Source organism: Bordetella muralis, from assembly GCF_054781015.1.
The window spans coordinates 1-55580 of the sequence record NZ_BAAGVF010000001.1 but is presented as its reverse complement, the minus strand read 5'-3'; the positions used below and the strand labels follow the sequence as shown (position 1 = coordinate 55580).

At 58.8% G+C, this 55580-nt stretch carries 64 protein-coding genes and 1 pseudogene; 17 read left to right on the top strand and 48 right to left on the bottom strand.

Features of this window, described 5'->3' with window-relative positions:
• Positions 1–402 precede the first annotated feature (402 nt).
• The 3 genes from ACYVIT_RS00325 to ACYVIT_RS00315 all read left to right on the top strand — a co-directional run bounded on the left by ACYVIT_RS00325 (position 403) and on the right by ACYVIT_RS00315 (position 2209).
• Positions 403–957, top strand: coding sequence for an MbcA/ParS/Xre antitoxin family protein (locus tag ACYVIT_RS00325; protein ID WP_415806943.1), 555 nt, complete (start codon positions 403–405; stop codon positions 955–957).
• 116 nt (positions 958–1073) lie between these two features.
• Positions 1074–1373 (top strand): AzlD family protein, encoded by a 300-nt coding sequence (locus tag ACYVIT_RS00320; protein WP_094823883.1) that lies wholly within the window; start codon positions 1074–1076, stop codon positions 1371–1373.
• Positions 1374–1408: 35 nt separating this feature from the next.
• Positions 1409–2209, top strand: a complete 801-nt coding sequence (locus ACYVIT_RS00315; protein WP_415806942.1) for an AzlC family ABC transporter permease — start codon at positions 1409–1411, stop codon at positions 2207–2209.
• A gap of 101 nt (positions 2210–2310) precedes the next feature.
• Here the strand turns inward: ACYVIT_RS00315 and ssb are convergent, their stop codons facing one another.
• Positions 2311–2817, bottom strand: coding sequence for a single-stranded DNA-binding protein (ssb, locus tag ACYVIT_RS00310; protein WP_094823885.1), 507 nt, complete (start codon positions 2815–2817; stop codon positions 2311–2313).
• 367 nt (positions 2818–3184) lie between these two features.
• Between ssb and ACYVIT_RS00305 the strand changes: the two are divergent.
• Positions 3185–3367 (top strand): annotated as a pseudogene (locus tag ACYVIT_RS00305) (type II toxin-antitoxin system RelE/ParE family toxin); the annotation flags it as partial.
• A 63-nt stretch (positions 3368–3430) separates the two neighbouring features.
• A complete protein-coding gene (locus tag ACYVIT_RS00300) occupies positions 3431–3592 on the top strand; it encodes a hypothetical protein (RefSeq protein ID WP_415806941.1) in 162 nt (53 codons plus the stop codon).
• A 155-nt stretch (positions 3593–3747) separates the two neighbouring features.
• Here the strand turns inward: ACYVIT_RS00300 and ACYVIT_RS00295 are convergent, their stop codons facing one another.
• The 3 genes from ACYVIT_RS00295 to ACYVIT_RS00285 all read right to left on the bottom strand — a co-directional run bounded on the left by ACYVIT_RS00295 (position 3748) and on the right by ACYVIT_RS00285 (position 7947).
• Positions 3748–5952: a phosphocholine-specific phospholipase C gene (locus tag ACYVIT_RS00295; RefSeq protein WP_415806940.1), complete on the bottom strand. Its 2205-nt coding sequence runs from the start codon at positions 5950–5952 to the stop codon at positions 3748–3750.
• A 29-nt stretch (positions 5953–5981) separates the two neighbouring features.
• Positions 5982–6182, bottom strand: coding sequence for a hypothetical protein (locus tag ACYVIT_RS00290; RefSeq protein WP_415806939.1), 201 nt, complete (start codon positions 6180–6182; stop codon positions 5982–5984).
• A gap of 430 nt (positions 6183–6612) precedes the next feature.
• Positions 6613–7947 carry an MFS transporter gene (locus tag ACYVIT_RS00285; RefSeq protein WP_415806938.1) on the bottom strand — a complete coding sequence of 445 codons (1335 nt, stop codon included), beginning with the start codon at positions 7945–7947 and terminating at the stop codon, positions 6613–6615.
• 223 nt (positions 7948–8170) lie between these two features.
• Here ACYVIT_RS00285 and cyoA point away from each other — a divergent pair, with 223 nt between their 5' ends.
• The 5 genes from cyoA (at position 8171) to ACYVIT_RS00260 (ending at position 13118) form a co-directional block, all read left to right on the top strand.
• Positions 8171–9214: a ubiquinol oxidase subunit II gene (gene cyoA, locus ACYVIT_RS00280; protein WP_415806937.1), complete on the top strand. Its 1044-nt coding sequence runs from the start codon at positions 8171–8173 to the stop codon at positions 9212–9214.
• Between the two features lie 71 nt (positions 9215–9285).
• On the top strand, positions 9286–11289 hold the full coding sequence (cyoB, locus tag ACYVIT_RS00275; RefSeq protein WP_415806936.1) for a cytochrome o ubiquinol oxidase subunit I: 2004 nt from the start codon (positions 9286–9288) through the stop codon (positions 11287–11289).
• Positions 11282–11923: a cytochrome o ubiquinol oxidase subunit III gene (cyoC, locus tag ACYVIT_RS00270; protein WP_415806935.1), complete on the top strand. Its 642-nt coding sequence runs from the start codon at positions 11282–11284 to the stop codon at positions 11921–11923. Before cyoB ends, cyoC begins: the two co-directional genes overlap by 8 nt.
• Positions 11920–12333, top strand: coding sequence for a cytochrome o ubiquinol oxidase subunit IV (gene cyoD, locus ACYVIT_RS00265; RefSeq protein ID WP_415806934.1), 414 nt, complete (start codon positions 11920–11922; stop codon positions 12331–12333). Before cyoC ends, cyoD begins: the two co-directional genes overlap by 4 nt.
• The gene (locus ACYVIT_RS00260) at positions 12333–13118 is read left to right on the top strand and encodes an SURF1 family protein (protein WP_415806933.1); all 786 of its coding nucleotides are present in this window, start codon (positions 12333–12335) and stop codon (positions 13116–13118) included. Before cyoD ends, ACYVIT_RS00260 begins: the two co-directional genes overlap by 1 nt.
• A gap of 122 nt (positions 13119–13240) precedes the next feature.
• On the opposite strand, the gene ACYVIT_RS00255 is transcribed toward ACYVIT_RS00260, so the two are convergent.
• The gene (locus ACYVIT_RS00255) at positions 13241–14425 is read right to left on the bottom strand and encodes an MFS transporter (protein WP_415806932.1); all 1185 of its coding nucleotides are present in this window, start codon (positions 14423–14425) and stop codon (positions 13241–13243) included.
• Positions 14426–14496: 71 nt separating this feature from the next.
• Here ACYVIT_RS00255 and uvrA point away from each other — a divergent pair, with 71 nt between their 5' ends.
• Positions 14497–17349: an excinuclease ABC subunit UvrA gene (uvrA, locus tag ACYVIT_RS00250; protein ID WP_415806931.1), complete on the top strand. Its 2853-nt coding sequence runs from the start codon at positions 14497–14499 to the stop codon at positions 17347–17349.
• Positions 17350–17406: 57 nt separating this feature from the next.
• Here the strand turns inward: uvrA and ACYVIT_RS00245 are convergent, their stop codons facing one another.
• The 3 genes from ACYVIT_RS00245 to ACYVIT_RS00235 are packed head-to-tail and all read right to left on the bottom strand — an operon-like array spanning position 17407 to position 20247.
• Positions 17407–18531: a deoxyguanosinetriphosphate triphosphohydrolase gene (locus ACYVIT_RS00245; protein ID WP_415806930.1), complete on the bottom strand. Its 1125-nt coding sequence runs from the start codon at positions 18529–18531 to the stop codon at positions 17407–17409.
• 22 nt (positions 18532–18553) lie between these two features.
• A complete protein-coding gene (gene aroB / locus ACYVIT_RS00240; protein WP_415806929.1) occupies positions 18554–19630 on the bottom strand; it encodes a 3-dehydroquinate synthase in 1077 nt (358 codons plus the stop codon).
• Complete coding sequence (locus ACYVIT_RS00235) at positions 19627–20247, bottom strand: shikimate kinase (protein ID WP_415806928.1); 621 nt, start codon at positions 20245–20247, stop codon at positions 19627–19629. Before ACYVIT_RS00235 ends, aroB begins: the two co-directional genes overlap by 4 nt.
• A gap of 114 nt (positions 20248–20361) precedes the next feature.
• Between ACYVIT_RS00235 and ACYVIT_RS00230 the strand changes: the two genes are divergently transcribed.
• Positions 20362–22821, top strand: coding sequence for a penicillin-binding protein 1A (locus ACYVIT_RS00230; protein WP_415806927.1), 2460 nt, complete (start codon positions 20362–20364; stop codon positions 22819–22821).
• A 37-nt stretch (positions 22822–22858) separates the two neighbouring features.
• Here the strand turns inward: ACYVIT_RS00230 and cyaY are convergent, their stop codons facing one another.
• Positions 22859–23188 (bottom strand): iron donor protein CyaY, encoded by a 330-nt coding sequence (gene cyaY / locus ACYVIT_RS00225; protein ID WP_415806926.1) that lies wholly within the window; start codon positions 23186–23188, stop codon positions 22859–22861.
• A gap of 40 nt (positions 23189–23228) precedes the next feature.
• On the opposite strand from cyaY, the gene lptM reads away from it, so the two are divergent.
• Positions 23229–23420 carry an LPS translocon maturation chaperone LptM gene (gene lptM / locus ACYVIT_RS00220; RefSeq protein ID WP_415806925.1) on the top strand — a complete coding sequence of 64 codons (192 nt, stop codon included), beginning with the start codon at positions 23229–23231 and terminating at the stop codon, positions 23418–23420.
• Complete coding sequence (lysA, locus tag ACYVIT_RS00215) at positions 23417–24709, top strand: diaminopimelate decarboxylase (protein ID WP_415806924.1); 1293 nt, start codon at positions 23417–23419, stop codon at positions 24707–24709. Before lptM ends, lysA begins: the two co-directional genes overlap by 4 nt.
• A 188-nt stretch (positions 24710–24897) precedes the next feature.
• Here the strand turns inward: lysA and ACYVIT_RS00210 are convergent, their stop codons facing one another.
• From ACYVIT_RS00210 to ACYVIT_RS00175, 8 genes are all read right to left on the bottom strand, one after another.
• Entirely contained in the window at positions 24898–25527 is a 630-nt protein-coding gene (locus tag ACYVIT_RS00210) for a response regulator transcription factor (RefSeq protein ID WP_415806923.1), read from the bottom strand.
• Positions 25524–26597, bottom strand: coding sequence for a sensor histidine kinase (locus tag ACYVIT_RS00205; protein ID WP_415806922.1), 1074 nt, complete (start codon positions 26595–26597; stop codon positions 25524–25526). The genes ACYVIT_RS00210 and ACYVIT_RS00205 overlap by 4 nt, the downstream gene beginning before the upstream one ends.
• Positions 26598–26659: 62 nt before the next feature.
• Positions 26660–27388 carry an MgtC/SapB family protein gene (locus ACYVIT_RS00200; RefSeq protein ID WP_415806921.1) on the bottom strand — a complete coding sequence of 243 codons (729 nt, stop codon included), beginning with the start codon at positions 27386–27388 and terminating at the stop codon, positions 26660–26662.
• Between the two features lie 17 nt (positions 27389–27405).
• Positions 27406–30201: a magnesium-translocating P-type ATPase gene (gene mgtA / locus ACYVIT_RS00195; protein WP_415806920.1), complete on the bottom strand. Its 2796-nt coding sequence runs from the start codon at positions 30199–30201 to the stop codon at positions 27406–27408.
• A gap of 94 nt (positions 30202–30295) precedes the next feature.
• The gene (locus ACYVIT_RS00190; protein WP_415806919.1) at positions 30296–30607 is read right to left on the bottom strand and encodes a hypothetical protein; all 312 of its coding nucleotides are present in this window, start codon (positions 30605–30607) and stop codon (positions 30296–30298) included.
• Positions 30608–31007: 400 nt separating this feature from the next.
• Entirely contained in the window at positions 31008–32348 is a 1341-nt protein-coding gene (gene ccsB / locus ACYVIT_RS00185) for a c-type cytochrome biogenesis protein CcsB (RefSeq protein ID WP_415806918.1), read from the bottom strand.
• A gap of 9 nt (positions 32349–32357) precedes the next feature.
• On the bottom strand, positions 32358–34445 hold the full coding sequence (locus tag ACYVIT_RS00180; protein ID WP_415806917.1) for a cytochrome c biogenesis protein ResB: 2088 nt from the start codon (positions 34443–34445) through the stop codon (positions 32358–32360).
• Positions 34446–34566: 121 nt separating this feature from the next.
• Positions 34567–35265 carry a c-type cytochrome gene (locus ACYVIT_RS00175; protein ID WP_415806916.1) on the bottom strand — a complete coding sequence of 233 codons (699 nt, stop codon included), beginning with the start codon at positions 35263–35265 and terminating at the stop codon, positions 34567–34569.
• 282 nt (positions 35266–35547) lie between these two features.
• Here ACYVIT_RS00175 and yihA point away from each other — a divergent pair, with 282 nt between their 5' ends.
• Both yihA and hemB read left to right on the top strand, forming a co-directional pair.
• Positions 35548–36171 (top strand): ribosome biogenesis GTP-binding protein YihA/YsxC, encoded by a 624-nt coding sequence (gene yihA / locus ACYVIT_RS00170; protein WP_415806915.1) that lies wholly within the window; start codon positions 35548–35550, stop codon positions 36169–36171.
• Positions 36168–37181, top strand: coding sequence for a porphobilinogen synthase (gene hemB, locus ACYVIT_RS00165; RefSeq protein ID WP_415806914.1), 1014 nt, complete (start codon positions 36168–36170; stop codon positions 37179–37181). The genes yihA and hemB overlap by 4 nt, the downstream gene beginning before the upstream one ends.
• A gap of 330 nt (positions 37182–37511) precedes the next feature.
• Here the strand turns inward: hemB and dsbD are convergent, their stop codons facing one another.
• Positions 37512–39437 (bottom strand): protein-disulfide reductase DsbD, encoded by a 1926-nt coding sequence (dsbD, locus tag ACYVIT_RS00160; RefSeq protein WP_415806913.1) that lies wholly within the window; start codon positions 39435–39437, stop codon positions 37512–37514.
• A 94-nt stretch (positions 39438–39531) separates the two neighbouring features.
• Positions 39532–39873 carry a divalent-cation tolerance protein CutA gene (gene cutA / locus ACYVIT_RS00155; protein ID WP_415806912.1) on the bottom strand — a complete coding sequence of 114 codons (342 nt, stop codon included), beginning with the start codon at positions 39871–39873 and terminating at the stop codon, positions 39532–39534.
• Between the two features lie 158 nt (positions 39874–40031).
• Here cutA and ACYVIT_RS00150 point away from each other — a divergent pair, with 158 nt between their 5' ends.
• Positions 40032–40472: an HIT family protein gene (locus ACYVIT_RS00150; protein WP_415806911.1), complete on the top strand. Its 441-nt coding sequence runs from the start codon at positions 40032–40034 to the stop codon at positions 40470–40472.
• A gap of 132 nt (positions 40473–40604) precedes the next feature.
• Here the strand turns inward: ACYVIT_RS00150 and rplQ are convergent, their stop codons facing one another.
• The 29 genes from rplQ to rpsJ form a co-directional block, all read right to left on the bottom strand.
• Positions 40605–41000, bottom strand: coding sequence for a 50S ribosomal protein L17 (gene rplQ / locus ACYVIT_RS00145; RefSeq protein WP_415806910.1), 396 nt, complete (start codon positions 40998–41000; stop codon positions 40605–40607).
• A 115-nt stretch (positions 41001–41115) separates the two neighbouring features.
• The gene (locus tag ACYVIT_RS00140) at positions 41116–42102 is read right to left on the bottom strand and encodes a DNA-directed RNA polymerase subunit alpha (protein ID WP_094823916.1); all 987 of its coding nucleotides are present in this window, start codon (positions 42100–42102) and stop codon (positions 41116–41118) included.
• Between the two features lie 230 nt (positions 42103–42332).
• Positions 42333–42956 carry a 30S ribosomal protein S4 gene (rpsD, locus tag ACYVIT_RS00135; RefSeq protein WP_415806909.1) on the bottom strand — a complete coding sequence of 208 codons (624 nt, stop codon included), beginning with the start codon at positions 42954–42956 and terminating at the stop codon, positions 42333–42335.
• 11 nt (positions 42957–42967) lie between these two features.
• Positions 42968–43369 carry a 30S ribosomal protein S11 gene (gene rpsK, locus ACYVIT_RS00130; protein WP_006216516.1) on the bottom strand — a complete coding sequence of 134 codons (402 nt, stop codon included), beginning with the start codon at positions 43367–43369 and terminating at the stop codon, positions 42968–42970.
• 15 nt (positions 43370–43384) lie between these two features.
• Entirely contained in the window at positions 43385–43750 is a 366-nt protein-coding gene (gene rpsM, locus ACYVIT_RS00125; protein ID WP_012251748.1) for a 30S ribosomal protein S13, read from the bottom strand.
• Positions 43751–43792: 42 nt separating this feature from the next.
• Positions 43793–43906 carry a 50S ribosomal protein L36 gene (gene rpmJ / locus ACYVIT_RS00120; RefSeq protein ID WP_003806928.1) on the bottom strand — a complete coding sequence of 38 codons (114 nt, stop codon included), beginning with the start codon at positions 43904–43906 and terminating at the stop codon, positions 43793–43795.
• 33 nt (positions 43907–43939) lie between these two features.
• The gene (infA, locus tag ACYVIT_RS00115) at positions 43940–44158 is read right to left on the bottom strand and encodes a translation initiation factor IF-1 (RefSeq protein WP_003806927.1); all 219 of its coding nucleotides are present in this window, start codon (positions 44156–44158) and stop codon (positions 43940–43942) included.
• 8 nt (positions 44159–44166) lie between these two features.
• The gene (gene secY, locus ACYVIT_RS00110) at positions 44167–45495 is read right to left on the bottom strand and encodes a preprotein translocase subunit SecY (protein WP_094823918.1); all 1329 of its coding nucleotides are present in this window, start codon (positions 45493–45495) and stop codon (positions 44167–44169) included.
• A gap of 14 nt (positions 45496–45509) precedes the next feature.
• Complete coding sequence (gene rplO / locus ACYVIT_RS00105) at positions 45510–45950, bottom strand: 50S ribosomal protein L15 (protein WP_094823919.1); 441 nt, start codon at positions 45948–45950, stop codon at positions 45510–45512.
• A gap of 9 nt (positions 45951–45959) precedes the next feature.
• Entirely contained in the window at positions 45960–46145 is a 186-nt protein-coding gene (rpmD, locus tag ACYVIT_RS00100; protein ID WP_094823920.1) for a 50S ribosomal protein L30, read from the bottom strand.
• Between the two features lie 3 nt (positions 46146–46148).
• Entirely contained in the window at positions 46149–46670 is a 522-nt protein-coding gene (gene rpsE, locus ACYVIT_RS00095) for a 30S ribosomal protein S5 (RefSeq protein WP_012251752.1), read from the bottom strand.
• Between the two features lie 15 nt (positions 46671–46685).
• The gene (gene rplR / locus ACYVIT_RS00090; RefSeq protein WP_094823921.1) at positions 46686–47051 is read right to left on the bottom strand and encodes a 50S ribosomal protein L18; all 366 of its coding nucleotides are present in this window, start codon (positions 47049–47051) and stop codon (positions 46686–46688) included.
• A 21-nt stretch (positions 47052–47072) separates the two neighbouring features.
• Positions 47073–47606 carry a 50S ribosomal protein L6 gene (gene rplF, locus ACYVIT_RS00085; RefSeq protein WP_415806907.1) on the bottom strand — a complete coding sequence of 178 codons (534 nt, stop codon included), beginning with the start codon at positions 47604–47606 and terminating at the stop codon, positions 47073–47075.
• Between the two features lie 12 nt (positions 47607–47618).
• A complete protein-coding gene (gene rpsH, locus ACYVIT_RS00080; protein WP_415806906.1) occupies positions 47619–48014 on the bottom strand; it encodes a 30S ribosomal protein S8 in 396 nt (131 codons plus the stop codon).
• A gap of 10 nt (positions 48015–48024) precedes the next feature.
• Positions 48025–48330 carry a 30S ribosomal protein S14 gene (rpsN, locus tag ACYVIT_RS00075; RefSeq protein ID WP_415806905.1) on the bottom strand — a complete coding sequence of 102 codons (306 nt, stop codon included), beginning with the start codon at positions 48328–48330 and terminating at the stop codon, positions 48025–48027.
• A 12-nt stretch (positions 48331–48342) separates the two neighbouring features.
• Positions 48343–48882 carry a 50S ribosomal protein L5 gene (rplE, locus tag ACYVIT_RS00070; protein ID WP_094823924.1) on the bottom strand — a complete coding sequence of 180 codons (540 nt, stop codon included), beginning with the start codon at positions 48880–48882 and terminating at the stop codon, positions 48343–48345.
• A 12-nt stretch (positions 48883–48894) separates the two neighbouring features.
• Positions 48895–49215: a 50S ribosomal protein L24 gene (rplX, locus tag ACYVIT_RS00065; RefSeq protein WP_094823925.1), complete on the bottom strand. Its 321-nt coding sequence runs from the start codon at positions 49213–49215 to the stop codon at positions 48895–48897.
• 10 nt (positions 49216–49225) lie between these two features.
• Complete coding sequence (gene rplN / locus ACYVIT_RS00060) at positions 49226–49594, bottom strand: 50S ribosomal protein L14 (RefSeq protein WP_003806916.1); 369 nt, start codon at positions 49592–49594, stop codon at positions 49226–49228.
• A gap of 396 nt (positions 49595–49990) precedes the next feature.
• Positions 49991–50272: a 30S ribosomal protein S17 gene (rpsQ, locus tag ACYVIT_RS00055; RefSeq protein WP_094823926.1), complete on the bottom strand. Its 282-nt coding sequence runs from the start codon at positions 50270–50272 to the stop codon at positions 49991–49993.
• A gap of 2 nt (positions 50273–50274) precedes the next feature.
• Entirely contained in the window at positions 50275–50466 is a 192-nt protein-coding gene (gene rpmC / locus ACYVIT_RS00050; protein ID WP_094823927.1) for a 50S ribosomal protein L29, read from the bottom strand.
• A 10-nt stretch (positions 50467–50476) separates the two neighbouring features.
• Positions 50477–50893 (bottom strand): 50S ribosomal protein L16, encoded by a 417-nt coding sequence (gene rplP, locus ACYVIT_RS00045; protein ID WP_006389610.1) that lies wholly within the window; start codon positions 50891–50893, stop codon positions 50477–50479.
• A 2-nt stretch (positions 50894–50895) separates the two neighbouring features.
• Positions 50896–51687 (bottom strand): 30S ribosomal protein S3, encoded by a 792-nt coding sequence (rpsC, locus tag ACYVIT_RS00040; RefSeq protein WP_415806904.1) that lies wholly within the window; start codon positions 51685–51687, stop codon positions 50896–50898.
• 9 nt (positions 51688–51696) lie between these two features.
• On the bottom strand, positions 51697–52026 hold the full coding sequence (rplV, locus tag ACYVIT_RS00035; RefSeq protein ID WP_066124713.1) for a 50S ribosomal protein L22: 330 nt from the start codon (positions 52024–52026) through the stop codon (positions 51697–51699).
• A gap of 3 nt (positions 52027–52029) precedes the next feature.
• Complete coding sequence (gene rpsS, locus ACYVIT_RS00030) at positions 52030–52305, bottom strand: 30S ribosomal protein S19 (protein WP_094823929.1); 276 nt, start codon at positions 52303–52305, stop codon at positions 52030–52032.
• A gap of 12 nt (positions 52306–52317) precedes the next feature.
• Positions 52318–53145 carry a 50S ribosomal protein L2 gene (gene rplB / locus ACYVIT_RS00025; RefSeq protein WP_094823930.1) on the bottom strand — a complete coding sequence of 276 codons (828 nt, stop codon included), beginning with the start codon at positions 53143–53145 and terminating at the stop codon, positions 52318–52320.
• Positions 53146–53442, bottom strand: a complete 297-nt coding sequence (gene rplW / locus ACYVIT_RS00020; RefSeq protein WP_094823931.1) for a 50S ribosomal protein L23 — start codon at positions 53440–53442, stop codon at positions 53146–53148.
• Positions 53439–54056 carry a 50S ribosomal protein L4 gene (rplD, locus tag ACYVIT_RS00015; protein WP_094823932.1) on the bottom strand — a complete coding sequence of 206 codons (618 nt, stop codon included), beginning with the start codon at positions 54054–54056 and terminating at the stop codon, positions 53439–53441. The genes rplW and rplD overlap by 4 nt, the downstream gene beginning before the upstream one ends.
• A 5-nt stretch (positions 54057–54061) precedes the next feature.
• On the bottom strand, positions 54062–54751 hold the full coding sequence (rplC, locus tag ACYVIT_RS00010; protein WP_415806903.1) for a 50S ribosomal protein L3: 690 nt from the start codon (positions 54749–54751) through the stop codon (positions 54062–54064).
• Between the two features lie 385 nt (positions 54752–55136).
• Entirely contained in the window at positions 55137–55448 is a 312-nt protein-coding gene (rpsJ, locus tag ACYVIT_RS00005; RefSeq protein ID WP_012251770.1) for a 30S ribosomal protein S10, read from the bottom strand.
• Positions 55449–55580 lie beyond the last annotated feature (132 nt).

Genomic DNA, 55580 nt, shown 5'->3' with positions numbered 1-55580 from the left:
AATTTGGCACGTATTGTCCAGTACAGCAAAGATGATCAGCAATCAGACTGGTCTCGTATCGCGTCGATTTTTCAGGCTGTCTCTAACGCCTAAGACCCGAATTAGTTCAGGCCTCTAAACAGCTCGGTTTGGATGATCTTCACCCCGCATTACCAGAATTTTTCCAGCAAATGTGCCGAAGCGCCTTCGGATAGGCGGTCGGATCGGTCTGGTAATAGCGAAAACTCTGGCAGCCCCCATTTGCAAATCCCGTCGAGCGGAATAGCCTTTGCTCACGTTGACTCAGTTCACGTGCCGTTCCGCTCGGCGCAATTCGTCTTTGTGCTTTGACTGAATGCAAGCACGGATCACACTATTGCCGCGCGCGGTGCAGCCGACTCATAAAACATCAGGAGACTTCGCATGTCCACGCAGACGATACTTTGGATCCCTATTGCACATAGGAAATACGCCGAAGCCAACGGCGCAAAATATGATTCCGAACAGGGCGTATGGTACGTGGAGGGTGAAATACCATCCGCACTCGTCGAATACATCGCGCTAGCTCCCCGCACGCGCGACTATACGAAAGAGGCAGTGCCGAGTTGCCCAATCTGCGGTCATGCGATGGTGTGGATCAATACCAAGAAGCCGTTCTGGGGCTGCAGCCAATACAAGAACACGGATTGCCGAGGCTCTCGTCCCGGAGACTACGCGGCACGCTATCCAACCAGGTTCGCAGCGCCTAAATCCATCTCGAACAACGCTGCCGGCAGTTCAACATTTGTGCGTGGTATTCACCTGACTCGAATTCTGTCGCTGCTGCGCCGTTGCGTTCAAAACAATGACAAGATATTGATCTGGTTAAACGAGAACCGAACCGAGTTCAGAGGAAAGAGCGCCTTGGAACTCATGGGAACCAAAGAAGGCCTTCGGCGCGTCGAAGCATTCATTCTCGAAGCCTTCGACGTGTCGTAAAGAATAAAGGCCAGTCGTTCAACTGCGTGTAGTTTCCGGTCTGCGCGCAAACCCCATACCCGTTATCATGAGCTATTCCGTGCCTAACCCTAACGCAAGCGCACCGAGCCCCTCTCATGATCGACCCGGCGAATTTATTGGCCATCGTCCTGATGGCATCCGTGACCTATCTCACACGTATCGGCGGCTATATTCTGCTGCGCAACCGCAGCCTTGGCCCGCGCGCCACAGCGGTGCTGGAATCCGCGCCCGGCTGTGTGCTGCTAGCTGTCATTGCCCCGGTCTTTGTCTCTGACAAGCCTTCCGACCTGATCGCGCTGGCGCTGACCGTTGTTGCCGCAACGCGGCTTGCTCTCTTGCCCACAGTCCTGATCGGTGTTGTCAGCGCCGCCTTGCTGCGCCACTTCATGTCCTGACGCTCACCCTAACGTTTCGACTTACCGGCCATCCCATGCCCACCGCCAAAAAGCCAGGCGCCGCCGTACAACCGTTGTCCGATCATGCCACGCCCTGGGCCCAATGCTGCGCAGGCGCGCTTGCCAGTCTGCCGGTGCTGTTCGGCATCATTCCCTTTGCCCTGGTCCTGGGCGCGCAAGCCGCGCAAAAAGGACTGACGCCATTCGAAGTCCCATTACTGACCGGCCTGAACTTTGCAGGCGGTTCGGAATTCGCGGCGCTAGGCCTGTGGGCCGCGCCACCGCCGTTATTGCTGATCATGGCGGTGACATTCCTGGTCAATAGCCGCATGCTGGTCATGGGCGCGGCCTTGACACCCTTTTTGCGCCACTTGCCCAAGCGCAAGGTCCTGCCCTCACTGTTCCTGATGACCGATGCCAGTTGGGCGCTATCCATGGCCGATACGCGGCGGCGCGCGCAATTGGGCATAGAGCCTGCCTTCAGCCTGGCCTACTACATGGGCACCTCTTTAGTGTTCTATGTGGCATGGATCGGCTGCACGACGCTGGGCGCAATACTGGGGCCCCTGCTCGGCCATCCCGAGGCCTATGGCCTGGACATGGCCTTTCCGGCAGTGTTTCTGGTCATGCTCAGAGGCATGTGGCGCGGCGTGCGGCGAGCCGTGCCGTGGCTGGTGAGCCTGCTGGCCGCCATCGTCACCTACAAACTGGTGCCGGGCGCCTGGTATGTCGCCGCCGGTGCGATGGCGGGTATTGCCACGGCGGTCGTGTGGACGCCGAAATCGCAAAAAAGGCCTGACACACATACGCCAGCAGAGACGAGATCGCCTGAATAAACAACGAATACCGATCGACACGGCCTGCCTCCGTGCCAAAGAAAAACCCGCGCCTCGTGAAAGGCGCGGGTCCTGTACCCCAGCAAAAGGGATTTTTTGATTTAGAACGGAATATCGTCGTCCATATCGGCCAGGTTAGCCGCGCCACCTGCTGCAGGCGCTGCGGCAGCCGCCGGGCGCTGCGCCGGCGGACGCTGGGCCGGGGCGCGCTGTTGACGCGGTGCGCCCTCGTCGTAACCGCCACCGCCAAAGCCGCCTTCACCGCCGCCCTCGCGGCCGCCCAGCATTTGCATCTGGTCGGCGACGATTTCGGTGCTGTAACGGTCAGCGCCGGTGTCCTTGTCTTGCCATTTGCGGGTTTTCAGACGGCCTTCGATGTAAACCGGACGGCCTTTCTTCAGGTATTCACCCGCGATTTCGGCCAGGCGGTTGTACATCACCACACGGTGCCACTCGGTTTCCTCGCGGCGCTCACCGCTGGCCTTGTCCTTCCATTGCGAAGTGGTCGCGATGGAAACATTGCAAATCGCCGCGCCATCCGGGCTGTAACGAACTTCGGGGTCGCGTCCCAGATTGCCGACGAGAATGACTTTATTGACCGATGCCATGATGACGATTTTCCTCTAATGCCCCAGGGCAACCGACGTTGCCCCACGGACATGAAATTGCATGATTTTCCGAACTTGCCAGAACTAAACCGAAGTTATTGCACATTCCGGCCCTGATACTGCCGGGGGATGATGTATCAAGTTGTACGAACGCGTACCGCGCTATCCCCTACCGAGCGTTACCGTAAGCTTACCGCACGTTGTGATTATTTTAGTGGGGCCGGAGCGCGGAAACGTCCCACCTCATAAATACTTCCTTCAATGAGCTTCGGGAAATCGGACCCACAGAACGCTGTGCTAAGGCATTCGACGCTTCCGTGTTGATGCAGGCTGCGTAAGAATATGCATTTGACGGAATAGTGTTTAAAAGCACGAAGGAAGACCGTACCGGGTGCTTTATGCGTTTGACCCTCGCCGCTGCGCCATCCGCCTGTTGGGCCGTGACAAGACGGGCGATGACCGTTGGTACGACACGCATGTGCCGATAGCCGACAAACTGTACGACATGCACATCGAGACGTTGAGAAAGGAAGGGCAGATCAATAGCTAGGAAATTCAGTGAATTGCGCGCCACAAAGCCCGCAAAGTAACGCAAGTCGAAGTCGCCAGGGCTATGAGCGTGGAACAGGCCGCCGTCTCGAAACTGGAACGCCGCGGCGACATGTACGTCAGTACGCTGCGTGAATACGTCAAGGCGCTTGGCGGGGAGTTAAAACTAGTGGCTTCGTTCCCCGATGCAGAGATTCAGGTTCACCCTTTCGAGGCGGCACACTAACCTTCGATCACTTATGGCTCGGATCCTGGGGCGGCTTGCGCTCCGACGAGAAGGGAAACTTGAACTGCTGTCCTCCGAAACGACAAGTCATCTCGGAGGGCAGGTTTCACACACTGCAGGGAAGCGAACCGTGTAACTCTCGGTCCAGGGATTACTTAGAACCCTTCAAACCCCATAGCAGGATCGCTGATGCCATCTGCGCCGGTTTCCACGCGGCCGGCAAATCGACGGCTCCAGCCAGGCAGGGCCGCACACGTCACAGTGAAGTCATACCAACGTTTGCTGCTCGCGAGGTCCCAATGAATATCCTCGGAGGCGCCTGCTGCCACCGAGACTATCCATGGGCCTTCGTTGAAGTACGCGTTGGCCTTGATGGTAAAGCTGGCATCGCCAGTGCCATTGTTCATCGTCGTCAGATAGACGTTGCCATTGGCGATGTCGTAGCACACGCGGACTTCGGGTGCGACAGCGGTTTGCGCAGCCTGAGCGGTCAAGTCACCCTTGAATGCGCGGTGAAACCCGTTGGGTCCCAAAACCCACAAGTCGTATTCGCCAGCATCGTTGCTGGTGTCCCAAACGTCATCCAACTGCATATCGGGCTGAACCATATAGCGCCGCGGAATCCGGTCCAGGTGCAAGCGGTCATAGACGTGATAAACCGCAGCCTGTTTCCCCGTATTGGAAAAAATCAATTGGACAGTGCCCGCAGAGGAATCCGCACGTGCACTGACATGCAGTTCATAAGGCAATGCACGTGACGGACGCTCGCCAGGCTCCTGGTCTGGCAAGGACTGAGGATTAGGCAGCGGCACTGCACCCAGGGCCTCTTGCGCGGAAATCAATGCGTCGGCTGCCTCTTTGGTCGTGCGGCCCGACAACGCCGGAAACTCTGCGTTCGGCGTAGCGAAATTGAACGCGCTCGTCAGATCGCCGAACACCGCGCGGCGATACGGACTGATATTGGTTTCGGCGACACCAAAGCGTGCCTCCAGGAAACGCAGCACCGAGGTGTGATCGAACTGCTGCGAGTTCACCCAGCCACCCTTGCTCCACGGTGAAATCACGTACATCGGCACGCGCGGCCCTGGCCCATAGCAATCCCCGTCAGGCGCCGGCATGTTCGAGTTGTCCACTTCTGCGTGCGTGTAATACTCGTACGACAGCTCGTCATCGCTCAACGTGGTCTTGCCGGCCTTGGCACCCGTTGCGTCCATGGACGGTGCGCACGGCGGCGGCAGGTGATCAAAGAAGCCATCGTTCTCGTCAAAGTTCACGATCAGGACGGTCTTGCTCCACACCTCGGGATTCGCGGTCAACGCATCCAGCACTTCCTGCGTGTACCACGCGCCTTGCGCAGGACTTGAAGGTCCGGGGTGTTCCGAATACGTCGCAGGTGCGACGATCCAGGTGACCTGACGCAGCTTGTTGTTCAGCACGTCTTCTTTAAACGTCGTGAGGAAGCCTCCGTCGGGCATGGTGTTTGCGATGCCCTTGTACAAGGGCGCGATCGCGTCGTCGGTCGAGGCATCGTAGGCGGGATTGTTATCCACATCGTGATAGACCGGCTTGCCCGAATCCAGATTCGCTTGGCGATATTGCTTAAAGCCAATCAACGGATTATCGGTGAAGTTGCCCGGGACGTTTTGATAGACCATCCACGTCACGCCCGCTTTTTCCAGGCGCTCGGGATAGGTCGTCCAGTTGTAGCCCGTCGTGTTCAGGTCCGTGGTCGAATTCAATCCATCCCACTCGTTGTTGACCACCACTTTGCCATCGGTCGTCGTTGCGCCGTTGGTGCCGGTCATATGAAAGAGGCGATTCGTATTGGTGCCGCCATGCAGCGAGCAAAAATACGCATCACAGATCGTGAACGCATTGGCCAAGGCATATTGGAACGGCGCTTCCTGTTCCGTGAAATAGCCCATCGATTGCTGTTCTTTGTACGTAGGCCATTGATTCATACGGCCACAATCCCAGGCATTGCGGGCATCCACCCACGAATGCGGGGTACCGCTGACGCGTTGCGCATTGCCTTCGGACTGATCCAGATGATAGGGCAACACCAGTGCACCGTTGGCGTCTTTCTGTTGCCATACATTCAAACCGGCGCTGAGCGGAATAGGAAACCGGTCACCGAATCCGCGCACGCCCGACAAGGTGCCGAAATAGTTATCGAACGAACGGTTCTCTTGCATCAGGATCACGACGTGCTCGACGTCCATGATCGTGCCCGTGGCATTGTTGGCCTCGATCGCCAGCGCGCGGCGGATGCTGGGCGGGAACATGCTGAGGGCAGCCGTTGAAAAAGTCGCACCGAAGCTCGTGCGCAGAAAATTTCGCTTCGAATGATTGATCGTCATATCAGGATCTGCAACATGTTATCCAGGGCTCAAGGCGCACAGCGCAATTGCGGCGGCGTCGAGGTATCGGGCGTGGAGGTGTCGGGAGGCGTGCCGGTGTTGTCATTCGAGTCGTCATCGCTGCCGCTGCCGCAACCTGCAAGCACGCACGTAAGCCCAACGATGGCGAGCAACACCCGGGCGTGGCGTACGTATCTGGCGCACGCCCATTCAGTCGATTCTGGTTTCATAAGAAATGGAAAACTCGAGAGGATGATTGGAAACACAGTCGACACGCCGAGCCTGAGACGCTGCACACTGCAGCACCATGATGTTGCGCTGGCACGCACAGCACAGCGAGAACCCTCGTCACGCAGCGATGACTATGTGTCGCCTCTTGCTAGCCAAGAGACTGAGAAATTCTAGGAAGGCAGAGAAACGGGACCGTTACAGCGAGTCGATAAATGCTGATAGGCTCATCGAAGTATTTGGGCTATTGATTCAGCTTCCAGACAGCTTCATCAATCGCCACGGTCATCGTGCGCGCAAAGAAAAACGCGTGGCTGGCCGGCAAATCGGCAGCGCACGCGCCCAGGCAAAGAAAATCATATGGCGATCGTCATATGGCTAACACATGACAACGATCGAACGAATGAAACAGACAGACCGATAAAGCGGCGATCAGTCGCGTGTTTCGAGGACTTTGTTGATGCGCAGTGCCAGCAAGGTGCACACCGTGCCCGACAGCAGATAAACACTCACGGCCACCAATCCAAACCGTGCCGACAAACCCAAGGCGACCAGCGGCGCAAAGGCCGCGCCGATCAGCCACGCCATGTCCGTGGTCAGAGCCGCGCCCGTGTAGCGATAACGCCGGATGAAGTTGGCCGTCACGGTTCCCGAAGCCTGGCCATAAGACAACCCCAACAGCACAAAACCGATCAGGATGAACGCGTTCTGTGCGCTGGGTCCACCACCCAATAGCCACGGCGTAAACAGCGCATAAATGCTGATCAGTACCGCCAACAAGCCCAGCGTAGTACGGCGTCCGATACGGTCGGCCACCATGCCCGAGGCGATAATCCCCAGGATGCACAACACTGCCCCGACGATCTGTACGATCAACACCTGGGGAATTTCTTGCGACTCGCGGATCGCGATCCACGACAACGGGAACACCGTCACCAAGTGGAACAGCGCATAGCTGGCCAACGCGGCAAAAGCGCCAATGAACATGTTATAGCCCTGATCCCGCACCATCTCGCTGACAGGGATGGGCTCGAGTTCGCCTTCTTCGAGCAGTTGCGTATATTCCTCTGTGACCACCAGGCGCAGCCGCGCAAAGAGCGCCACGACGTTGATCGCGAACGCCACAAAGAACGGATAGCGCCAACCCCAGGCGAGAAAGTCTGCCTCGGTCAGCGTGACATGCAAAAAGAGAAACAGCGCGCTGGCGACCATGAAGCCCACAGGCGCCCCCAACTGCCCCAGCATCGCATACCAGCCGCGACGATTGGATGGAGCATTGAGCGCCAGCAGCGAGGGCAGCCCGTCCCACGATCCGCCAAAGGCCAGGCCCTGCATGCAACGAAAGATGGACAGCAACACGATGGCATAGGGCCCTATCAGCTCGTAGCTGGGCAAAAATGCCATGCCTACGGTCGCGGTGCCCAGCACGAACAATGCCACCGTCAGCTTTGTGGCGCGGCCCCAGTGCCGCTGAATGGCCATCGAGACGACCGTGCCGACAGGACGCATGATGAAGGCGAATGAAAAGATCACGAATGACCAGATCGTGCCTTGCAAGGGCCCTTCAAAGGGGAAAAACACCCTGGGAAAAACCAGTACGCACGCAATGCCGAAAACAAAGAAATCGAAATACTCGGACGCTCTGCCCACCACCACGCCGACGGCAATTTCGCTGGGCGCGACCTTGGCGTGACTACCCTGTCCGTTGGGCAACGGTGCGCCAGGAACAGGGGGAATATGACCAGGATATTGCGTAGTGGTCGACATGAGCTAGCTCGCAAAAAGAAGGGCTGGGTACACCTTGTCTACGATCTTGCAACATACGGCTAGTAGGGTACGCTCATGTCAGGGAGGGCCGCAAGCGTCTTGGCATGACTCTGTCTGCCATACACGTCGATTCATAGACAAAATACGCTGGGCGCTAGATTTTTCTTCATATCCAGCGTAGTGTTGCGCTTACTTCCCACGGTTACGTTTTCGGGGTTTGGCCATGCCGTCTTTCCCAAGGCTCCGCGGATTGATCCTGTTTGCCCTCGTGCCCTTGCTGGCCGGGTGCGACGCGGTATTGCTATCGCCCTCTGGCGATATTGCCCTGCAGCAACGTAATCTCATCATCATCTCGACCGTCCTGATGCTGTTGATCATCGTGCCGGTCATCGCGCTGACGTTTCTGTTCGCGTGGCGCTATCGCGAAACTAACCAGTCCGCCCATTACGATCCCGACTGGAATCACTCGACCGTACTCGAATTGCTGATCTGGGCCGCGCCGCTGCTCATCATCATTGCGTTGGGCGCATTGACTTGGGTCAGTACGCACCAGCTCGATCCATACCGGCCTCTGGCCAGAGTCGCCGAAGGCCGCGCCGTGCCGCCAGATACAAAACCGCTGGTAGTAGAAGTCGTCGCACTGGACTGGAAATGGCTGTTCCTCTACCCCGAACAGGGTATCGCGACGGTCAACGAGATGGCGGCGCCCGTTGACCGTCCCATTCAGTTCAAGATCACCTCGTCATCGGTCATGAATTCCTTTTTTGTGCCCGCGCTGGCAGGTCAGATCTATGCCATGCCAGGCATGCAGACCACACTGCATGCCGTGATCAATCACCCCGGCACCTACGAAGGCCTGTCTGCCAACTACAGCGGCGCCGGGTTCTCGGGCATGCGCTTTGCATTCCATGGTGTCGATCAAGCCGGATTCGACAAATGGGTAGAGAACGCGCGCGCTGCGGGCAATACGCTCGGCCGCGATACTTACTTGCAGTTGGAACAACCCAGCGAGCGCAACCCCGTGACGCGATACGCGAGCGTCGCACCCGGCCTGTTTGACGCCATCGTCAACCGATGCGTAGAGCCCAATCGTATGTGCATGAAAGACGTCATGGCCATTGACGCTCAAGGCGGTTTGGGAATCCCGGGCGTCTACAACGTGACGAGCCTGGATCCGACCGTGCGCGAACGCCTCGGGTTGACGCAAACGCCCTCGCGTAAATATGTGGGCTCCATGTGTACTTCGCCGGCGCAATTACTGCTCTGACAGGGCCAGCCATTGGCATGGGCCGAGTACCGATGGAGTCGTGAAATGATGGTCTTTAGCCTGAGATCGAGATGACTGATCAAACAGACCTTACCCGCCTGATCTTCGGTCGACTGACCTGGGAATCCATTCCGTATCATGAGCCCATCCTGGTCGTGACTTTTATTGTCGTGGCCCTCGGAGGCATCGCGGTGTTGGGCGCCATCACCTACTTCGGGAAATGGGGCTATCTCTGGCGCGAGTGGTTCACCAGCATCGATCATAAGAAGATCGGGATCATGTACATGATTCTGGGCATCATCATGCTGCTGCGCGGATTCTCCGATGCCATCATGATGCGCTCACAACAGGCCATTGCATTCGGGGATTCCGCGGGATATCTGCCCCCGCATCATTACGATCAGATCTTCACCGCGCACGGTGTGATCATGATTTTCTTTGTCGCCATGCCGTTGGTCACGGGGCTGATGAACTACATCGTGCCCTTGCAGATCGGCGCGCGCGATGTGGCGTTTCCGTTTCTGAACAACTTCAGTTTCTGGATGACGACCGCTGGCGTCATTCTGGTGATGTTGTCGCTGTTTATCGGCGAGTTCGCCAAGACGGGATGGTTGGCGTATCCACCCTTGTCGGGCATTGCGCATAGTCCGGATGTCGGGGTGGATTACTACATCTGGGCGTTACAGATCGCCGGTGTGGGAACACTGCTGTCAGGCGTCAATTTACTGGTCACGATCGTCAAGATGCGTGCGCCGGGCATGACGATGATGCGCATGCCGATTTTCACGTGGACGGCGCTGTGCACCAACGTGCTGATCGTGGCGGCCTTTCCGGTCTTGACCGCGGTGCTGGCGCTATTGACGATGGATCGCTATGTAGGCACGAATTTTTTCACGGCGGATTTCGGCGGCAACGCCATGATGTACGTGAACTTGATCTGGATCTGGGGCCATCCCGAGGTCTATATCCTGATCTTGCCGGCCTTCGGCATTTTCTCCGAGGTGGTGGCGACGTTCTGCCGCAAGCGATTGTTTGGTTACGCGTCCATGGTGTATGCCACGGTCGTGATCACCGTGCTGTCATATCTGGTCTGGCTGCACCATTTTTTCACCATGGGATCCGGGGCCAGCGTCAATTCGTTTTTCGGGATCACGACGATGATCATCTCGATCCCGACAGGCGCGAAGATTTTCAATTGGCTGTTCACGATGTACCGCGGGCGAATTCGATTCGAAGTCCCCATGCTGTGGACGATGGGCTTTATGGTCACCTTTGTGATCGGCGGCATGACGGGCGTGCTGCTGGCGGTGCCGCCTGCGGATTTCGTGCTGCACAACAGTTTGTTCCTGATAGCGCACTTCCATAACGTCATCATCGGCGGCGTGCTCTTCGGCCTGATGGCAGGCATCACCTACTGGTTCCCGAAAGCGTTCGGCTACAAACTGGATCCCTTCTGGGGCAAATGTTCGTTCTGGTTCTGGCTGGTGGGTTTCTATGTCGCCTTCATGCCGCTGTATGCACTGGGGTTGATGGGCGTGACCCGTCGCGTGAACCATTTCGACGATGCCTCACTGCAGATATGGTTTCAGGTCGCGGCGTTCGGCGCGTTCCTGATCGCCCTGGGAATCGCCAGCTTCCTGATTCAATTGGTGGTGAGCTATCGCCGCCGCGAATCGCTGCGCGACTTCACGGGCGATCCTTGGGGGGGCCGCACGCTGGAATGGTCCACCTCGTCACCGCCGCCAAGCTATAACTTTGCCTTTACGCCACGCGTCCACGATCAAGACGCATGGGCGCAAATGAAGCAGTACGGCTATCAGCGGCCGCAACAGGGCTTTATCCCCATCCATATGCCTAGAAACACCTGGGCCGGCATTGTGCTGGCCGGCATCAGCATGGTGATGGGATTTGCGCTGATCTGGCACATGTGGCCGTTGGCGATTCTCTCGTTTGCGTCCCTGATCGTGGTGGCAATCATCCATACCTTCAACTACAAGCGCGACTACTACGTGCCGGCCGAAGACGTCGTGCAGACCGAAGCCGCGCGCACCCGGTTGCTGGAACAACATGTCTGATACCTTGGCCCCTCCCCTGACCGGCAGCGGCACGCCGCCGTCCGAGCCCGTGTTCTACGTTCCAGGCGAACACCACCCCAAGAACGGCACCTTGTTGGGGTTCTGGGTGTACCTGATGAGCGACTGCCTCATCTTTGCCTGCCTATTTGCGACCTATGGCGTGCTGGGGCGCAATTATGCGGCAGGCCCATCGGGCGCGGATCTGTTTGACCTGCCGCTGGTGGCGGTCAACACCTCGTTGTTGCTGCTGTCGTCGATCACGTACGGCTTTGCGATGCTGGAAATGCGCAGCAAACGCGTCGGCATGGTCCAACTGTGGCTCGCCATTACCGGGATCTTGGGCCTGGGCTTTCTATCACTGGAAATGTATGAGTTCGTACACCTGATCGAGCAAGGCGCCGGGCCGCAGCGCAGTGCGTTCTTGTCGTCTTTCTTTACCTTGGTCGGCACCCACGGTCTGCATGTGACCTTTGGCATTGTCTGGTTGGTCACACTGATGATGCAGGTAAACAAACACGGACTGATCCCGGAAAACCGCCGGCGGCTGATGTGCTTGTCCATGTTCTGGCACTTTCTGGATCTGATTTGGGTCGGCGTGTTCACCTTTGTCTATCTGATGGGAATACTGCCATGACCCAGCATACCGAGAATCTGGCGGACCGCGGCATGGGCCATCATCACGATCATGGGCACCACGACGATCATGATGACGTTGGTCATGGCACCTTCAAAAGCTATGTCACGGGCTTTGTCCTGGCCGCGATTCTGACTGCCATTCCCTTCTGGTTGGTCATGGGCAAAGTCATGGAAAGCTCGCGCACTACTGCGCTGGTGCTGCTCGCCTTTGCCGTCGTGCAGATCGTGGTGCACATCGTCTACTTTCTGCACTTGGACACCAAGGCCGAAAGCGGCTGGAACATGTTGGCATTCATTTTTACCCTGGTACTCGTTGTCATCACGCTTAGCGGATCGATCTGGATCATGTATCACCTGGATTCGAATATGATGCCCATGTCTGTTCACGACATGCGAAATATGCCTTGATGACTCCAGGAAAAGCAGAAACCCAATCCCCCGCTCCCCGTCCCCGCAGTACCGTCACCCTGATCGTCTTCGGGGTGATTGCGCTCGCCATTTTTGCCGCGCTCTGCGCGCTGGGCACATGGCAAGTCCATCGTCTTGCCTGGAAAGAAGCCCTCATCGCCAGCGTCGACGCGCGCGTGCACTTGCCTGCGGTGCCTGCACCGCCCGAGGCCGACTGGCCGGCCTTGACCTATGACAATGCGGAATACCGCCACGTCACCGTGTCCGGCCAATATGAGTTTGATCGGCAGACCCTGGTCCAGGCGGTCACCGACCTGGGCGGCGGCTACTGGGTCATGACCCCGTTGCGACTGGCCGACGGCAGCACGATTTTGATCAACCGCGGCTTTGTTTTGCCCGAATGGCGCAAAAACCCGCCTGTGGAGACCGCCCCCGCGGAACCGGCGCAGGTCACGGGTCTGTTGCGCATGGGTGAGTCCGGCGAGGCCTTTTTGCGGAATAATGACCCGGCTGCCGATCGCTGGTACACGCGTGACCTGCAGGCCATTGCAACGACGCGCCAGTTGATCCGTGTCGCCCCGTATTTCATCGATGCGGATGCCGCCAGCAATGGCAACAACCGGGATCCCGCGCGTGCGCCCGTAGGCGGATTGACTGTGCTCACGTTTGCCAACAGCCACCTGAGCTATGCCATTACGTGGTATGCCCTGGCCGTGATGCTGCTGGTGGGAGTCTGGATTGTGGTGCGCGAGGAAAAACGGCGGCGCAAAGGCATACAGTCGTAAAACCGTTCGAGACGTCCGGTTTCAGGTGGCGTTGCCTCGTCCGGCGCAGTGATACGGCCGCTGGCGTGTTTAGCCAGACCCGTGCCGTGACGAAGAAGCCCTGCGCAACTACCCTGCTGGGTTCACGGCAGTGGCTTCAATGCCCACGTCACGGCCAGCCACAGCACCGACAGACCCGCCGCCCCCAGGAACACGGCATTCGTACCCACATGCGCGGCCAGCCAGCCGCCCAGCGCACCGCCGCAGAACAAGCCTGCAGCCTGGGCGGTGTTGTAAAAGCCTAGCGCCAGGCCCTTGTACTGGGCAGGCGCCACGCGCGACACCAGCGACGGCTGCAAGGCCTCCAGCACGTTGAATGCCACGAAAAAGGCCGTCATCACGAGCGCCAGGGTATAGAAACCCTGACTGGCCATGGGCAGCAGCGCGCACACCACTATCAACCCGGCTACAGCAGCGCGTAGCGCGCCCCGGTGCGCCCGGCGGCGTTCAGCGATAAAGATCACGGGCACCATCAGGACGAATGACACCACGATGATGGGAAGATAGACCTTCCATAGCGCTTGCGCGTCCAACCCTCCGGTATGCGCCAGCAAGGCTGGCACCACGACAAAAAGCGCGACTTGGGTACAGTGCAGGACGAATACGCCGAAATTCAGGCGCAGCAAATCGGTATGGGCCAGGACAGCACGCGGGCCCGCATTGTTCATACTGCGCGCGTCGGTCCGAGGGACGACCGGCACGACCCAGCGCGCAACGGCCAGGCTGGCTACGCCCAGACAGGCGATCGTCCAGAACAAGCCGGACAAGCCCCACCACCCTACCAGCAAGGGCGAGAGCACCAGCGACACGGCAAACGACAAGCCGATAGAACCGCCCACCATAGCCATGGCGCGCGTACGCACCTCATCGCGTGTCGCGTCGGCCAGCCAGGCGGTAACGGCGGCGGAAATGGCGCCGGCGCCCTGAATGGCACGGCCTATGGTGATCCAGAACACGTCCTGCGCCTGGGCGCACACGACACTGCCAATGATGAATAGCACCAGGCCGGCGATCACGACGGGACGCCGTCCCCAACGGTCCGACGCCAGGCCAAACGGAATCTGCATGAAGGCCTGAGTCAGCCCATACATGCCCAGCGCCAGCCCTACTTTCATGGGGTCGTCGCCCCCCGGCAGGCCACGAGCCGCGACGGCGAATACCGGCAGCAATAGGAACAGGCCCAGCATCCGGCAGGCAAACAGGCCGGCGAGCGCTACGCTGGCGCGCCTTTCAGACGGGGTCAACTTCAGTTTGGGTTCGGCCGGCATGCAACAGGGATGGAAAAAGCCTCAGCGCGCTATAGTACCAAGTTGGCCTTTGAAACTGCTGAATCTGCCCGATGAACGCGATACGCATCCGGGGTGCTCGCACCCACAACCTCAAAAACGTCTCGCTGGACCTGCCTCGCCACAAGCTCGTGGTGGTAACAGGGCTGTCTGGCTCGGGCAAATCATCGCTGGCTTTTGACACCTTGTACGCCGAGGGGCAGCGCCGCTACGTGGAAAGCCTGTCGGCCTATGCCCGGCAGTTCCTGCAATTGATGGATAAACCCGATGTCGATCTGATCGAGGGCCTGTCCCCGGCGATTTCCATCGAGCAAAAAGCCGCGGGCCATAACCCTCGCTCGACCGTTGGCACCATTACCGAGATTCATGACTACCTGCGTCTGCTGTATGCGCGGGTAGGCACCCCCTACTGCCCGGATCACGGCCTGCCGTTGCAGGCGCAGAGTGTGAGCCAAATGGTGGATGCCGTCCTGGCCTGGCCCGATGAAACGCGTCTTGCCGTCCTGGCGCCGATTGCCCGGGCACGTAAAGGCAGCTTCGAGGACGAGTGCGCCAGCCTGCAAGCCCAAGGCTATGTGCGGCTGCGCGTGGACGGACAAATGCAGGAAATCAGCGAGATGGCGCCGCTGAAGAAAAACGAAAAACACGACATCGATGTGGTGATCGACCGGCTGCGCATTCGGTCCGAAAGCAAACAACGGCTGGCAGAAAGCTTCGAAACCGCCATGCAGCTGGCCGACGGCCGTACGGTGGCGCTGGATATGGACAGTGGCCGCGAACAGGTATTTTCCAGCCGCTATGCCTGTCCCGTATGCAGCCACAGCCTGCCCGAACTGGAGCCGCGCCTGTTCAGCTTCAACAATCCGATGGGCGCCTGCCCTTCCTGTGACGGCATTGGGCAAGTCGGTTTTTTTGATCCCAAGCGCGTAGTGGCATTTCCCGAGCTCAGTCTCACGGCAGGTGCGGTGCGCGGCTGGGACCGCCGCAATGCGTTTACGCATTCGCTGTTGACGAGTCTGGCGGCGCATTATGAGTTCGACATCGAAACGCCTTTCGAAGAACTGCCGGAGGACGTGCGCCACAAGGTTCTGTACGGCTCGGGCGAAGAAGAAATCGCCTTTCTCTACCTGAATGAAAAAGGCCGCAGCACGGTCAAACGGCACGCGTTCGAAGGCATCATCCCCAACCTGGAACGCCGTTGGCGCGAAACTGATTCACCCACAGTGCGCGAGGAGCTCGGCAAGTATCGCAATATCAAGACCTGCCCCGATTGCGGCGGCTCGCGTTTGCGCGCCGAAGCGCGCCACGTGCTGATCGGCACCGATCCGCGAGGAGGCGAACGCCACGGCCAGGCGATATATGAAGTCGAGGCGATGCCGCTATCGGATTGCCTGGCTTGGTTCCGCGCGCTGACATTGACGGGCGCCAAGCAGGAAATCGCGCAACGCATTGTGCGCGAGATCGAGGCGCGGCTGAGTTTTCTGAACAACGTGGGGCTGAATTATCTGTCGCTGGACCGCAGCGCCGATACGATCTCTGGTGGTGAGGCGCAGCGTATCCGTCTGGCGAGCCAGATCGGCTCGGGTTTGACGGGGGTGATGTATGTGCTCGACGAGCCCTCTATCGGTCTGCATCAGCGCGACAACGATCGCCTGATCGGCACACTGCAGCACTTGCGCGATCTAGGCAATAGCGTCATCGTCGTCGAACACGATGAGGACATGATCCGCTTGGCCGACTGGGTTGTGGATATGGGCCCGGGCGCAGGTGAACATGGTGGCCAAGTGGTAGCGCAGGGTACGCCCGAAACAGTCCAGGCAGACCCTGCCTCGCTTACCGGCCAGTATCTGAGCGGCACACGTGCGATCGAAATTCCCAAACGGCGTCCGATCAACGATGAGCAGCCATGGCTGGTGCTCGAAGGCGCCAGCGGCAACAACCTCAAAACCGTCGATCTGCGTATTCCTGCTGGCCGTCTGGTTTGCGTGACGGGTGTATCAGGGTCCGGCAAATCCACCCTGGTCAACGACACACTGGCAGTGGCGGTATCGCGCCAATTGCATCACGCGCAAAGCGAACCCGCGCCCTATGTGTCTCTCACCGGGCTGGAGCATTTCGACAAGATCATCAGCGTCGATCAAAGTCCCATCGGCCGCACGCCTCGCAGCAACCCCGCCACGTATACGGGGCTGTTCACGCCGATCCGTGAATTGTTTGCGGGCGTACCGGAAGCACGCACGCGTGGCTATGATCCCGGACGCTTCAGTTTTAACGTCAAGGGCGGACGTTGCGAGGCCTGCCAGGGCGATGGCGTGGTCAAAGTCGAAATGCACTTTCTGCCGGACATGTACGTGCCCTGCGATGTGTGTCATGGCAAACGCTATAACCGCGAAACCCTGGAAATCCGTTACCGGGGCCGCAATATCAGCGAGGTCCTGGATCTGACGGTCGCCCAGGCGCTGGAATATTTTGAGTCCGTGCCCGCCATCGCCCGCAAACTCCACACGCTGATGGACGTGGGACTGTCATACATTCGCCTGGGACAAAGCGCGACAACGCTATCGGGCGGGGAAGCGCAACGGGTCAAGCTTTCGCTGGAACTGTCTCGCCGCAGTACCGGACGCACGCTTTATATCCTGGACGAACCCACCACCGGCCTGCATTTCCGCGATATCGAGATGCTGCTGCAGGTATTGAATCAACTGGTCGACAGCGGCAATACCGTGCTGATCATCGAGCACAATCTGGACGTGATCAAAACCGCCGATTGGCTGGTCGATATGGGCCCCGAGGGGGGCGATGGCGGCGGCATGGTTGTTGCCACCGGCACGCCAGAAGACGTCGCGGCCAATCCGAACAGCCATACCGGGCACTATCTCGGACGCGTACTGCAACGTGGCAAGTAATTCCGGCACAGAGTTGCCGATGTCCTTCGCGGACATCGGCCGCGCTCTGGCCGACGATCAACGCATGTCAAACAAGCGCCGGTGCTCGCGGATCGCGTAGCGGTCCGTCATACCGGCAATGTAGTCGGCAATAGCGCGCGCCTGGTGCGGTTCATCGCGCCGATGATCGGGCGGCAGCAAACGCGGGTCAGACAAAAATGCCTCAAATAGCTCTCGAACGATGCGGCGCGCTTTTGTGGTCATGCGCATCACACGATAGTGGCGATACAGGTTATCGAACAGAAAGCGCTTGAGTTCATCAGCCTCGCGGCGCACCTCATCGGAAAACCCCGCCAAGGGCGGCGACCGGCGCACCGCATCGCTATCGATTGGAGCCGTGTCGGCGATGCGAGCCAATGAGGTTGCCGTCAAATCGACGATCAGCGTGTTGATCATGCGACGCACGGTCTCGGCAATGGCACGGCGCGAGGCCAATTGCGGATAACGTTCGACCACCTCTCGATGATGACGCGCAAAGATGGTCACGTCTTGCATCTGTTCGATCGTGATCAGCCCCGAGCGCAAACCATCGTCGATGTCGTGATTGTTGTAAGCAATCTCGTCGGCCAAATTCGCTAACTGCGCCTCCAGCGACGGCTGAGTACGATTCAGAAACCGCTCGCCCACATCGCCTAATTGGCGAGCGTGCACCACGGAGCAATGCTTCAAGATACCTTCGCGCGTTTCGAAGCAGAGATTCAGGCCGCTGAAGTCTGCGTAACGTTCCTCGAGTTCATCGACAACGCGCAGGCTCTGCAGATTGTGTTCAAAGCCGCCTGCCTGCGGCGCCAGTTCACGCATGCAGGCATTCAGTTCATCCTGCCCGGCGTGGCCGAATGGCGTATGGCCCAGGTCATGCGCCAACGCAATCGCTTCGGTCAGATCTTCGGAGAGCCGCAAGCTGCGCGCCAGCGTACGTGCAATCTGCGCGACTTCCAGGCTATGCGTCAGGCGCGTCCGAAAAAGATCGCCCTCATGATTCACGAAGACCTGCGTCTTGTATTCGAGACGACGAAAGGCCGTGCAATGAATGATGCGATCGCGATCGCGTTGGAACTCAGTCCGATTCTGTGGCGGCGACTCGGCGTGTCGCCGCCCTCGTGTCGCTAAAGGGTCAGATGCGTAGCAGGCCAATTCGGTCATCGTGAGCATCCTCCCTGGGGATTTACTGGACGGTGCGAGCCAGTACGCGGTGCACGGCCTCCAGCGGCGCCGTCTGCGTGATGGCTTGACCAATACTGGGCATCAGCACAAAGCGTATCTCGCCGCCTTCGGTCTTTTTATCGACCTGCATCAACGCGAGCCATCGGTCGGCCCCCAGATCCGGCGCCACCACAGGGCAGCCAATGGCCTGCACCAGATCTCGCACACGCGCCACGTCCGCCTGCGGGAAACCGGCCACCTCGGCCGATAACTCGGCTGCCTGCACCATGCCACAGCCTACGGCTTCGCCATGGAGCCATTCACCGTATCCCAGGCCGGACTCGATGGCATGGCCAAAGGTATGGCCCAGATTCAGAATGGCACGCAGACCGGATTCGCGCTCGTCCTTGCCGACAACGTGCGCCTTTAGCTCGCAAGAGCGGCGAATCGCATAGGCCAGCGCCGCGGGATCCAGAGCACGCAGGGCGGCTGCGTTGTCCTCACACCAACGCCAAAACTCGGCATCCAGAATCAAGCCGTATTTGATGACCTCGGCCAAACCCGCCGATACCTCGCGCGCGGGCAACGTGGCCAAAACGTCCGTGTCGATCTCGACCGCGATCGGCTGATAAAAAGCGCCGATCATGTTCTTGCCCAGGGGATGATTGACCGCGGTCTTGCCGCCGACCGACGAATCGACTTGCGCCAACAAGGTCGTAGGCACCTGAAGAAAGCGAATCCCACGCATATACACGGCCGCGGCAAAGCCCGTCATGTCGCCAATCACACCGCCGCCCAAAGCTACCAGCACGGCACGGCGATCCAGGCGATGCGTCAACAACGCATCGAAAATCAGATTCAATGTCTGCCAGTCTTTGTGCGCCTCGCCGTCCGGCAGTTCGATGCGCAACACACGGCGGCCCGTGCGCGCCAACGCCGCCTCCACACGTTCGCCATACAAGGCGGACACGGTGGGATTGGTCACGATGGCAATCGCTGTGGCATCGGCAGGAATGGACTGATCCAGCACATCCAGCCGGCCCGGCCCGATATGAATGGGATAGCGTCCGCCGGGGGTATCGACATCAACAACGGTCATAAATTCTTCTCGTAGGCTTGCAGCAAGGGCAGTATCGATTTCACCAACTGGGATACCGGCATCGTACCGGTATCAATCACCAAATCGGCCACGTCTTCGTATAACGGCGCACGTTTGACCATCAGATCACGCAGGGTGCCGCGCGGGTCGGCATTGGCCAGCAACGGGCGATTGCGATCGCGGCTGGTGCGCCGGAACAACTCGTCGAGGCTGGCGCGCAAATATATGACCACGCCGCGCTCGCTCAGCATGCGGCGGTTGTCGGCCGCCAGAATGGCCCCGCCGCCTGTCGCCAGGACAATACCGCGCCGGCTAGAGCAATGATCCAGCGCCGCCGCTTCGCGCTTGCGAAACCCGTCTTCGCCTTCGATCTCAAAGATGATCGGCACCCGTACCCCGCAACGGGCTTCGAGCTCATGGTCCAGATCGATGAATTCGCGTCCTAGCGCCCGGGCCAGTCCTCGGCCAATAGTCGTCTTGCCCGCCCCCATCATCCCCACGAGAAAGATGGGCAGATCGTGCGGCAAGCTCGTGCAAGGGCCGGTTTCTGCGGCGGCGCAGACGTTCTCGGCTGGTTCCGCGCCGGCGGCGGATGCTATATTGGCAGGGACGTTCATGCTGGCATTATCCCATTGCCAGCCGGTTGCTCGCTTACCACACTGAACGAATTTGTTACAGAAACCCAGTAACGGCCATCAAGCGGCGCCCCTGTTACCCGTAAAATCGCCGCGATGAGCAAGTCGCAAAACTCCTCCAAAAAAGCCCCTCCCCCAAAAAGCGGATCGCCTATTTTGCGTTTTTTCGTGAAATTGGGCATCTTCTGTGGCGGCATCGCCCTGTGCGGGATCCTGCTGGGCGGGATGGCGCTGGCGTTGGCATGGCCCAACCTGCCAGACCTGCACGCCATGACCGACTACCGGCCACGTGTACCACTGCGCATTTACACCAACGATCATGTCCTGATCGGCGAATTTGGCGAAGAACGCCGCAATGTGCTGCGTTTTGATGAAATTCCCGATGTCATGAAATCCGCGGTGCTAGCCGCCGAGGATGACCGGTTTTACGAGCATGGCGGTATCGACTGGATGGGCGTGGCCCGTGCCGGCCTGACGAACTTGGTCAGCATGTCCAAGTCACAGGGTGCCAGTACCATCACCATGCAGGTAGCGCGTAATTTCTATCTATCCTCGGAAAAGACGTATTCGCGCAAGTTTTACGAACTGCTACTGACGTTCAAGATCGAATCCGAGCTCACCAAGAATCAGATTCTTGAGCTCTACATGAACCAGATCTATCTCGGCCATCGGGCTTATGGCTTTGCCGCCGCATCGCGCACGTATTTCGGCAAGCCCCTGTCCGAGGTGACGGCAGCCGAGGCGGCCATGCTTGCCGGCATCCCGAAAGCCCCGTCGCGTTTCAATCCCATCGCCAATTTCAAGCGCTCGGAAATCCGGCAGCACTACGTATTGGGCCGCATGCACTCGCTGGGCTATCTGACCGACGCCGAGTACCAGCAGGCCAAGTCGCAGCAAATCGTGATGAAGGCTGCCGAAGGCACGCCCGCTGGCGGCTATGCCATCCACGGTGAATATGTGGCCGAGCTTGCACGTCAATTGCTTTACGGCGTGTACCAGGACGAGCTGTATTCGCGCGGGATCAACATCTACACGACGGTCAGCTCAAAAGACCAAGAGGCGGCGTACAACGCCGTACGCGACGGTGTCCTGCAATACACGCGCCGAGCCGTGTATCCAGGCCCCGAAGAACAACTCCAGATGCCCGACGGTATCGAGAACGATGCGCAGGCGCTGGACGATTTTCTGGACACGGCATTCGAAAAATACCCCGACAGCGGCGACCTGCTGACCGGCGTCATTCTGTCTGCCAGTCCTACCGAAATCAAGGTCATGCGCAGTGCCAGCGAGATCATCTCCATCACCGACAAAAAAGTCCTGAACGTCGTAGCGCGGTCGCTGAGCGCCAAAGCGCCCGAAGACAAACGCCTCAAGCGCGGCTCGGTCGTGTATATCCACAAGTTCGGCGATGGCTGGGAAGTCATCAATATGCCGGCGGTACAGGCCGCTTTTGTGGCGCTGTCGCCCCAGGACGGCGCAATTCGCGCCATGGTTGGCGGGTTTGATTTCTATCGCGGCAAATTCAATCGTGTCACGCAGGCGTGGCGCCAGCCGGGCTCAAATATCAAGCCCTTCGTCTACGCCGCCTCGCTGGAGCGCGGCTTGACGCCCGCGACGCAGATTTCTGATCAGCCGTTCCAATTGACCGCGGCGCAGACCGGCTCCAAGCCCTGGAACCCGAAGAACTACGGGAACACCTACGAGCCCATGCTGACGATGCGCCAGGGCCTGTATAAATCCAAGAACATGGTGTCGATCCGTATCCTGCAAGCTATCGGGCCGCAGTACGCACAGGACTACCTGACGCGTTTTGGCTTTGACAAGGCGCGCCAGCCGGCCGTTTTGCCGCTGGCGCTGGGCGCAGGTTCGGTGACCCCCCTGCAACTGGCGGGCGCTTTTGCCGTCTTTGCCAACGGCGGCTACCGCATCGCACCGTATTTGATCGAACGGGTGACCGACAGCAGCGGTAAAGTCCTCATGCAATCCAAGCCCATCGTGGCGGGCGATGAAGCAGCACGCGCGATTGATCCACGTACCGCCTTCGTCATGGATGACATGTTGCGCGGCGTGGCGACCAGCGGCACAGCGGCTCGTGCGCGCGCCATGCTCAAGCGTTCGGATATTGCCGGCAAGACCGGCACCACCAACGAATCGGTCGATGCCTGGTTCTCGGGCTATACCCCGTCACTGGTAGCGACGGCCTGGATGGGCTTCGATCAACCGAAATCGCTGGGCTCGCGCGAAACGGGCGGCGGTATCTCCATGCCTATCTGGGTGGAATACATGAGCGAAGCACTCAAGGGCGTGCCCGAGCAGAAAACGCGCCAACGCCCCGAGGGACTGATCGTGGATCGCGGCGAGTATTACTTCTCGGAATTCCCACCAGGCCAGGCCGTTGCGCGACTAGGCTTGTCTGAGCCCGCCCCGGTGGAAACGGACCAATTGGGCGACTTCTTGAACAATCTGACAGGAGGCAGAGACAACAGCATCCGTGTCTCGCCCAACATGAGTTCCGGCCAACAGGCCATGCCCTGGACAGAGAAGATTCCTTTCTGACGCCCGGGACGGTCGCTGGCCGGCCGTGCTGTGGCGGCTACAGACGGACGGCCACCGGAATCCCGGCCGCCTCGGAACAAATCTGGGACAGGGCGTCGGGCAATTGCGGGCCGCCGCGCGTGTTGATCCAGTTTCCACCCTCGTAGCGGTAATGAAATCCGCCGCTACGAGCAGCGACCCAGATCTCTTGCATCGCCGCCTGGCTATTGACGACGACGTGGGTGCCGTCCTCGAAAACCAGCGTCAGCACATTACCGCTGCGGCTGGTCTCGATATCGACATCCTGCGACGCCGCCCAGTCGTCTGCCTGACTTTCGATACTGTTGAGCACTTGGTCAACCAACGCAAGGAATTCGGTTTCAGTCATAATCGAGCCTGCAAGAATTACGGAGTTTCGAGTGTCCCACATGGCACATGGCCGCATGGTCTTACGCATTGTAGCCACGCTCGTCGCAGTCAGCCTGACCGCGGCCTGCGGCTTCAAGGGTCCCCTTTATCTGCCGCCGGAGCCGGCGCAGGACGAAGCGCCACCCCCACCCCAAACGCAGACCCAGCCGTCCGAGCGAAACAATACCTCTCCAGCTACCTCACCTCCATGACTTCCCTTTCAGCGCAGTCCGGCTTGGCCGGGCATCCGCATTTCCACTATCAGGACGGCGTTCTGCACGCCGAAAACGTCTCTCTAGCCGCTCTGGCCAGCCAATTCGGCACGCCGCTGTATGTATATTCGCGTGCGGCACTGGGCCAGGCCTGGCGTTCGTATCGCGACGCCATCGGCGATCGCCCGGTACTCGTTTGCTACGGCATGAAGGCCAATTCCAATTTGGCTGTCCTGAAAGAATTTGCGCGATTGGGCTCGGGGTTTGACATCGTGTCGGGCGGCGAGCTAAAGCGCGTCCTGGCCGCGGGCGGCGATCCCGCAAAAGTCGTGTTTTCCGGCGTGGGCAAACAGGCCTGGGAAATGCGCGCCGCGCTCGAAGCCGACGTCAAATGCTTTAACGTCGAATCGCAGGCGGAATTGCAATGCCTGTCGGATGTCGCGCAGTCCATAGGGCGGCGTGCCCGGGTATCGCTGCGCGTCAATCCTGACGTGGACGCGCAGACCCATCCCTACATTTCTACTGGCCTCAAAGAAAACAAATTCGGCATTGCGATCGAGTCGGCGCTGGACGCGTATCGCACGGCAGCCGCCCTGCCCGGCCTCGAAGTCGTAGGGGTGGATTGCCATATCGGCTCGCAACTCACCGATATCAGTCCGTATTTTGATGCGCTGGAAAAACTGCTGGATCTGATCCAGAAATTGGACGCTGCGGGCATTTCCATCAAGCATCTGGACCTGGGCGGTGGCCTGGGTATTCGCTATACCGACGAAATCCCGCCGTCCCCCAAGGCACTCCTGGATCAGGTATTCGAGCGCCTGCAGGCGCGCGGCCTCGCTCATTTGCATCTGGTCCTGGAGCCGGGCCGTTCGCTGGTAGGCAACGCAGGCGTGCTTTTGACCACGGTTCAGTATCTGAAACATGCGCCGGCGCGCAATTTCGCTATCGTGGATGCTGCCATGAACGATCTGCTGCGCCCGGCCCTGTACGACGCCTATCATGGGGTACAGCCCGTCGTGCCGCGCGACGGCCAGGCCGATGAGTACGACATTGTCGGCCCCGTCTGCGAGAGCGCAGACTGGCTGGCTCGCCAACGACGATTGGCCCTGCAGGCAGGCGACGTACTGGCGCTGGAGTCCGCCGGCGCCTACGCCATGGTCATGGCCAGCAACTACAACACGCGCGCTCGCGCCGCCGAAATCATGGTCGATGGCGATCAGTACCATGTCGTGCGTCAACGCGAAACACTGGACGATCTGCTGCGCGGCGAATCCATGCTGCCTGACTAGGGCACCCTACCGTCGTAGTGATCAGGCCGCCCCATGCTGAATGGGGCGGTTTTGTTTTGGGTCATTCCGGCGGTCTACGCCACAGAAGCCTGCACACGCCAATACCTGGCGCGCCGACACTCTGAATCCCTCGCTGCCTCATTTTCTAGCCATGACAGACGGCGAACGACACTGAGACGACTTGGGCACTACATGCCGAGTTTCTCAGAGATTCTCACCAGCTCCGCCAATGAATTTGCCTGCATCTTGCGCATGGCGTGTCCTCGACGAACCTTCACGGTAATCTCGCTGAGCGCCAATCGTGACGCGATTTGTTTGTTTAACAGCCCCTGCACGACCAAGCGCATGACGTCCTGCTCCCCGACGGTGAGGGAACTCCATCTAGCCTGCAATTCGGCAAGAGAAGCAGCACGCTTGCGTCGTTCGCGGTCCTCTTCAATACCCTGATGAATCGCATCGAGCAAACTCTGATCCCTGAACGGCTTGGTCAGAAACTCGATGGCGCCGCTCTTCATCGCTTGCACACCCATTGCGATGTCGCCGTGCCCAGTGATGAATACTACGGGCAGTGCAATCCCCAATTCGATCATTTGCCGATGAAAATCCATGCCGCTTTGCCCGGGCATACGGACATCCAGCACAAGGCATGCCGGCGCATCCTCCACCGTGTGCGCCAGAAACGCCTTGGTCGAGTCAAACGTCACCGCCCTCAGCCCGACCGAGGCCAGTAAGTCCTCGAGCGCGGCACGAACAGAACTATCATCGTCAACGATATAGACGACAGCGTTATCCGATGCCGATACCGAACCCGTTGTCATGCACGTCCCTCCTGCAAAATCGTAGGCACACTGAATCGGAACACCGCGCCACCGTGTTCATTGGATTCCGCCCATAGCTGTCCGCCATTGGATTCGATGATCGCCCTGCTGATGCTCAGGCCGACGCCGATACCTTCCTCTTTTGTCGTCCAAAATGCTTCGAACATATGTTCGTACACATCCGGCGAAATTCCGACACCGGAATCGAATACAGAAAGCACAATCATGTGATCCTTGGCTACTGAACTGACCCGCATCACACGGGCCTGTGTTGATATCTCGGCCATGGCTTCGACGGCATTCAATACCAGATTGCCAATGACTTGCTGTATTTGGATTCGATCAGCCAATGCGTACGCGAGACCGGGGTCGAGTTCTGTTGTCAGGGCAATGTTATTGCGTACGATCTCAGCGTTTGACAACGCCAATACATCCAGAACGGCCTCGTTGAACTCGAACTCACGCTTATGAGGCGGCTCTCCTCTGGTGAGGCTGCGCACCCGCGCGATAATGCTGCTGGCCCGTCCCGCATCGTTCAGTATGCGCTCGAGTGCGGAACGCGCCTTCTCGAGGTTCGGTGGCGTTTGTGCCAGCCAGCGTTGGCAGGCATTGCCGCTGGCGACGATCGCAGCAAGCGGCTGATTGACCTCGTGCGCGATAGAGGTTGTCAGCCCCTCCAGGCTTTTGACGCGCGAGATGCGCATCAATTGCGCTTGGGCATCATGAGCCGCCATCCTGGCAGCTTCCATTTTCAGAATCAGGTACGTAGTCATGAGGATCGCCGCGATACTGATGCCGGTATTGATCAGGCCGGCGCGAAAATCCCCATGCGGGGTGATTGCGACACTGAGCAGCGTCACGCCAACGCAGATCGCGCAGAGTACAACCAGGCCCCGCCGGCTCAAAACGTGCGCCGCCGTCACGATCACCACCGCATAGAACACGGCTGCAGCCACCTCATAGCTCGTGCCAGTATCCACCACAAAGATGGCCACCATGGCAACGACGATCAAGGCAAGTTTCAGTATAAACGGGCTGCGCAATGAGGAGCGTTTTCGAGATGACGACATGGCATTACCTATGTGGTACTTGGCGATAGTACGCCTGTTTTACGGTACCGACGAGGTATAGCTCAGCTGTCATCGCTCGCGTTCCAAAAGGCTTGTCGGACCCCGGGCAAGCCCTCCGCTTTTTGCACAGCGTCATCGAGTTCCTGAGCCTGGACAGCAGTCGCGTACAGCGTGAACTCAATCTCGACCTCGTCTGCGCCAAATGGATGATCATCAATCTGGCGAGGAGGATAGCTGGCGTCCTCCAGGATCTCGACCATATTGCCCCGGACCTCGGATTGCTGATCGCGCGAACAGATCGCATAGACCACGTAAGTCGCCTCGCCAGCCTCTTCACGAAACGGGCGGCGATTAATCTGATTCGCCACGGGACGCAGCAACGTATTGCTCGCCAGTACAAACAACGCGGCCAGAATGGCTTCGCCCAACAGTCCCGCGCCGGCGCAAGCACCCACCGCGCCCGCTCCCCACAAGGTCGCGGCGGTATTCAAACCAGTAATACTGGCCCCTTCCTTCATGATGGCGCCAGCACCGAGAAAACCCATACCCGAAACGACGTAGGCGACTACCGTGATCGTGGTCTGTGTCCCGCCGTTTATCTCGAACAACCGGGCACCGAGCGAGACGAATATAGCGGCGCCGACTGCTACCAGCGTATTGGTGCGCAGTCCTGCGGTGCGCTGACGCCACTGCCGTTCCAGACCGATCAATGCACCGAGAATAAAAGCGGCGGTCAGGTTCACAAGCGTCATGGACAACGCGTGCAGACTACTGAAATGAATGGCGTTCATCACTTTTCCATGTCCTGTCACTGCCAACCGAATCGACGGATATAGAGTTTTTTCATCATCGTCGTCAGCATCGCGTAGCTCAGCAGAATGCCTGCTAGCCACGGGAAATAACTCAATGGCAATGCCTGCAACCCGAAATAATCCGCCAACGGGCTCATCGGTAACAACACCCCGATGGCCATGATGAACATCGTCATGAGCATTAACGGCCAAGCGGCTCGGCTTTGAATAAACGGCAACTTCGGCGTGCGGATCATGTGGACAATCAATGTCTGTGTGAGCAGGCCAACCACGAACCAGCCAGATTGGAACAAGCTCTGATCCGCCACTGTGTTCGCACTGAAGACATGCCACATGATCACATAGGTCATGATGTCGAAAATCGAACTGATCGGCCCAAAGAAAATCATAAAGCGCCCGATGTCGGCAGGATTCCATTTCAACGGCTTCGCCACTAATTCCTGGTCCACATCGTCGAACGGGATCGCGATCTGCGAGATGTCATACAGCAGGTTCTGCACCAGCAATTGCAGCGGCAGCATGGGCAGAAACGGCAGGAACGCACTGCCCACCAGTACGGAAAACACATTGCCGAAGTTCGAACTGGCTGTCATACGAATGTACTTGAGCATATTGCTGAAGGTCTTGCGGCCTTCCACAACCCCCTCCTCGAGAATCATCAAGCTCTTTTCCAGCAAAATGATGTCGGCAGCCTCTTTGGCGATATCCACTCCCGAGTCCACCGAAATGCCGATGTCCGCCCTCCGTAATGCTGGAGCATCGTTGATGCCGTCACCCATAAAACCAACCACGTGGCCATTGCCGCGCAGCGTGCGCACAATGCGCTCCTTATCCTGCGGCGTGAGGCGGGCGAACAGTGAATAGGACTCGACCGCCTGCGCCAAGGCTTCGTCACTCATTTTTTCGATCTGAGATCCCAACAGATAACGCTCTTGCTCCAGACCCACCTGCCGGCATACGTGCGCCGCGATACGTTCGCTGTCGCCGGTCAACACTTTGACCTGGACCCCACGTTCTGCCAGTGCGCGCAGTGCAGGCCTGGTGGACTCCTTCGGCGGGTCGAGAAAGGCGATATAGCCAATCAACGTCAGCCCAGCCTCATCGGCAATTGAATATACGGATTGCGAGATGGGCAACGCCTTCGCTGCTACCGCGACGACCCGAAGACCTTGCCTGCCCAACTCATATGTGACCATACGTACACGGCTGAGCAATTCCTCATCGAGCGGTACATGTTGAGGCCCGTGAGCGGTCTCAACGCGAATCTGATCGCAGATGGACAGCATTTCCTCGACGGCGCCCTTGCAAATCAACTCGTGATGATCATCGCGCGCCGAGACCACCACGGACATGCGCCGCCGCTGGAAATCGAACGGGATTTCATCGACCTTGCGATAATCCTGCACCACGCGCAGCTCTCGTTGTAACTCAACGTGCTCGAGCACCGCGCGATCCAGCAGATTCTTCAAGCCGGTCTGGTAATAACTATTGAGATAGGCATATCGCAACACCTCGTCGCAAGGGGCGCCGAACGCATCGGTGTGTCGCTCCAAAGCGATCTTGTCTTGCGTGAGCGTCCCGGTTTTGTCGGTGCATAGTACGTCCATGGCGCCGAAATTCTGGATCGCGTCCAAACGTTTGACGATAACCTTCTTGCGCGACATCTTGACTGCGCCCTTGGCCAACGTCGACGTCACGATCATCGGCAGCATCTCGGGCGTGAGCCCCACCGCCACCGAGAGCGCAAACAAGGCCGCCTCTACCCAATCGCCCTTGGTAAAGCCATTGATGAACAAAACGATCGGCACCATTACCAACGCAAACCGTATCAGCAACCAGCTCACGCCATTCACGCCAGCCTCGAACGCCGTCGGCGTTCGGTCTGTGGCAGCGAGGCGCGCAGAAAGCCCACCGAAATAGGTGCGATTTCCGGTCTCGATGACCAACGCCGTTGCCGAGCCCGACACGACGTTCGTTCCCATGAAAACCAGGTTGGGGGCATCGAATATCGTCTCGAAGGGCTGAGCAACCTCTGCGAATTTCTCAACGGGCAGCGACTCTCCTGTCATCGAGGCCTGAGCGATGAACAGTTCCTTGGCCGTCAACAGGCGGCAATCCGCAGGGACCATGTCCCCCGCAGAAAGCGTGATGTGGTCACCTGGCACGAGATCCCGAATCGGCAGTTCGATCGGCCTGACGGCACGGCGTCCATGTCCATTCGCACTCACGCATTGCCTCTTGGTGTCGATATTCTGATCGTCAGCCGCCTGACGCCGAATTACCGTGACGGTATTGCTCACCATGGCGTTGAGTCGTTCGGCAGCACGGTTGGACCGGCCTTCCTGTACATATCGAATCAACGTGCTGAGCGCCACCATCGTCCCGATCACAGCAGTAGCCTTCAGATCATCCGTCACAAAGGAAACACTTGCCAACACGGTCAACAGCAGATTGAATGGATTCTTGTAGCAGAGCCAAAGATGCCACCACCACGGCAACGGTTTCTCGTGCGTCACCTCATTCGTGCCAAAACGGCCGCGACGATCATCGGCTTCGGCCGCCGTCAATCCGTCTGCATGAGACGACACGCGAATGATCGCGGCGGCCACATCATCGGACGCAATACGCCGCATGCTGCGAGACACACTCGCGGCAACGGCCTGCACGCTATTGCCTGCGCCCGCCTTGCGCCCGGTGTCATAGAGAAATTGACGCTTGAAATGGCGGTTCGCACGTCGCTGTTTGAGAAACCCGCTGAATAGATTTTTCAGCATGTTATCGATGATGTTCATCATATTTTCCGTAGTTCGAATGTGCGTTGCTGCGAGAACGGGAATACGTTTGTTCCAGGCACACGTCTCCGCGGCCGCGTCATCGCCCCTCCAGTCATCGAAGCAGAAACAGTGGCGATGCCGATTGCGTGTAGAGCGAATCGGGCACATGCCGTCCATCGATCTCGCGCCAACGGCGGCGAGCAGCGCGGGACAGGTGACATGACACCGCAGCGTGATCCCGCGCGGGCAGCATAGACAGCGCGTCTGCGATAACACGGCCGGAGAGATCAGAGAGCGCCCGCGCAAAAGCACGCTCGCCATGAGAGACCAACAGAGCGTGCAGAGCAGCGGGACGATGGGATGCGACGGCGGCGCGCAATGCGCGCTGGAAGGCGTCGTTGGGGCGGGGGTGTCGAAACAGCATGAGATCCTCCTTGGCATGCAGCCGCAGAGGCATCTCACGCGTTCAGGTGAGCGCGAGCCTCGGCGCTGCTATCCGATTTGGCGTTGTGTTCATAAGCTTGTTGGGCAGGGTGCCGGGCGCGTACAAGCGCCTGCTTGGGTCGGGATCCATATACTTCCTCCTGCGGACATAACGGCATGCGACACATGTCGCGATAGGCATTTCCAGCCTTCTTACCGTCGTGCCGATTCGACTCGACGACAGGACGAATTTTCCCATCATCGATTTATCGTTGCCAGCAGGCAATGGGATTTCTACGATATACCAACGTATATCTCTGCTTGGCCTCGCGACCTATCGCGACGAGGCATCGTTCTCATTGTCTCAAGCAGAGCCAGCGCGCACTCACTGGCTGGGGGGGTCACAGCTCACCGTACGAATGCAGGCCCGACAAGAACATATTCACGCCTAGAAAGGCAAAACCGGTAATCAACAGGCCCACCAGTGCCCAATACGCCGCGAGGTGGCCCCGCAGGCCTTTCATCAAGCGCATATGCAACCAGGCGGCGTAGTTCAACCAGACGATCAGCGCCCAGGTTTCCTTAGGATCCCATTGCCAATAAGCGCCCCATGCATCCGCGGCCCACAACGCCCCCAAAATCGTCGCCACCGTAAAGAACGCAAAACCGATCGCGATGGCGCGATACATGATGTCGTCCAGCACTTCCAGCGACGGCAAGGCCTGTGCAATACGGCGCCGCCCTAGCAGAATACCGCCGACGATCACGGCGCCCACGCCAAAATAAATCATCCACGTAGCCGACAAACCATCGGTGCGAAACACCATCGGTTCCGCGCACAGCAACACGCCCAACACAAACAAAGGCGCCAATTTGGCCCACGACGTCGTCGTGCCATGCTGCTTCACCAGGTAGGCAAAGCCCACCATGGCGGCCAACGAAAAGGTGCCGTAACCAATGAAGTTGGCCGGCACATGCAATTTCATCCACCAGCTCTTGAGCGCGGGCACCAGGGGCTGAATCTGGCCAGCATCACGCGTAAAGGCGTACCAAAGCAAAAACACGGTCGCCGACGAAATCACCAGCAACACAAAGCCGCCTAACGCACGCGTCGCGTATTTGCGTTCGTAATACAGATAAAACAGCGCAGTAATCAATGAAAACAGTACGAAAACCTCGTACAGATTGCTCACCGGGATGTGGCCCAGATCGGGCCCCATCAAATGACCTTCGCGCCAGCGGACCAGCAAACCCGTCAGGCCTGCAAACACCGCGCCCCACGTCAGCGCAGTACCCAACCACGCAGCGGTCGGGCTCAAAATGCCGATCCAATAGCAGATCGTAGCCAGGATGAACAGCGCGCTCATCCACAAGATGGCCGATTGCGATGAGAACAGATACTTCAGGAAAAACACCTGCTCCGCGCGGGCCAGATCCTGCTGATAAAGCAGCAAAGCGAATCCAGCCGCGAGGGCACAAGCGATCATTAAACGCCGCAACGGACGCCACAACCATCCCAGCCAGGTCAGCGCGAACACGGTGCCGCACAGGATGATTTTCTCGTAATAATCCATGGCGCTGCCATATGTGGTCAGCGCATAGCCAGCGCCCACCGCCAGCAGCAGAAAGAAAACAATATCGGTCCAGTCCGGTCTGCCGCGCAGCACGCGCGCATCACCGGTGGCGGACAAGGCCGGCTGCCACAAGGCATCGGCTGACTGGGAAGAAGTACTGACGGACATGGAAAAACCTCAAGACCTGTTGCGGCGCAACAACGCCTGTTTGAAGCGTTCGAACTCGTGATTGAAGTCGAGTGTACGCTTCTGCGACGTCATGGCGGCGTGAACATCACTGCCCGCACCATCGGCAGCGGGCTTTATCCATACCCACACACGCCGGTCACGGATATAAAACATCGAGAAGACACCCAGCACCAACAACAGGCAGCCAATATAGACGGCGGTCTTGCCCGGGGTTCGGCTGACCTGGAACACACTGGCCTGCACCTGCTTGAAATCGCTCAGCGTCAAGAAAACCGGTGCGGGATACACATTCAGATCGGACAACGCAGCCACTGCGAGGCGCGACCATTGCGCGGCCTGTTCAGCCTCGGAACCAGTCTCGGGTAGAACCGGCAGGCCCGCGCGCTCACGAGCCACGGCACGCAACTCCGCCATGGACACGCCGATCAAACGGATCACGACATCTGCCGCACGCTCCAGATCGGCTTGCGGTGTGTTGGCCTGCAAAAAGCCCGCAATGGCCTGCAGTCCACCAGTCGAAAACGTATCCAGAGCACGCTCGGCTGCCGTCTGCAGCGATGACCGCTCGGCGGCCGACGGGCTATTGCGCTCAGCAAAACGGCGAGCTGCCTCACGACGAGCCGCAGGGTCAGCCAAGGCGGCCCGTAACTGCATGAATTCAGCCATCGAGCTATCGGCGTCCGCCGGGATCCGTAAATAGCGGTAGTTTTCCGAGGCGTTGTTGCGCACACCCGCCAAAAAGACCGCCGCGCCATCCAGCTCGACCGGCAGCATGTAGTTCATGAACTCGTGCGCTTGCCCGGCCTGATCGATCAGGCGATATTCCACGCTGGGACCTACGTTGCGCAGATGCTCGTTTTTCTTGCCCGCTGCGCTGCCGGATACCGAAGCGACGTGCTCTCCCAACGTCATGGGTTTGCCGCTGGGCGTACCGCCGGTCAGGTCCTCGACATTGATCGGCCGCAGCGCGGTGATATCCACCTGCATCTCCCGGGCGCTGCCGTCACCGCTACGGGCGGTGATTTCGGCCGCCTTGCCCACCGTGCCATCGACCTCAAATGGCGTATTGCCAGCCCCGACCAAGGGGTAACCTTTGAGCTTCACGGTGCTGCCGCCATCATCAAAACTGGACTGATAAACCGTCACGCCCTTGTAGCGCAGCGGCTCATTGACCTCGATGGTGGAATCAAAAGTCTTGCCTGTATCGGGGTCAGTGACCTCGACCTCGCTGGCAAAGCGGCTGGGCATGCCGGTGGAGTAGTAGTCCACCAGGAATTTCTTGAGTTTGAGGGTAAACGGCAAAGGCTGTACCAGCGCACCATCACCCACCATCACCACTGCCGTGCTGGCCTGCCCGCCCTCTGGAATCAACACGCTCGCGCGAAAGCTGGGATTGGCCACCGAAAGCCGCCCGCTGGCCGGCACCTGCGAGATCAGCATGTTTTCGACAATGGGCTGCTTACCTGCCAGCATCACCTGCAAGCGCACCCCTAGCTCGCTGTCCAGCAGCCCGCCGATACAGATGATCACCATGGCGGAATGGGCGCAGATATATCCCAGGCGATTGGCGCTGCCTTTCTTGGCGGCCAACATGACACCATCGCCGTCGCGGCGCTCCCGTACGGCATAGCCTTGCTGGGTCAGCAGCCCCTTTACGCCCCCAGCAGCCTCATCCACTGCAGCCACATCACGGATCTCCACACGGTGAGGAAACGCCCGCAGACTGCTCGCACGCACATGCTCACGGAATGACCGTGCTTCGCGCAGCATCTTCGGTGTATTGCGAATCAAACATACCGAAGTTGAAACCACCAAAAAACCCATGATGGTCAGAAACCACCAACTGTTATACACGTGCCAGATCGAGAACTTATCGAACACTTCGAACCAGAAGGGCCCGAATTGATCGATGTACGTGTTCGATGGACGATTTTGCGCCAACACCGTACCCAGCAGGCTGGCAATACAGATGAACATCAACAGGCTCACCGCAAAGCGCATCGAACCGAGCAGTTCGAAGACATCGCGGGGCAGATTGCGAAGGGGATAGCGAGAGGGCTGGGTGCTTGAGTTCATGAAAAAAAGGGGAGCCGCATGACCGGCTTCCCCCTTATGGACAGCATCTCTGGAATCGGGTTCCAGAGATGCCTGTATTGCTGCGCAGACCGGCCGCGCGAGGATGGGCCAAGCGCGTAGCTTAGCGCAAGCCTGCGGCGTAATCCGACACCGCTTTGATATCGGCATCCGACATACGATCGGCAATGTCGTTCATCACGGCGTTGTTCGCCCGGTCTTTACTGCGGAAAAGCTTCAATTGTTCTTCGATATACGAAGGGAACTGTCCGGCCAGACGGGGGTATTGTCCCGGCAAACCAGCGCCATTTGCGGAGTGGCACGAGGCACAGGCAGGAACATTCCGATCCGGCAAGCCGCCACGCCAGATTTTTTCCCCATGGTCCACCAGATCTTTGTATCCCGCGGTCGCTGGCTGGGTCAGCGGCTGCTGCGCCAGATAAAGCGCCACGTTTTGCATGTCCTCGGGCGTGAGGTTTTGCGCCATCGCGGTCATCGGCGTGGGATTACCGCCCGCGCCGTTACGCGTCGGCTTGTCGGCACCCTGTTTGGTTTGAAAATCGGCGAGCTGTTTCGCCAGATATTCGTGAGGGTGTGCAGCCAAATTCGGGTTAGCAGGAATGCTGCTATTACCCCCTGGCCCGTGACAGGACGCACAGGCAACGATACCTCTGGAGGCATCACCTTGGTCATAAAGCTGGGCGCCTTTGGCGGCGTCCGGCTTGGCCGGTCCTGCCGCGCTCTCCGCGGCAATACTGGGAACTGCAAATACACCGAGCATCAGCCCGCTGGCTAGCAACATCCGGGACAGCACACGCATCATTGAATACCTCGACGATCGGACTGCGATCAAGGCGCCATCAAGCGCCTCATGCCTGCCCCATGCCGTGCCGGACCGAACATACATCCGCCCCGGAATTTCCATCTTTTTAACAGGCGGAAAGACCCGGCTAATGCAGGGGGTACCACTGCTGCAAACGCACGATTATACAATAGGGTTTTCAAGGGACGTCGGACCACCTCGTTCCTTGGCTCCCTCGCGAGGCGAGCAACGCTCTGCTCATGCCTCTTGGGCGCTCATAACCAACTATATCGGACTTCTCTCGTGTCCCTCCTCCACCGCGCCTCTTTCTTTATTTCGGCAGCCCGCCTCGACCAGCTGCCAGACCCCGGCGCGCCCGAGGTCTGTTTTGTCGGCCGCTCCAACGCGGGTAAATCTTCGGCCATCAATGTGCTGTGCAATCAACGTCGCCTGGCCTACTCCAGCAAGACACCTGGCCGCACGCGATTGATCAACCTGTTTGGCCTGCCCGATCCACTGGCGCCGGATGCGCCACTCGGCTTTCTCGTCGACTTGCCCGGCTACGGCTATGCCTCCGTCGCCTACAAAGAAAAAGAAAAATGGTCGGACATCCTGGGAGGATATCTGCGCGATCGTCCCTCCTTGGCCGGCATCGTGCTGTTGATCGATATTCGCCGTGGCGTCACCGAGCTTGATCGACGCCTGGCTGATTTCATTGCCCCCACGGGCCGGCCCGTGTTGGCCCTCTTGACCAAAGCCGACAAACTGCCCTACGGTCAGCGCCAGCGCGCTGTCTTCGCCGTGCGCAAACAGCTGGCCGACATCGGCGCGCTATACACCGTACCGTTCTCGGCAACCGAACGCATCGGCCTGGAAGAGGCCGCACAACACATCGAGAACTGGATATCACCGAAGGTAGTCCCATGACCCCCAAAATCATCACCCCTCCCTTCCCGACCTCGCGCCCACGCCGCCTGCGCCGTGACGACTTTACCCGTCGCCTGGTACGTGAAAACACCCTGACCGTCGACGACTTGATCTATCCCGTTTTCGTCGCCGAAGGCAAAGGCCTGCGCGAGCCCGTGGCCTCGCTGCCTGGCGTCGTGCGCTATTCGCCCGACACCTTGCTCACCGCAGCCGAAGAATGCGTAGAGCTCGGCATACCCGTGCTCTCGCTCTTTCCCGCCATCGACCCGGCACTGAAGACGCCCGACGGTATCGAAGCCACCAACCCCGACGGCCTGATTCCCCGCGTCGTCGCAGCGCTGAAACAGCGCTTCCCTGAATTGGGCATCCTGACCGATGTCGCTCTCGACCCCTACACGAGCCATGGCCAAGACGGCGTCATTGATGAAAACGGCTACGTCATCAACGAGCCCACCGTTGAGATCCTGATTCGCCAAGCGCTGGTCCAGGCCGACGCCGGCGTCGACATCGTCGCCCCCAGCGACATGATGGATGGCCGCATCGGCGCCATCCGCGAGGCCCTGGAATCCAAGCAGCACATCCATACCCGCATCATGGCGTACTCGGCCAAATACGCCAGCGCCTTCTATGGTCCCTTCCGCGACGCGGTAGGCTCGGCCAGCAATCTGGGCAAATCGAACAAGATGGCCTACCAAATGGATCCCGGCAACATCGACGAAGCCCTGCGCGAAGTCGCCGCCGACCTCCAGGAAGGCGCCGACATGGTCATGGTCAAACCGGGTATGCCCTATCTCGACGTAGTGCGCCGGGTCAAAGACGCGTTCCGCGTCCCGACCTTTGCCTACCAAGTCAGCGGCGAATACGCCATGATCAAAGCCGCCTCTGCCAATGGCTGGCTGGATCACGACAAAGTCATGATGGAAGCCCTGCTCGCCTTCAAGCGTGCAGGCGCCGACGGCATCCTGACTTACTTCGCCATCGACGCCGCCAAATTGCTGAAGCAGCAGTAATCCACCGGTCTTTTACAAACCGGTATGCGAACACGCCACGCGACGACGCCACGCATGTCACCACTGCGAGTCCCTGTCGTTCGCCTGCAAGCCGCACCGGGCCGTTGAGCCGCGATATAGCCCGCGCAGCGGGCCGAGGCCCCTGGTCATGGGCCGAGTCGCGGCGATAGGCCCGGTGCGGCTTGCAGGCGAATGACAGGGACGTCTCAATAGAGATAACAGTGTTCTTATGGACGTTGCTGCGGGGCATGCGCAGACTGTGGCGATGGCCTTCAATGGAAGATCTCTCTAGATAGGCCTTAGGTCAGCACGAGCTGCGACTCGCCTCTGCTAACGCAATACCCGATCCAACACGGCCCCAAACCGCGCCGCATCCTGAAACCCGACAACGCGAGCATCAGCAACAGGCGCGCCTCCCGGTTCAAAGAACAGAATCCCCGGCGGCCCAAACAACTTGAATCGCTTCAACAGCTCGCGATCATCCGCATTGTTCTGCGTCACATCTGCCTGCAGCAACAACATACGCGACATCTTGCTGGCCACAGCCGGATCGGAAAACGTAAATCGCTCCATTTCGCGGCACGACACGCACCAATCCGCATAAAAATCCAACATCACCGGCCGAGTACTTTGCGCCAACAACGCATCCAGCTCGGCCGTATTGCGCACGCGCGTGAATTCCACATGACCCGCAGCAGCAACAGCCTGCCCTGCACTCTCACGCTGCACCAAATGCGACAGCGGCTGCAATACATCACGGCCACCACTGGCCGCTCCCACCAGCCACGCCGCACCCGCCAACGCCAACAATAAACCGATGCCCTTTGCGAACATACGGGGAGCCCCGGCAGTACCAGGCAGCGCGTCAAAAGCGCGCAACATTACCGCGCCCACGATGGCAAGGAAGGCCCAGCCCGTCATCTGCAGCCACGTCGGCGTGATAGGAATCAACATCCACCATGCCGTCGCCAACAACAACATGCCAAACAAGCGCTTGACGCCATCCATCCATGGGCCGGCCTTGGGCAGTAATGCCCCCGACGACGCTCCCACCACCAGCAAAGGCACACCCATGCCCCATGCCAGCGCAAACAGCGCCGCTGCCCCCAACACCACATCACCGGTCTGGGAGATATACAACAAGGCGCCCGCCAGCGGCGCTGCCACGCAGGGGCCCACGATCAACGCCGATATTGCCCCCATCGCCAGCGCGCCCGTCACGCGACCGCCAGGGATCCGCGCCGAACGGGCGGTCAGCCAGCTTTGCACCGCGCCTGGCACTTGAAAATCAAAGGCACCAAACGTTGCGACAGCCAACAGAACCAGCACTGCAGCGAATATCGCCAAGATCCAGGGTGTCTGCAACCACGCAGCCAAACCCGCTCCGCTCAGGCCTGCCGCTACACCGAGCGCCGTATAGACCACCGACATACCCAACACATAAGCCGCTGCCAAACCCAACCCGCGCCAGCGCCAGCGCCCTGGACGCTCGTCACGATTTCCTCCGACCACAATCGAAGACAGGATAGGAATCATGGGCAATACGCATGGGGTCAATGCCAACAGCAGCCCGAGCACCCAGAACACGCCGGCCGTCTTTAACCAACCCAAGCCGCTGATGGCATCCGCCAATCCGGTATCACCCGCTGACAATAGCGCTCCCAAGCCCTCAGACGACCCTGAGCGGTCCTGGACGCCGTTTGAAAGGCCAACCGTGGCCGCACTACTGATGGCCAAACCTGGGCCCGATGCGCGCGCATCAGCGCTATCCAGTGCATATCCTCCAGCCACCGGCTTGAGCTGGACCGTATGATCTGCCGGGGGATAGCACAGCCCCGCGTCTGCGCACCCTTGGCTGGTGACTTTCAACACAAAGGGCTGATCGCCGGCAACAGGCACGGTGATCGTCACCTGACGGTGATAGACCTCCATGTTCTTTTCGAATGTGGGGTCGTATTTGACTTCCCCTTGGGGATAAACCGGCGCTCCCAGGGTAACCGCCTCCGAGGGGTCGGCCGACAGCGCAAACCGCTCGCGATACATGTAGTATCCCGGCGCGATTCGATATTGGAGTTGCAGCGTTTGCGGACTCGTCATGACGGCCGTGAATGCAAATGCTTGCTCAGGCGGCAGAAAATCGTCCTCCGACAACGCAGCAGCCGGACGCCACGCAAGCAATACCCAGATCGCCAGCGCGAGCAGGACACTCCACCCATACCGCCTTGCCGACGGTGCACGAACCATAAACTGATGCATCACATTCTCTTTGTTACCCAATCCGCGAGACCGCCCATTTACAAACCGGAATGGCCACTCACTCACCACAAGGAAGATCAAACAGAGCGGCTCATCATTCCATAGGCGTGCCATTGGCCTGCTCGCGCACCCAATCCAGATACGGCGCGCTGCCGCCAATCACCGGCACGACGATGATTTCAGGCACCTCATACGGATGTAGTTTAGCCAACGCCTGTACGACGGCATGCTGTTGGCCAGCGGTCGTCTTGATCCACATCGGGATCTCATCGGCCCCCTCGATCTGACCTTGCCAGCGATAGATGGACAAAATGGGAGCACCGAGGTTCACACAGGCTGCCAAGCCATCTTCGACGAGGACATGGGCGATACGTTTCGCCAGCAACATATCCGGGGCGTTACTGATGACCAATACGATATCGTCTTCGCGCAACATGACGGCTCCTGAATACGGCTTGCACCGCAGTGTCGATCAGGTATCTTACTTCGTATGCCGTGCTGCGCGACGCCAGGACTGATCGTTACTCCGCCTGATCGGGGTTCGAGAAAAGCTGGCTCCACGTGGCATTACCCTTTGTGAAAGGCCATATCGCCATGTCAGACTCATGTTTGTTTTGCCGCATCGCACAAGGTCAAATTCCCGCCCACGTAGTGCACGAAGACGACGACACGCTGGCATTCCTGGACATCCACCCTGTCCGGCCAGGCCATGTGCTCATCATTCCCAAACAACACCACCCGTACTTTGAGGATATCCCGCAAGAGCAGGCCAACCATATCCTGGCCCTGGGCCAGTCCCTGTCACGGGTGATGAAGGCCCTATACCAGGTAGAGCGCGTCGCCTTTGCGTTTACCGGGATACATGTCGCGCATGCTCACGCGCACCTCATCCCCATGCACGAACTGCAGGACGTCACCTCTACGCAGTACATCGCCCAGAAAGATCTGGAATTCATCATGCCGCCGCAGCCGCCAGCCGAACAATTAGCGGCAACAGCGGGCCAGCTACGCGAAGCCCTCAAACAAGATTCCTGATTGGTCTCTGCCAGGTCTTCGTATGGCCACGGCCCCGTCTGATTGCGATCCGCGTCAAACAGGGATGATTGGTGAGCCGCAAAAACAAAGGCGAGCTCGAAAGCTCGCCTTTGCGCTTATCCACTGACCGGATTATTCGGCAGCGTTGTCAGCCTCAGTTTCCTGGACTTCAGGACGATCAACCAATTCCATGTAAGCCATGGGAGCGTTGTCGCCTTGGCGGAAACCCATTTTCAGGATGCGGGTGTAGCCGCCGTTACGGGCCGCAAAGCGGGGGCCGATTTCAGCGAACAATTTCACCACTGCATCGCGATCGCGCAGACGGGCAAAAGCCAGACGCTTGTTCGCCAGAGTGGGTTCCTTGCCCAGGGTGATCAGGGGTTCAACGACGCGGCGCAGTTCTTTCGCCTTGGGCAGCGTGGTCTTGATCGCTTCGTGGGTCAACAACGAAACGGCCATGTTGCGAAACATGGCAAGACGGTGGCTGCTAGTACGATTGAGCTTACGCAAACCATTACCGTGACGCATGATAAGTTCCTTTTGAATCTAAAGGCGGCGCATGCACCGCCAGGTTATCCGAATCTTCTATCGGCCTGTCGCCAGGCCGCGGTCCGGTGGAAAATCGTTAAATGAAGCGAATGGCTTAGGGACGTTCCAGACCCAACGGCGGCCAGTTCTCGAGCTTCATGCCCAAGGTCAAGCCACGTGCAGCCAGGACTTCCTTGATTTCGTTGAGCGACTTGCGACCCAGGTTCGGGGTCTTGAGCAGCTCGTTTTCGGTACGCTGGATCAGATCGCCGATGTAGTAGATGTTTTCGGCCTTCAGGCAGTTGGCCGAACGCACCGTCAGCTCCAGGTCGTCGACCGGGCGCAACAGCACCGGATCGATCTGCGGCGTGCCGCGGACCGGGGCTTCGTACGAATCGCCAGCACCTTCCAGCGCGGCAAACACGGAGATCTGGTCCATCAGGATACGGGCCGATTGACGGACGGCTTCCTCGGGCGAGATCACGCCGTTGGTTTCGATGTCCAGCACCAGCTTGTCCAGGTCGGTACGCTGTTCAACACGAGCGCTCTCGACGGCGTAGCTGACACGGCGCACGGGGCTGAACGAAGCATCCAACACGATGCGGCCGATGGTGTGCGTGCGGTCTTCGGACAGCGCGCGCACGTTACCCGGCACATAGCCACGGCCCTTTTCGACCTTGATCTGCATTTCCACTTTACCGGCGTCGGTCAGGTTGCAGATAAGGTGATCGGGGTTGATGATCTCGACGTCGTGCGGCAGTTCGATGTCGCTGGCCAATACGGCGCCAACACCGTTCTTGCGCAGCACCAAGGTGACTTCGTCGCGATTATGCAGCTTGAACACCACGCCCTTCAGGTTCAGGAGGATGTCTACGACATCTTCGCGTACACCAGGGATGGTGGAATATTCGTGCACCACACCGGTCATTTGGACTTCGGTGGGCGCATAGCCCGTCATCGAAGACAGCAAAATACGGCGCAGGGCGTTACCCAGCGTGTGGCCGTAGCCACGCTCGAAGGGTTCCATCACGATCTTGGCATGGTGGGTGCCGACCGGTTGAACTTCAATGGAACGCGGCTTCAGAAAACCTTGAGTGGACATGTACAGTATTCCTTTTCAATACCCTCGGCTCGTTACACCGATAAGGCTGATGGAAACAACAACATCAAGCAACGTCGGATCACCCGGCGTGTCTTGAAAGCAGCAGCAAAAAGCTGTTTATAACAACCGCAAAACCCGCTTGCGTGAATTTCACGCCAAGCGGGTTGCTGCGGGACTTGCCATCGACGATCAAGGCAAACAGCGCAACATGACTGCCGCGCTGGCCATGATTAACGCGAGTACAGTTCGACGACCATCGATTCGTTGATATCGCGAGCGACATCAGCGCGATCGGGCATCGCCTTGAAAGTACCGGCCATCTTGTTCGTGTCGACTTCCACCCATTGGGGGATGCCGATGCTCGACGCCAGATCCAGCGCTTCGCGGATACGACCTTGCTTCTTGGCTTTTTCGCGAACGGTGATCACGTCACCCGCTTTGACGATCAGCGAAGCGATGTCAGCGGTGTGGCCGTTGATTTCGATAGCGCGGTGGCTGACCAGCTGGCGAGCCTCGGCACGCGTCGAGCCAAAGCCCATGCGATATACCACGTTGTCCAGACGCGATTCCAACAGTTGGATCAGCGTTTCGCCGGTGTTGCCACGACGGCGCTCGGCTTCAGCGAAGTACTTGCGGAATTGCTTTTCCAGCACGCCGTACATGCGCTTGAGCTTTTGCTTTTCACGCAGCTGCAGACCGTAGTCAGAGGTGCGGGCACCCGAAGTGCGGCCATGTTGGCCGGGCTTGGAATCCAGCTTGCACTTGGAATCCAGCGAGCGGCGAGCGCTCTTCAGGAACAGATCGGTACCCTCGCGGCGCGAGAGCTTGCATTTGGGTCCAGTATAACGAGCCATGTGGATTCCCTTTAGATACGACGACGCTTCGGCGGACGGCAGCCGTTATGCGGCACGGGCGTGATATCGGCAATGCTCGAGATCTTGATGCCCAGTGCATTCAGCGCACGCACGGACGATTCGCGACCAGGACCGGGGCCCTTGATACGCACTTCGAGAGTCTTGATGCCATATTCCAGCGCCACGCGGCCTGCCGTTTCGGCAGCCACCTGTGCGGCGAACGGCGTCGATTTACGCGAGCCCTTGAAGCCTGCGCCACCCGAAGTCGCCCACGACAGGGCATTGCCCTGACGGTCGGTGATGGTGATGATGGTGTTGTTGAACGACGCGTGAACGTGCGCAATGCCGTCCGAGACGTTCTTCTTGACCTTTTTGCGTACGCGCGAGGCGCCGCTGGTAGAAGCTTTCGCCATAATCTAGTTCCTCGATTATTTCTTCAGGGACGCAGCAGCACGACGCGGTCCCTTGCGGGTGCGAGCGTTGGTGCGAGTGCGCTGGCCGCGCACGGGCAAACCGCGCTTATGACGCATGCCGCGGTAGGTGCCCAAATCGATCAAACGCTTGATCGAGAGTTGCACTTCGCGACGCAGGTCGCCTTCGACCGTGAACACACCAACGTGTTCGCGGATGCGTTCCAGTTCAGCGTCGGTCAGATCCTTGACCTTTTTGGAAAGGGGTACATTTGCAGCTTCGCAGATCTTGCGAGCGCGCGTACGACCGATGCCAAAAATGGCGGTCAGGCCGATCTCGGCGTGCTGTTGCGGCGGAATGTTAATGCCAGCAATACGGGCCATGACTGTTCCTTGAATAAATCCGTTGCGTGTCGCTAACCAGGGTTAGCCTTGACGCTGCTTGTGACGCGGGTCGGTGCAGATAACACGCACCACGCCGTGACGTTTAATAACTTTGCAGTTGCGGCAAATCCGCTTAACCGATGCCATTACTTTCATGGTTGACTCCTAATTTTCCGTAATCCGGGTTGCTCATTTCGAGCGGAACACAATTCTTGCCCTTGTCAGGTCATAGGGCGTGAGCTCCACAGTGACCTTGTCGCCCGGCAGAATCCGGATGTAATGCATACGCATCTTGCCGGAAATATGGCCTAACACCACGTGGCCGTTTTCGAGCTTGACGCGAAAAGTCGCGTTGGGGAGGTTTTCTAGAACCTCGCCTTGCATCTGGATGACGTCGTCCTTAGACATTCTCTTTGCTACCGCATCGGCAAACCTGAGGAGCCCTTGAAGTTCGCCTTTTTAAGGAGCGAATCATACTGGTGTGACATCATGTAGGCCTGGACCTGGGACATGAAATCCATCGTCACCACTACGATGATCAACAAGGACGTGCCACCAAAATAAAACGGTACATTCCAACGCATCACCAAGAACTCTGGGAGCAGACACACGAGGGTGATATACAGCGCACCCACCAGCGTCAAGCGCATCAGAATCTTGTCGATGTAGCGCGCTGTTTGCTCGCCCGGGCGGATGCCAGGCACGAACGCACCACTTTTCTTCAGGTTATCTGCCGTTTCGCGGCTGTTAAACACCAAAGCCGTGTAGAAAAAGCAGAAGAAAATAATCGCAGCCGAGTACAACGTGATGTAGAGCGGTTGACGAGGCTCCAGAGCCGCCGCCAGGTCACGCAACCACAGCATACTGTCACCCGTCGAGAACCAGCTGGTAATCGTGGCCGGGAACAGAATGATCGACGATGCGAAGATCGGCGGAATCACCCCAGCCATGTTCAGCTTCAACGGCAAGTGCGAGCTTTGACCACCGTAGATCTTGTTGCCCACCTGACGCTTGGCGTAATTCACTGTGATCTTGCGTTGCCCGCGTTCCACGAACACCACAAAAGCAGTGACCAACACCACCAAGGCCACGATAAACAAGGCCGACACCACCGACATTGCGTTGGTACGAACCAGATCCAGCAATCCAGCCAGCGCCGAAGGCAGCCCGGCAACAATACCCGAGAAAATCAGAATCGAGATACCGTTACCCAGACCACGCTCGGTGATTTGCTCACCCAGCCACATGACAAACATGGTGCCGGTCAGCAACGTCACGACCGTCGTGAAGCGGAACAGCATGCCTGGATCAATGACCAGGCCAGGCTGCGACTCCAGCGCCACCGAAATACCCACCGCCTGCACCAGCGCCAGCACGACCGTGCCATAGCGAGTGTATTGGGTGATCTTGCGGCGGCCGGCCTCGCCCTCTTTTTTGAGGGCTTCCAGCGACGGAACCACGACAGACATCAACTGCATGATGATCGATGCAGAGATGTACGGCATGATCCCCAAGGCGAAGATCGAAAAGCGCGACAACGCGCCGCCCGAGAACATGTTGAACAGGCCCAGGATACCGCCCTGGTTCTGGCGGAACAGGTCCGCCAGTGCGTCCGGATTAATACCCGGCACGGGGATGTGAGTCCCCAGCCGGTAAACCACCAAGGCCAGGACCAGGAACACGAGACGGCGTTTCAAATCGCCGTACTTCGGTCCGGTTTTGCCCAGTGCCTGTGCGTTAGCCACGTATTACCTCGCAATCAAGCAAGCGAGCCGCCCGCGGCTTCGATGGCGGCGCGAGCGCCAGCCGTCGCGGTGATGCCCTTGAGCGTCACTTTGCGCGAGAGTTCACCCGACTTGATGACCTTGGCGTAGCGGACTTGTTGGCCCACGACTCCAGCAGCCTTCAGTGCTTGCACATCGATTTCGTCGATGGGCAGGGCTTGCAGTTCCGACAAGCGGACTTCGGCGTACAGGTGCTGACCCAGGGGCGTGAAACCACGCTTGGGCAGACGACGCTGCAGCGGCATTTGACCGCCTTCGAAGCCGACTTTGTGGAAGCCGCCCGAACGCGATTTTTGACCTTTGTGGCCACGGCCGGCGGTTTTACCCAGACCCGAACCGATACCACGGCCAACGCGGCGCTTGGCGTGCTTGGCGCCCTCAGCGGGCTTCAGCGAATTGAGTTGAATATCCGACATCGTGATTCCTTAGGCTTCCGAGACGGAGACGAGATAATCCACTTTACGGATCATCCCGCGCACCTCGGGCGTGTCGACCAGAATGCTGCTGCTGTTCAGGCGGCGCAGACCCAGGCCACGAACGGTGTCGCGGTGGGATTGCTTGGTGCCGATGACCGAGCGCACGAGGGTAACTTTGATCTGCTTCTGAGACATGATTTACCCCAGGATCTCTTCGACGGTCTTGCCGCGCTTGGCAGCGACTTCCGACGGAGTCAGGGAAGCGCGCAGCCCATTCAGCGTGGCACGGACCATGTTGTAGGGATTGCTCGAGCCGAGGCTCTTGGCAACAACGTTACGCACACCCATCACTTCGAAGATAGCGCGCATCGGGCCACCGGCGATCACGCCGGTACCTTCGGCTGCCGGGGAAATCAGCACGGTGGAAGCACCATGCTTGCCCACGACGGTGTGATGCAGCGTGCCGTTCTTCAGCGCAACCTTGAACATGCCGCGACGGGCCTGTTCCATGGCTTTCTGAACGGACACCGGCACTTCACGCGCCTTGCCCTTGCCCATGCCGATACGGCCATCGCCATCACCCACCACGGTCAGCGCGGCGAAGCTCATGGTGCGACCACCCTTGACCACCTTGCTGACGCGGTTGACCGCGATCATCTTTTCGCGCAGGCCGTCGTCGTTCTCTTTTTCCGCGGCGCCTTTGCCTTGTACTTTAGCCATTTGACAAATCCTCGCTTAGAACTTCAGACCGGCTTCACGCGCGGCATCGGCCAGCGCTTTCACGCGGCCATGGTAACGAAAGCCCGAGCGATCGAAAGCGACCAGTTCGATACCGGCAGCCTTTGCCTTTTCGGCTACGCGCTTGCCCACCAGCGTGGCAGCGGCAGTATTGCCGCCCTGACCGGTTTGGCCGGCCAGTTGCGCACGCACTTCGGGTTCCAGCGTCGAAGCGCTGACCAGCACGCGATCGCCTTCCGGCGAAATGATGTTGGCGTAAATGTGCAGGTTCGAGCGGAAAATCGAGAGGCGGTGAACGCGCAACTCGGTGATCTTCCGGCGGGTAGGAACCGCACGACGCAAACGGGAAACTTTTTTGTCCATGATTCGTCCTTGCGTGCGCCGTTATTTCTTCTTGGTTTCTTTAATGACGACGCGTTCGTCCGCATAGCGCACGCCCTTGCCCTTGTAGGGTTCAGGTTCGCGATAAGCGCGGATTTCAGCGGCCACTTGACCGACGACTTGCTTGTTGGAGCCCTTGATGACGATTTCCGTCTGGGTGGGGCACTCAGCCTTGATGCCGGCGGGCAGCTTGTGCACGACGTCGTGCGAGAAGCCCAGCTGCAGCTTGACAGCGTCGCCTTGGATCTGGGCACGATAACCCACACCCACCAGGTTCAGCTTGCGCTCAAAGCCCTTGCTCACACCGGTCACCATGTTGGCGACCAGAGCGCGCACGGTGCCCGACATGGCGCCAGCGTGGCGCGAGTCGTCAGCGGCGACGAACGTCAGCTTGCCGTTGTCTTGTGCAATCGTGACATGACCGGTCAGCTCTTGGCTCAAGGTGCCCAACGGGCCCTTGACGGTGATCTGATCCTGTTGGATGTTGGCTTCAACACCCTTGGGCAGTTCTACCGGATATTTAGCGATACGTGACATTAGAATTTCTCCTTAGGCCACGTAGCACAGGACTTCGCCGCCGACGCCGTTTGCACGGGCCTTGCGGTCGGTCATAACGCCGCGCGAGGTCGAAACGATGGCCACGCCCAGGCCGTTCATGACCTGAGGAATGCTGCTACGGCCCTTGTAGATACGCAGACCGGGGCGCGAAACGCGTTCGATGCGCTCGATAACCGGACGGCCAGCGTAGTACTTCAGGGTGATTTCCAACTCAGGCTTAGCCTGCGTGCCTTTGACTTCAAAGCTGTCGATGTAGCCTTCATCCTGCAGCACAGCGGCAATAGCCGCCTTCAGCTTCGAGGAGGGCATGCTCACCGTAACTTTGTCAACTTGCTGCGCATTGCGAATGCGAGTCAGCATATCGGCGATGGGATCGCTCATGCTCATGTTTTTTCTCCTACCAGCTGGCCTTGGTGATGCCGGGGATTTCACCCTTCATCGCCATTTCACGCAGTTTGTGGCGAGTCAGCCCAAACTTGCGGAAGACACCACGCGGACGACCCGTGACCACGCAGCGGTTACGCTGGCGAGTCGGGTTGGCATTGCGCGGCAGTTGTTGCAGCTTCAGCCGAGCTTGGTAACGTTCTTCGTCGGTCTTCGACTGATCGTCGATGATCGCTTTCAATTCGACACGGCGAGCGGCGAACTTGTCAGCCAGCTTGGCGCGCTTGATATCGCGATTGATGAGGGAAAGTTTAGCCACGTCATCAGCCCCTTAGTTACGGAACGGGAAGCTGAAGGCGGTCAACAGTGCCTTGGCTTCATCGTCGGTCTTGGCGGTGGTGGTGATGCTGATGTTCAGCCCACGCAACGCGTCGATCTTGTCGTACTCGATTTCGGGGAAAATGATTTGCTCTTTCACCCCGATGTTGTAATTGCCGCGACCGTCGAATGCACGACCGGAAATACCGCGGAAGTCGCGCACGCGAGGCAACGCAACCGCCACCAGGCGATCCAGGAATTCGTACATGCGCTGGCCACGCAACGTCACCATGCAACCGATCGGGTAGTTTTCGCGGATCTTGAAACCAGCGATAGCCTTACGGGTCTTGGTGATGACGGGCTTTTGGCCGGCGATCTTCGTGAGGTCAGCAACAGCGTGCTCGATGACCTTTTTGTCGGCGACGGCTTCCGAGACACCCATGTTCAGGGTGACCTTGGTGATGCGCGGCACTTCCATTTGGCTCTTGTAGCCAAACTTTTCTTTCAGGTCAGGAGCAACTTTGCTCTTGTAGAGTTCTTGCAAACGAGACATGTCTGTCGCCCCTTACGCCTTGGCGCCGACAACGGCACCATTGGAACGGAACACGCGGACCTTGCGGCCGTCGACTTCTTTCACGCCGACGCGATCGCCCTTGCCGGTGGCCGGGTTGAACAGCGCCACGTTGGAAATATGGATCGGCAAGGTCTTTTCGACGATACCGCCAGGGTTGTTGGCCATGGGATTGGCCTTGACGTGCTTTTTGACGACGTTAACGCCTTCGACCAGGACGTGGTCGGCATCAACGCGAGCCAGCACGGTGCCACGACGCTTTCTGTCGCGGCCGGTCAGGACGATGACTTCGTCGCCTTTACGGATGTTGTTCATCGTGGGCTCCTTACAGCACTTCGGGGGCCAACGACACGATCTTCATGAAACGCTCGGTACGCAATTCGCGCGTAACGGGTCCGAAGATGCGGGTGCCGATGGGCTCCAGCTTGGCATTGAGCAACACGGCGGCATTGCCACCGAAGCGGATCAGCGAACCGTCTTTGCGGCGCACACCCTTGGCGGTACGAACCACCACGGCGTTGTAAATTTCGCCTTTTTTGACGCGCCCGCGCGGAGCCGCATCTTTGACGCTCACCTTGATGATGTCGCCGATACCGGCATAACGGCGCTTGGAGCCACCGAGCACCTTGATGCACATAACAGCGCGCGCACCGGTGTTGTCGGCCACGTCCAGCGTGGTCTGCATTTGGATCATGATTTTTCCTGTTCCAACTTAACTGGAATTACGATTTCCCGACCAGGGGATAGCGCGATTCCTGCCAGTTTTGGTCCCGTCAGGTCCGCCGAACGCCTTGAAGACATCTTCAAAACACTGCAGCGACCCTGGGTTGAAATCCTGCGGATACTTTCCCCGGTACCCTTATCGGCCTACCTCAGCCATCGGGCTGTAGCACATCGCCGGTACAGGCAACTCGGGAAAGTCTGTAATTCTAGCCTGCCCCATGATGGGATGCAAGCCTTTTGTGTAAAAAGTGTGCAATACGGCCACACCAGTAAAAAAGCGGCAAGGACGGATCGCATCCTCACCGCTTTTTTCCAAGAAGGCAGGCAACCGGGCAACCCCTGTAGCCTACCTACCCGGTTTGCATCATTAGATGATGCGGACTGCTTCGATCAAGCGCACCACGCTCCAGGACTTCGAGCGGGAGATCGGACGACCTTCAGCGATTTCGACGGTGTCGCCTTCGTTGTACTGGTTCGACTCGTCGTGTGCTTTGTATTTAGCAGAGCGCATGACGATCTTGCCATAGATGGGGTGCTTGACGCGGCGTTCGACCAGAACGACGACCGTCTTGTCCATCTTGTTGCTGACGACCTTGCCGACCAGCGTACGCTGGCGCTTGGCGACTTGAGTGGTTTGAGTTTCGCTCATGATTATTTCCCTGCCTTCTCGGTCAGCAAGGTACGAACGCGAGCGATGTCGCGACGTACATTGCGCAGCTGGGTGGTATTGCCAAGCTGCTGCGTGGCTTTCTGCATACGCAGACCGAATTGTGCCTTCAGCAGGCTCTCGAGCTCGGTGGTGAGCTCGGCGGCGTCTTTCGAACGGAGTTCGCTAGCTTTCATTGTGTACTCCTTAAGCACCGATATGACGCGCGACGAACGTGGTCGAGATCGGCAGCTTGGCAGCGGCCAGGCGGAACGCCTCGCGCGCCAGCTCTTCGCTGACCCCTTCCATTTCGTAGAGCACCTTGCCGGGTTGGATCTCGGCGACCCAGTACTCCGGGTTACCTTTACCATTACCCATCCGGACTTCGGCAGGCTTTTGCGAGATCGGCTTATCCGGGAAAATACGAATCCAGATACGGCCGCCACGCTTGATGTGACGGTTGATAGCACGACGAGCGGCTTCGATCTGACGGGCGGTCAGACGGCCACGGCCGGTGGCCTTCAGACCGAACTCGCCGAACGACACATGCGTGCCGCGCGTGGCCAGACCGGTGTTGCGGCCCTTCTGCTCTTTGCGATATTTTCTGCGAGAGGGTTGCAGCATGGTTATTCTCCTTCAGGAGCCGGAGCCGCATCCGCCTTGCGGGGACCACGGCCACGACCACCCGGACGACCCGGACGATCGCCACCAGGACGATCGCCACGCGGCGCGCGACGCGGACGGCGCTCTTCTTCACGCGGGGCTGCGGTTTCCGGCGGCAATTCGCCGTTGGCCAGCATGTCGCCCTTATAGACCCAGACCTTGATGCCGATCACACCGTAGGTGGTGTGGGCCTCAGAAGTGCCATAGTCGATATTGGCTTTCAGCGTGTGCAGCGGCACACGGCCTTCGCGGTACCACTCGGTGCGAGCGATTTCGATACCGTTCAGACGGCCCGAGCTCATGATCTTGATGCCTTGGGCGCCCAAACGCATGGCGTTTTGCATGGCACGCTTCATGGCACGGCGGAACATGATGCGCTTTTCGAGCTGTTGCGAGATCGAATCAGCGATCAATTGAGCGTCGGTTTCCGGCTTGCGGATTTCCTCGATGTTGACGTGCACAGGCACGCCCATCAAACGCTGCAGATCCGCCTTCAAGTTTTCGATGTCTTCGCCGCGCTTGCCGATCACCACACCCGGACGGGCCGAGTAAACAGTGATGCGTGCATTCTTGGCGGGACGCTCGATGATGACGCGACCAACAGAAGCGCTCTTGAGCTTTTTCTTCAGGTATTCGCGGACGCGGATGTCTTCGGCCAACATCGTGCCGAAAGCTTTGTCGTCTGCGAACCAACGCGAAGACCAATTACGGGTGACCGCGAGACGGAACCCAGTGGGGTGAATTTTCTGACCCATCGTGACTCCTTAGGCTCCGACCTTGACCGTGATATGGCAGGTCTGCTTCTCGATGCGGTTGCCGCGGCCCTTGGCACGAGCCGAGAAACGCTTCATCGATTGCGCCTTGTCGACGAAAATCGTGGTGACTTTCAATTCGTCGATATCAGCGCCGTCGTTGTGTTCGGCATTGGCGATAGCGGACTCGACAGCCTTTTTCAGGATGCCAGCGGCTTTCTTGGGGGAAAAGGTGAGGATATTCAGCGCCTGAGCAACCGACTTGCCGCGGATCAAGTCCGCAACCAGACGGGTTTTCTGGGCCGAGATGTGAACCCCACGGATAATGGCAGTAGTTTCCATCGCTTACCTCTTCGCCTTCTTGTCCGCTGCGTGGCCCTTGAACGTACGGGTCAGCGCGAACTCGCCGAGCTTGTGACCGACCATGTTCTCGTTGATATAAACGGGAACGTGCTGGCGACCGTTGTGCACCGCGATCGTGAGACCGATGAACTCGGGCAGGATCGTGGAACGGCGCGACCAGGTCTTGATCGGCTTCTTGTCTTTGCCCGCGACAGCCTTGTCCACCTTGTTGATGAGGTGGGCGTCGACAAACGGGCCTTTCTTGATCGAACGTGACATAGTGTTCGCCTCTTACTTGCGCTTGCGCCGTTGGACGATCATATTGTTCGTCCGCTTGTTGCGACGGGTCTTGAAACCCTTCGAGGGCGTGCCCCACGGGCTGACCGGTTCGCGTGCTTCACCGGTACGGCCTTCGCCGCCACCGTGCGGGTGATCGACCGGGTTCATGGCAACACCACGAACCGTCGGACGCACACCGCGCCAACGCATTGCACCGGCCTTGCCGATTTGGCGCAGGCTGTGTTCTTCGTTACCGACTTCACCGATGGTGGCACGGCACTCAATGTGAACGCGACGGACTTCGCCCGAACGCAGACGCACTTGAGCGTAGGTGCCTTCACGGGCCAGCAACACCGCCGATGCGCCAGCCGAACGCGCCATTTGGGCGCCCTTGCCGGGGATCATTTCGATGCAGTGGATCGTGGTACCCACGGGGATGTTACGGATGGGCAGCGTGTTACCAGCACGGATCGGGGCTTCGATACCCGAAACCAGCGTGGCACCCACTTCCAGACCGCGCGGCGCAATGATGTAGCGACGCTCGCCGTCGGCGTAGCACAGCAAAGCAATGTGCGCCGTACGGTTGGGATCGTACTCGAGGCGTTCGACCTTGGCCGGAATGCCATCTTTGTTGCGACGGAAGTCGACGATACGGTAGTGCTGCTTGTGACCACCACCACGATGACGAATCGTGATGTGACCGTTGTTGTTACGGCCGGAACCACGGGTCTTCTTTTCGAGCAGCGCAGCGTGCGGCGCGCCTTTGTGCAGGTTCGGGCTGACAACCTTCACCATGCCACGGCGGCCTGCCGAGGTCGGTTTTACTTTGACGAGGGCCATTTACTTCACCTCCGCAAAGTCGATTTCCTGGCCTTCTTTGAGCGCAACATAAGCCTTGCGCTCGGTGCGACGACGGCCCATGAAACGGCCAAAGCGCTTGACTTTGCCCTTACGGTTGAGGACCTGCACGGACTCGACCTGCACTTTGAACAGCAGTTCGACGGCAGCCTTGATTTCCGGCTTGGTAGCGTCAGCCACAACACGGAAAGCGACTTGCTGATTTTTTTCGGCGACGAAGGTGGCCTTTTCGGTCACCACCGGAGCCAAGATGACTTGCATCAAGCGTTCGGCGTTCATCCCAGCATCTCCTCGAGTTGAGCGATGGCCGGCTTGGTGATCAGCACTTTCTTGTAGTGGATCAGCGACAACGGATCGGCATAACGGGGCTCGACCACGGCAACATGCGGCAGGTTGCGGGTGGCGAGATAAACATTTTCATCAACGTTGTCCGTGATGATCAACACCGAATCCAGACCCAGGGTCTTCAGCTTGGACACTGCAACCTTGGTCTTGGGGGATTCGAGGTCGAACGTGTCGACAACAGCGATGCGGTCTTCGCGAGCCAACTGGGACAGGATCGAACGGATACCCGCGCGATACATCTTCTTGTTGACTTTTTGGCTGAAGTTTTCTTCAGGCGAATTCGGGAAGGTGCGACCACCCCCACGCCACAACGGCGACGAGGTCATACCAGCGCGAGCGCGGCCGGTACCCTTTTGACGCCAGGGCTTTTTGGTGGTGTGCTTGACTTCGGCACGGTCTTTCTGAGCACGGTTGCCGCTGCGGGCGTTGGCCTGGTAGGCCACGACCACTTGGTGAACCAGCGCTTCGTTGAAGTCGCGACCGAAAATGGTGTCAGGCGCGCTAAACGTCGCGGCTTCACCTTGGTCATTCAGGAGCTTGAGATCCATGTTGCTTACGCCCCCTTCTTGGCCGGCGCCTTGATGGCCGGACGCACGACGACATCGCCGCCAGCGTGACCGGGGACAGCGCCCTTGACCAACAGCAGACCGCGTTCGGCGTCAACACGCACGACGTCGAGGTTTTGAACGGTACGGGTAACATCACCCAAGTGACCAGACATGCGCTTACCCGGGAAAATACGGCCCGGATCTTGTGCCTGACCGATCGAGCCCGGAACACGGTGCGAACGGGAGTTACCGTGCGACGCGCGCTGCGAACCGAAGTGGTGGCGCTTGATCGTACCGGCGAAACCCTTACCGATGGTGGTACCCGTGACATCGACTTGCTGGCCGGCTTCGAAAACCGATTCAACAGCGATGACGGCGCCCGGCGTGAACTCGGCCAGACGGGCCGGATCCAGACGGAACTCTTTCAGGATGCTGCCGGCTTCGGTGCCAGCTTTGGCGTAGTGACCAGTTTGAGGCTGGGCAACACGCGAGGCACGACGGGTGCCATAAGCCACTTGGACTGCGGCGTAGCCGTCAGCTTCCAGAGACTTGATCTGGGTCACACGGTTGTTCGACACGTCCAGCACAGTCACCGGGATGGATTCACCTTCCTCGGTAAAAATGCGGGTCATGCCGACCTTGCGACCCACCAGACCCAGCCGATGCGCGGCGGGCGTGGGCGTCGAATTCGACATTGTTTTCTCCATTCCCGACTGCGATTGGTCGGGGCTAATCAGGCGAAAGGTAAAGGCTTTCACCCTACAGGGCCAAGTAACCAAAACCGCTTGCTTTACTACTGCGCTATTGCTACTGCACTAGCATGCGGCCAGGGTTGCTGTTGCCACAAAATGGCAAGCTTGGCATATTAGCATGATTTTTCCTGACAGCACAAGTAGTTAGGCGTAGACCGCTGTGCAGTGAGGAGGCCGGCTGCCGCGTATATGCAACACAAAATTTGCCGGATACACCTCAGCCGGCGGGCGACGCCCAAAAGAAAAAAGCCACACTCCCGGGGAATGTGGCCATTTTCAATGCCAGGCAGTTGACAGACCTGGCAGAGGCCCGATCGGGCCAGACAGCTTATTGCAGTGCGATTTCCACGTCGACACCAGCCGGCAGATCCAGGCGCATCAAAGCGTCCACGGTCTTGTCGGTGGGATCCACGATGTCCATCAAGCGCTGATGAGTACGGATTTCGAACTGATCGCGCGACGACTTGTTCACGTGAGGCGAACGCAGCACATCGTAACGACGGATACGCGTGGGCAGGGGCACCGGACCACGAACCACGGCGCCAGTGCGCTTGGCGGTGTCGACGATCTCGGCGGCAGACTGATCGATCAGCTTGTAATCAAAGGCTTTCAAGCGGATGCGGATCTTCTGGTTTTTCATGGTGTTTCCTAAAGAACGAAAAGCGAAGGCAGTTCAGAGGATACTGCCTTCGCTGGTGGGGGGTCGCCTTAGGCGATGATCTTGGCGACGACGCCGGCGCCGACGGTACGGCCGCCTTCACGGATAGCGAAG

Coding starts and splice junctions, on each gene's coding strand:
- ACYVIT_RS00255 (WP_415806932.1), bottom strand. CDS start 14,425: ATGCCGGCCGAACCCAAACTGAAGTTGACCCCGTCTGAAAGGCGCGCC.
- lysA (WP_415806924.1), top strand. CDS start 23,417: ATGACTTCCCTTTCAGCGCAGTCCGGCTTGGCCGGGCATCCGCATTTC.
- ACYVIT_RS00315 (WP_415806942.1), top strand. CDS start 1,409: ATGCCCACCGCCAAAAAGCCAGGCGCCGCCGTACAACCGTTGTCCGAT.
- cyoD (WP_415806934.1), top strand. CDS start 11,920: ATGACCCAGCATACCGAGAATCTGGCGGACCGCGGCATGGGCCATCAT.
- ACYVIT_RS00180 (WP_415806917.1), bottom strand. CDS start 34,445: ATGAACTCAAGCACCCAGCCCTCTCGCTATCCCCTTCGCAATCTGCCC.
- rplR (WP_094823921.1), bottom strand. CDS start 47,051: ATGGACAAAAAAGTTTCCCGTTTGCGTCGTGCGGTTCCTACCCGCCGG.
- ACYVIT_RS00200 (WP_415806921.1), bottom strand. CDS start 27,388: ATGAACGCCATTCATTTCAGTAGTCTGCACGCGTTGTCCATGACGCTT.
- rplB (WP_094823930.1), bottom strand. CDS start 53,145: ATGGCCCTCGTCAAAGTAAAACCGACCTCGGCAGGCCGCCGTGGCATG.
- ACYVIT_RS00325 (WP_415806943.1), top strand. CDS start 403: ATGTCCACGCAGACGATACTTTGGATCCCTATTGCACATAGGAAATAC.
- rpsM (WP_012251748.1), bottom strand. CDS start 43,750: ATGGCCCGTATTGCTGGCATTAACATTCCGCCGCAACAGCACGCCGAG.
- rpsD (WP_415806909.1), bottom strand. CDS start 42,956: ATGGCTCGTTATACTGGACCCAAATGCAAGCTCTCGCGCCGCGAGGGT.
- rplD (WP_094823932.1), bottom strand. CDS start 54,056: ATGGATCTCAAGCTCCTGAATGACCAAGGTGAAGCCGCGACGTTTAGC.
- lptM (WP_415806925.1), top strand. CDS start 23,229: ATGGCACATGGCCGCATGGTCTTACGCATTGTAGCCACGCTCGTCGCA.
- ACYVIT_RS00190 (WP_415806919.1), bottom strand. CDS start 30,607: ATGCTGTTTCGACACCCCCGCCCCAACGACGCCTTCCAGCGCGCATTG.
- rplN (WP_003806916.1), bottom strand. CDS start 49,594: ATGATCCAAATGCAGACCACGCTGGACGTGGCCGACAACACCGGTGCG.
- rplW (WP_094823931.1), bottom strand. CDS start 53,442: ATGAACGCCGAACGCTTGATGCAAGTCATCTTGGCTCCGGTGGTGACC.
- rpsE (WP_012251752.1), bottom strand. CDS start 46,670: ATGGCTAAAGTACAAGGCAAAGGCGCCGCGGAAAAAGAGAACGACGAC.
- cyoA (WP_415806937.1), top strand. CDS start 8,171: ATGCCGTCTTTCCCAAGGCTCCGCGGATTGATCCTGTTTGCCCTCGTG.
- ACYVIT_RS00260 (WP_415806933.1), top strand. CDS start 12,333: ATGACTCCAGGAAAAGCAGAAACCCAATCCCCCGCTCCCCGTCCCCGC.
- ccsB (WP_415806918.1), bottom strand. CDS start 32,348: ATGTCCGTCAGTACTTCTTCCCAGTCAGCCGATGCCTTGTGGCAGCCG.
- rpsH (WP_415806906.1), bottom strand. CDS start 48,014: ATGAGCATGAGCGATCCCATCGCCGATATGCTGACTCGCATTCGCAAT.
- rpsJ (WP_012251770.1), bottom strand. CDS start 55,448: ATGAAAAACCAGAAGATCCGCATCCGCTTGAAAGCCTTTGATTACAAG.
- rplC (WP_415806903.1), bottom strand. CDS start 54,751: ATGTCGAATTCGACGCCCACGCCCGCCGCGCATCGGCTGGGTCTGGTG.
- uvrA (WP_415806931.1), top strand. CDS start 14,497: ATGAACGCGATACGCATCCGGGGTGCTCGCACCCACAACCTCAAAAAC.
- ACYVIT_RS00295 (WP_415806940.1), bottom strand. CDS start 5,952: ATGACGATCAATCATTCGAAGCGAAATTTTCTGCGCACGAGCTTCGGT.
- rpsK (WP_006216516.1), bottom strand. CDS start 43,369: ATGGCGAAAGCTTCTACCAGCGGCGCCTCGCGCGTACGCAAAAAGGTC.
- rplQ (WP_415806910.1), bottom strand. CDS start 41,000: ATGCGTCACGGTAATGGTTTGCGTAAGCTCAATCGTACTAGCAGCCAC.
- rplX (WP_094823925.1), bottom strand. CDS start 49,215: ATGAACAACATCCGTAAAGGCGACGAAGTCATCGTCCTGACCGGCCGC.
- mgtA (WP_415806920.1), bottom strand. CDS start 30,201: ATGAACATCATCGATAACATGCTGAAAAATCTATTCAGCGGGTTTCTC.
- ACYVIT_RS00205 (WP_415806922.1), bottom strand. CDS start 26,597: ATGTCGTCATCTCGAAAACGCTCCTCATTGCGCAGCCCGTTTATACTG.
- ACYVIT_RS00150 (WP_415806911.1), top strand. CDS start 40,032: ATGTCAGACTCATGTTTGTTTTGCCGCATCGCACAAGGTCAAATTCCC.
- cyaY (WP_415806926.1), bottom strand. CDS start 23,188: ATGACTGAAACCGAATTCCTTGCGTTGGTTGACCAAGTGCTCAACAGT.
- rpmD (WP_094823920.1), bottom strand. CDS start 46,145: ATGTCTCAGAAGCAGATCAAAGTTACCCTCGTGCGCTCGGTCATCGGC.
- rpmJ (WP_003806928.1), bottom strand. CDS start 43,906: ATGAAAGTAATGGCATCGGTTAAGCGGATTTGCCGCAACTGCAAAGTT.
- ACYVIT_RS00320 (WP_094823883.1), top strand. CDS start 1,074: ATGATCGACCCGGCGAATTTATTGGCCATCGTCCTGATGGCATCCGTG.
- ACYVIT_RS00140 (WP_094823916.1), bottom strand. CDS start 42,102: ATGTCCACTCAAGGTTTTCTGAAGCCGCGTTCCATTGAAGTTCAACCG.
- dsbD (WP_415806913.1), bottom strand. CDS start 39,437: ATGCATCAGTTTATGGTTCGTGCACCGTCGGCAAGGCGGTATGGGTGG.
- rplP (WP_006389610.1), bottom strand. CDS start 50,893: ATGCTGCAACCCTCTCGCAGAAAATATCGCAAAGAGCAGAAGGGCCGC.
- ACYVIT_RS00230 (WP_415806927.1), top strand. CDS start 20,362: ATGAGCAAGTCGCAAAACTCCTCCAAAAAAGCCCCTCCCCCAAAAAGC.
- ACYVIT_RS00290 (WP_415806939.1), bottom strand. CDS start 6,182: ATGAAACCAGAATCGACTGAATGGGCGTGCGCCAGATACGTACGCCAC.
- infA (WP_003806927.1), bottom strand. CDS start 44,158: ATGTCTAAGGACGACGTCATCCAGATGCAAGGCGAGGTTCTAGAAAAC.
- rpsC (WP_415806904.1), bottom strand. CDS start 51,687: ATGGGTCAGAAAATTCACCCCACTGGGTTCCGTCTCGCGGTCACCCGT.
- ACYVIT_RS00235 (WP_415806928.1), bottom strand. CDS start 20,247: ATGAACGTCCCTGCCAATATAGCATCCGCCGCCGGCGCGGAACCAGCC.
- ACYVIT_RS00285 (WP_415806938.1), bottom strand. CDS start 7,947: ATGTCGACCACTACGCAATATCCTGGTCATATTCCCCCTGTTCCTGGC.
- ACYVIT_RS00300 (WP_415806941.1), top strand. CDS start 3,431: ATGAGCGTGGAACAGGCCGCCGTCTCGAAACTGGAACGCCGCGGCGAC.
- rplV (WP_066124713.1), bottom strand. CDS start 52,026: ATGGAAACTACTGCCATTATCCGTGGGGTTCACATCTCGGCCCAGAAA.
- ACYVIT_RS00175 (WP_415806916.1), bottom strand. CDS start 35,265: ATGATGCGTGTGCTGTCCCGGATGTTGCTAGCCAGCGGGCTGATGCTC.
- cyoB (WP_415806936.1), top strand. CDS start 9,286: ATGACTGATCAAACAGACCTTACCCGCCTGATCTTCGGTCGACTGACC.
- ACYVIT_RS00210 (WP_415806923.1), bottom strand. CDS start 25,527: ATGACAACGGGTTCGGTATCGGCATCGGATAACGCTGTCGTCTATATC.
- rplO (WP_094823919.1), bottom strand. CDS start 45,950: ATGTCGGATATTCAACTCAATTCGCTGAAGCCCGCTGAGGGCGCCAAG.
- rplF (WP_415806907.1), bottom strand. CDS start 47,606: ATGTCACGTATCGCTAAATATCCGGTAGAACTGCCCAAGGGTGTTGAA.
- rpmC (WP_094823927.1), bottom strand. CDS start 50,466: ATGAAAGCTAGCGAACTCCGTTCGAAAGACGCCGCCGAGCTCACCACC.
- aroB (WP_415806929.1), bottom strand. CDS start 19,630: ATGACCGTTGTTGATGTCGATACCCCCGGCGGACGCTATCCCATTCAT.
- ACYVIT_RS00245 (WP_415806930.1), bottom strand. CDS start 18,531: ATGACCGAATTGGCCTGCTACGCATCTGACCCTTTAGCGACACGAGGG.
- cyoC (WP_415806935.1), top strand. CDS start 11,282: ATGTCTGATACCTTGGCCCCTCCCCTGACCGGCAGCGGCACGCCGCCG.
- rpsS (WP_094823929.1), bottom strand. CDS start 52,305: ATGTCACGTTCGATCAAGAAAGGCCCGTTTGTCGACGCCCACCTCATC.
- ssb (WP_094823885.1), bottom strand. CDS start 2,817: ATGGCATCGGTCAATAAAGTCATTCTCGTCGGCAATCTGGGACGCGAC.
- cutA (WP_415806912.1), bottom strand. CDS start 39,873: ATGTTGCGCGAAGACGATATCGTATTGGTCATCAGTAACGCCCCGGAT.
- rplE (WP_094823924.1), bottom strand. CDS start 48,882: ATGTCTCGTTTGCAAGAACTCTACAAGAGCAAAGTTGCTCCTGACCTG.
- hemB (WP_415806914.1), top strand. CDS start 36,168: ATGACCCCCAAAATCATCACCCCTCCCTTCCCGACCTCGCGCCCACGC.
- rpsQ (WP_094823926.1), bottom strand. CDS start 50,272: ATGAGCGAAACTCAAACCACTCAAGTCGCCAAGCGCCAGCGTACGCTG.